Origin of the sequence: Vibrio sp. St2 (genome assembly GCF_947311885.1) — a bacterium.
Classification (GTDB): Bacteria; Pseudomonadota; Gammaproteobacteria; order Enterobacterales; family Vibrionaceae; genus Vibrio; species Vibrio coralliilyticus.
The window spans coordinates 690,925-743,964 of sequence record NZ_CAMZNA010000001.1 but is presented as its reverse complement, the minus strand read 5'-3'; the positions used below and the strand labels follow the sequence as shown (position 1 = coordinate 743,964).

Sequence of the window (53,040 nt, the reverse complement as noted above, 5' to 3'; positions counted from 1 at the left end):
CGCGAAATAGAGTTGCGTCTATCCATTTAACTCCAAACATAACAAAGCGTTTAAGATGGATTCACAACGCGTGGCATTTTCGGTTTGCTTTGGATTTAGTGATTACGGCACAATGGTTTAGGCTTGGTGGTAGCGTCGCTCACCACTTAACGCGGCGTTATAAGCTTCGAGGAAAATTATGGAAAGTATCATCAAACAAGCAATTGAATTGCGGAAACAGGGTAAGTATCAAGAGTCGAGAGCTTTGCTAAAAACGCTGTTAAACGATGAAACTTGTTCTGCTAAAGCTCATTTGCAAATTGCTTGGTCATACGACAACGAAGGTAAAGAGCAAGAAGCGATTACTCATTATCTGTCATCTCTTTCAGGTCTTTTATCGTCGGTAGAAAGGTTTGATGCTTTGTTTGGGTTAGCGAGTACTTATCGAAGCCTTGGCATGTATTCGGAGGCTTTAAGCTACTTTGAGCAAACTCTAAGAGAGTACCCTAGTTCCATTGAAGTTCAGCCTTTCTATGCCATGTGTCTCTACAACTTGGGACGCCATAAAGAAGCAACATCATTACTACTCGAACTTTTAGTATCAACCACGAACAGTGATGCAATTAAAGAGTATCAGCGAGCTATTTCTTTATACGCAGAAGATTTAGATAGAACGTGGTAAAACTAAATACGCTTATAACAAAGCATTTAAGAGTGATTCCCAACGCTTGGCATTTTTATTCCTTCGTTGGGTTTCATGTTTATGGTGGTATGGTTAGGTTTTGTAGTAGCGTTGCTCACACCTTAATACGGCGTTATGGCTCTGAAATTAAGGTTAAATTATTTAAATGGTAAACGGATGAAAAGTTTTCAAAAACATTGCGCTGAACTTGTACAGTTTTTTGGTTCGTTAGCTGACTATAGAGGCTACGAAGGTGCTGAGAATGTTTCAACGTGGCTTAACTTAGCAGCTTGTATTAAATCTATAGATTACGATACGAGTTACTTTGATCCGGGGGCTGGTGTCTGTGGCATGGCTGATGAATGGGGGGAACGTCAGTCTATATTACAGAAAAAAATAATAACTGAATTAACACGTTTTCAATGTTGTTGGTCATCCCTTGAGGCGGCTGTGGATAGTTTTGTTCATATGGAAAATCCTCCAAGGGGTAAAATTAATCAACTCTGTGCTTTCTTAAAGGAAAATTACTTAAGTAATGAAACTCCCCTAGGTTACTTGGATCTTACAGACTATATCCAGCAGCGAGTTAACGCTTCTGAGAACGAGCAGCCATTATTCCGACAAGTAGATAACATGCCCAATTTTTTATCTAAACATGGTTATGGCGTGTATTGTGTATATAAGCTAAGAAATGAAATCGCGCATGGAGCATTTAACATACCTGTGGACAGTGGTAATGGGGACAATGGAGTTTTAGCTGATATTATAGCCAGTTCCAGAATAGTATTATTAACTCTACATATGTTGATGATAGCTAGATATCCTGAAGACTATATAGAGGTTTTTTGGAAAAAGCATATTACAGTAGGTATACCATTCGAGGTTTACTTAAGGTCTATACATATTGATGATGAAAGCTATTTGGTAGACATTGATCTTGATGAGTGGTCATAATAAAACACAGAACAATAGGGACAAAATATAGTTTTTTAGTGATTAGCCTTACTTTGTTTTTCACCTTTTCTAAGGCGTTATGGAGTAGGAGTATTAGTCCTATGTGACTGTTTTATTGCTATTCGTCAATTATTAAGCTGTTGTCTAAATTTGTAAAGGCGTAGCCATAACAAAAACATCAAGGTGACGCTTTACACTCGGCGGTTTTGGTATGGAGTTTGGTGTGCTTGGTGAGTTTTTCGTGGCGCACCTTATGTTCGGCGTTATATTGCTAGAGGACTATCTATGGAACCGATAGAAGCATATTCACTATACATTCTTGGTAAGCTTTCAAGTGACAAAATAGTTATTTTGGCTAACTCGTGGCTAGAGAAAGGATTGTTTACCGACTCTCTAAATGACATCTATTGGGAAGACTCTCCGATCATGGCTGATGTTGGGCCAAGGTTCGAGAAGGCTATCGAAGAGTTAAACATAAACAAAATGAGCCGTTTTGAAGCGGCGAATAAATTAATAGAATTAACTCTTACTCGAATCATTAACTCCGAGCTTGAGCCTGATGTTGGTGCAACATTTTTGTATTATGACGTGCACCATGTAATAAATGATGAGTATCCTGACAAAGAGTTTATGGGAGATAGCTTGGGGTTGGAGCATATTTTCTGCTGGCTTAGAGAAATTTGGGATTGCAGAGATGGATCAAGGATTCTTTATCATACAGATTTATCTAGAAAGGATGCAGAAGCTAAATTTAACGAGCATTTAATTGAAGAAGCTCAAAAATGGTTAGCAACAGCAATATAACAAAGGCATCAAGGGTGACGCGCTACACTCGGCGGTTTTGGTTTGGAGTTCAGTGGGCTTGGTGGCTTAGTCGTGGCGCACCTTATGCCCGGCGTTATGGTGCAGCAAAGCTTAGTTCTTATTTGGCTTGTTGGTTCAGCGTTCGCTGCTAGTTTCATGGGCATTCTTACATTTCCACTAGGTTCAAAATTTCAACCTCTGGTGAAAAGCCGCTTTGAGTATTTTACTAAGGCTAATCTGCCGTTTGCATCTATTACCAAAGTGAAACTGGTACAGCGGCAATTAGCTGATTCTTAGCTTCAATGGGGCGGCCCTTCTTTGTTTTAGTTGGCTTTATCGTTGTCGTTAGGTTTCTTCTTTGGGCTTCATTGGGTTGCTGCATACTGGTTTGTTGTGTTTGGTGGTCACAATTAGTCCATGCTTTGCGGTGATTGTATTGGTTGCTTTAGGCTTCCATAACCAAGCGTTTAATTGGACAATCAACGCTTGACAGTTTTGCTTCACAGTTTGGCATTAGTGTTTATGTTACAATGGTTTAGTTTTGTGGCAGCGTTGCTTGCCCATTAACACGGCGTTAGGGCTATTGAGGGAAAAATGGCGAGAATTATGGTGAAATTTTTAGTGTTGGTGTCTTCAGTTGTTTCATTTGCATCTGTTTGCAACGAAATTGATGATTTCCAAGCTCACGCTTTGAGTGAAATTAGTCACTTTTACGGAAAAGTTGAAGCTAGTAACCTAAAGCTAGTCAGCACTATAAGGGTGAATAACGTGGTTCATAACCCGAATGAATTAGATCGTTATATTCAGTTGTCTTTTTACGACATAGTTGATCTAGTTGATAGTAAAGACTCCGAAATTGCGCACATAGAGAAAGCTCTTGGGAAACCTTTTTGGGCTATCAATAATTATACAGCTACATACAGAATGACTGACACAGAGAGTTTACTCGCTCCAGAACACAGTTTTTATAGTGTGGGCTACGGCCAGGTCATGCTGTCTGGGCAGTTAAAAACGCAGTTAAAGCCATTGATGCCCTCAATTAATGTTGATGGCCCCAGTCGAGATTAGCCCTAACAAAGCATTTAAGAGTGATTCGCAACGCTTGGCGTTTTCGCTTCGCTCAAGTATAGCCAAGCGCCGCTCACACCTTAATGCGGCGTTATATGCCTTATCCTCAATGCATCTTGGAGTTATTTTAATCGTTATGAATATTGAAAAACTAGAAAATGAGATGTACTCCGAACTGAAAGCAATCGACTCTTTCCTTAATAAAGAAGGCGTTATTTGGAAAGAGGTTCGTGGTTCACTAAGTATGATTGAGAATAGGCAAAGGCAGCATTACTTTAAACTGAAACGAAAACTGTTTATGGATTTCCGTATGATCACCGATCATCAAATTAGTGATCCTTCTCTTGATTGCCATCTAGATAGGGCTTACGAAATCGCACAGATGTTTGCTTCAGAAAAACATTGAGTCAACTGGCTTGGTAGTAATTAGCATATAACAAGTCGCTTAACAGGGACTCCTAACGCTTGGCCACTTTCATTAAAATCGGCTGAAGCGTTTAGGGCACAAATTTTTAGTTGGGTGACATAGCGTTATCGCCCGTTAGCAAGGCGTTATAAATTTCATCAACCTAGGGAGCTTTTTATGTTAAAAGAAATTATTTTTTCGGCAGTATTAACTTTAATTTCAGCGAGCGCATTTGCTGGAAATTCTGATTTTTCAGGCACCATAAAGTCAGTTGTTTGCCACGCAGATAATATATCACCAGTTTGTCATGTGGCAGTTAATGGAACTCCTAGTAACAGAGGATGTGCAAATAGTGATTGGCATTACACTTTTAAGGGAACCTCTGCAGAAGGTAAGAATTTTTTATCCATTCTGTTAGCCGCACAAATGTCAGGCAAGCTAGTAACTCTAGCTGGTATAGGAACTTGTAATTTAGCAGAGGGAAGTGCTGACCTCAGACATGTATTTATTTCTACCCCAAACTAGAATTTATAACAAACAATTTAAGAGGGATTCCCAACGCTTCGTATTTTGCTTCTACTTCAAATTTAGTGTTTATGGCACAATGCTTTATGTTGGGTGGTAGCGTTGCTCCCCCTTAATTGGGCGTTATGTTATCAGAATAAGTGAGGTGTAGGTTTATGAAGTTGATTAAATTGTTGTTAGCGCTGGGCATAACTCTATTCAGTCCAGTATCTTTAAGTGCAGGTCCAGTTAAGGTCATTACTTTTTCAGGTCCCGACGACATGAATCACGCGAACATAGTTCAGATTGAGATTGAAGGTGGACTAGCTAATGAGATTCTTGCAGAAGGTTGTAATACGAGATTTGCTGCAATTAGAAATACTTTAGAGAGGCAGCATATGATCAGCTATGTTTTAGCAGCATACGCGACTAAAGAGAGTGTACAACTTGTTCTCAACCCCTCAGATAAGTATTTCCAAGATAGATGTACTATATCCCGCATTAGTAGTACTAATTAACATAACAATCTGCTCAAGATGGACTATCAACGCTCGGCAATTTTGATTCTAGTTTGGAACAGTGTTTACGGCGGCTAGTTTAAGTATCGTGGTATGCGTTGCTAGCCACTTAGCAGGGCGTTATGGTGCAGCAAGATTTAGTTCTTATTTGGCTTGGTGGTTCGGCGTTCGCTGTGAGTTTCATAGCCATTCTCATATGTCCACTAGGTTCCAAATTTTTATCTCTGGTGAAAAGCCGCTTTGAGTTTTTCATTAAGGCTAATCTGCCGTTTGCATCTGGCTCCCAAGTAAATTTTGTATTGCGGCAATTAGCTGAACCTTGGCTTTAGTGGGGCGGCCCTTCTTTGTTTTAGTTGGCTGTATCGTTGTCGTTGGGTTTCTTCTTTGGACTTCATTGGGTTGCTGCATACTGGTTTGTTGTGTTTAGTGGTCACAATGAGCCCATGCTTTGCGGTGAGAGTGTTGGTTGTCTTAGGTTTCCATAACCAAGCGTTTAATTGGACAACCAACGCTTGGCAGTTTTGGTTCACAGTTTGGCATTAGTGTTTATGTCACAATGGTTTCAGTTTGTGGTGGCATTGCTTGCCCATTAACGCGGCGTTATGTTTTTTGGGAGAAAATGATGGAATTCAAGCTAGAAATCTATGCACCTGAAACAGAAGTTGTATCTATCCGTGATGCACTTAACTCAGTTGGCGCTGACTATGACAGCGTTATTTCTATCGTAAGAATTTCAGGGTTTTGGAGGCCAACTGAAGGCTCGGAACCTGTTACTGGCAAGAAGGGTGAAATTAACTTTGGTGAAGAGGTCAGAATTGACGTTAGATGCCAAGAGCCTTTAGTTCAAGCTGCACTTGATGCTATTCGAACAATTCACCCTTACGAAGAACCAGTGATCAACATTTTACCTCTATACAACCATAAGTTTGTCTAGCTACGTCAGCACAAACATAACAAACTGTTCAAGAGGGATTCGCAACGCGTGGCATTTTCACTATGCGTTGGTTTAAGTGATTAAGGTGGTATGCGGCGGCTTTGGTATTGCGTTGCTCACCCCTTAACAGGGCGTTAGGTATATAAGGAGGTTTTAATGAAATTACTGGGTATTTTTTTAAGTTTGGTTTCGGTGTCGTTAATGTTTTTAAGCTATAACTCACTAAAATTAGCTCCAACAGAGGGTGCTTATTCTGAAATGGGTAATACGATGTCGGACTTGTACGAACATAAAGGCATTTTAGAGTTTCAGTCGTCTATAACTGAATCGTCCCGTTTGACTGATGAGCGTATGTATAAGCTGGTTTCACTACTTGTAAAATTTGTGTTTTCTTTAATATTGGGTGGTTGCGCCTTATATATTGTACTGTCTAAAAAGTATGATTCTGATACGCAGAAATGGGCTTTTAGTATTTTGTCGCTAATTTCTGGTGTGTGGATTGGAACTGTTAGCTGAGTTTTCATACCTAACAAACTGCTCAAGACGGACTATCAACGCGGGGCGCTTTTAGTTCAAGTCGGGTACAGTGTTTAAGGTGACTAGCTTAAGTATCGTGGTTTGCGTTGCTAGCCACTTAGCAGGGCGTTATGCTCCAATATAGGATTTATAATGGCAAGCAAAAATATACGATATTTGAAAGTATTGGCAGTAATGCTTAGCATATCCCTACTCGGCTACATTATCTTCCTGTTAATTCCTGAGCCATATTTGGAACGTGACTACCCATATGCTTTTCATGTGATGTTTGGAGTAGTGGTGTTAGCTGGAGCTCCTCTTGTGTTGGCTACAATCAGTTTAGCATTCGATGTTTTCAAAGCATGGGGTGGGGTATATTGTATGGGTTATTTAGTTTGTGTTAGCACACTAAATCAAATAGCTCCGATATTGGTATATGTTGGCTTATATGGGCTAATTTGGAACTTTTATCGGCTACTTCAAGTTCAAGGCAAAGCATAACAAAGCGTTCAATTGGACAGTCAACGCTTGGCAGTTTTGGTTCACAGTTTAGCATTAGTGTTTATACCACAATGATTTAGTTTTTTGGCAGCGTTGCCTGCCCATTAACGCGGCGTTATGGTGCAGCAAGATAGAGTTCTTATTTGGCTTGTTGGTTCAGCGTTCGTTACGAGTTTCATGGTCATTCTCAAATCTCTACTAGGTTCCAAACCTTTATCTCTGATGAAAAGCCGCTTTGAGTTTCTCAAGATGGCTAATCTGCCGTTTGCATCTGGTTCCCAAGTGAAACTGGTACAGCGGCAATTAGCTGGTACTTGGCTTCAGTGGGGCGGCCCTTCTTTGTTCTAGCTGGCTTTATCGTTGTTGTTAGGTTTCTTCTTCAGGCTTTATAGAGTTGCTGCATATTGGTTTGTTGGGTTTTGTGGTTGCAAAGAGCTCATGTAGTGTGGTGAGTGTATGGGTTGTCTTAGGTTTCCATAACCAAGCGTTTAATCGGACAACCAACGCTTGGTGGTTTTGTCTCACAGTTTGGTTTTTGTGTTTATGGCACAATGGGTTAGGTTTGTGGCAGCGTTGCTTGCCCATTAACGCGGCGTTAAATGGCTTCTCGAATTCATCAAGTAAATACCAATTGACACTGTATATAAATATAGTAATGTATATGCATACATTTGGTTTGTGGTGTGGGAATATTTATGAAGTTAAGAGATAAATTGCGTAAAACCAGCCGTAAGGCGATGGTTGCTAGGTTTTGCATTCTACTAGCTATTACTTATTTACTGATGGTACTTATTAAAACCGTTTACTTTGCTAGTAAAGGCGCTGATTTTCCTTTATTCCAAAATTTACATCTGCTGGCATCGCAAGCAATTTCTATTACCTATGTTTTTCCAGTCGATCTAGCATGGGAAAATGCTAGGTATATTCCTTTTGAGGGTAAACCAGACGTCATTGAGATGTACTCCATTCTCGCCATACCTTTAGTAGTTATTATGGTTTCTGCCTTTTTTATTGGCGATCACAAAGCACTAAAAAGCAAATATTACGAGCTAAGAGCTCAAATCCAAAAAGAAATCGATTTACGTGAAATGCGAAAAGATGCCGGTATAGAGACTGTCCCTGAGAATGCATCTGTGGATATTGTCATAGATTCAGCTAAAAATGATGACCCAGCATGGCATAATACAGGGTGGGGAAAAGTCTTAATTGGTGTTTTCATCGCAGCTATCGTAGCTGCGATCGGACTTAAATAAAGCCATTTAACAATCTGTTTAAGAGTGATTCGCAACGTTTGGCATTTTTGCTATGCGTTGCGTTTTATGTTTAAGGTGGTATGCAGTAGCATCGGAAGTGCGTTGCTCACACCTTAACAGGGCGTTATGGTGCAGCAAGATATAGTCTTTATTTGGCTTGTTGTTTCAGTGTTTGCTACGCGTTTCATGGCCATTCTTACATGTCCACTAGGTTCCAAATTTTTATCTCTGGTGAAAAGCCGCTTTGGGTGTTTCTCTATGGCTAATCTGCTGTTTGCGTTTTTATCCCAAGTTACATGGTACAGCGGCAATTAGCTGAATCTTGTCTCCAGTGGGGCGGCCCTTCTTTGTATCAATTGGCCATATCGTTGTTGTTAGGTTTCTTCTTTTGGACTTCATCGGGTTGCTGCATACTGGCTTGTGGGGTTTTCGTGGTTGCAAAGCGCTCAAGCGTTGCGGTGATTGTAGTGGTTGTCTTAGGTTTCCATAACCAAGCGTTCAATTGGACAACCAACGCTTGGCAGTTTTGGTTCACAGTTTGGTATTAGTGTTTATGTCACAATGGTTTAAGTTTGTGGTAGCGTTGTTTGCCCATTAACGCGGCGTTATAACTCATAGGAGTGATCGTGAGTAAAAATTTGAAACAGTGGAAAAATACACTCAATGCAAGTGAAATTGCTGATGGGATGAATTTTGCTCAACAAAACGCTAATCGACTATTGGGTGACGCTGAAAAACTGTTTGAACTTGAAAGCTATCCGACGGCTTATTCTATAGCTGTGTTAGCAATTGAAGAGGCAGGTAAAATTTCAATCTTGCGTGAGTTAGCAGTTGCAAGAAATGGAAATGACGTCAAAGACGCTTGGAAAGCTTATCGCACCCATACAAAAAAGAATGTGATGTACGTATTTCCTTATTTGGTTGCAAATGGCTGTACAAAACTGCGTGATTTCGGTGGTATTTATTCCGAGAACAACGATTTTCCTGCGCTACTAGACGATCTAAAGCAAGTCGGGTTTTACACAGATTGCTTGGGTAAAAAACATTGGTCAGTTCCTAGTCAAGTAATCGACAAAGAAGCAGCTGAGGGTATTCTGAGAGTTGCTCGTATTTTGTGTAAGCATCAAACATATACACAAAAAGAGATTGAGCTTTGGGTGAAACACATCAAACCTGTGTGGAAATCTTCAATGCCAGAAATGCAAGCAGCGTTAAAAGCATGGTTCAACGAAATGCTCGATGAAGGTTTAGCGAAAGAATCTGATATTCCCTTCGAAGAGTTTGTCGGCTAAATGAGTTATAACAAGCAATTTAAGAGGGATTCACAACGCTCGGCATTTTTGCTTCTACTTCAAATTTAGTGTTTATGGCACAATGCTTTAGGTGTGGGTGGTAGCGTTGTTCACCCCTTAATTGGGCGTTATGTTTCTAGAAGGTTTAAATGAAAGCTCACAATGATAAAGCTCTGAGACAGAGATACTCAGTGCGTTTAATGTCCAATCATAAGTGGAAGAAGTTCTTCCTTACAATGGCAGAGTATGGAGCAGATTTTTCTGGTATTGAATATCATTTTACGGATACCGAAAAAGTTTTCTTTGGTAATGCCCCTAGTAACCAACAGGTATGGGATTCGGCAATTGATGACCCAGTTAAAGGCTGTGGTGGGCCTGTCGAGTACAAGCATATTGAACGAATATTCATTCCAAGAATTTATTCATATCATACTTATAAAAATGCTCCTGCTTCATACCGTGAGCTGAATTTAGATAAGTTTCTGATGGCGCTCTGCAAGGTCGGTGAGTTTCCGGTAGTGATTGGTGAGAAGGGTATAGAAATCTTAGGCTACGAAACATAACAATAAATTTAAGAGTGATTCACAACGCTCGGCGCTTTCACTTCAAGCAAGTTCAGTGTTTATGGCACAATGGTTTAGCTAAGGTGTTAGCGTTGTTCACACCTTAATTTGGCGTTATGTGTATTAACTTGGATCTCTTTTTCGGTAGTAATATACGGATATACGCTGAGCAAAAAATGCTAGAGCTAGCATTGCTAACACGCCAATAACGATGAGAGCAATAAAAACGGCAGCTAAATCGTTATAACCATTAGACGCTACATATAAGTTGACTAACGTGATTCCCAGCACCAATATGAGAACCATACCGATTATGGCGAAAAAGAGAATGCCCCAAGCATGTAGATCTGGGGATATTGGCCTTTGGTATTTCTGAGCAGCCATAATATTTACCACTGAACAACCTTGTACCAAGTATAGTCGAGTAACTTCTTGATTATACACATAACAAGCAATTTAAGAGGGATTCACAACGCTTGGCACTTTTGCTTCTACTTCAAATTTAGTGTTTATGGCACAATGCTTTAGGTTTGGGTGGAGGCGTTGTTCACCCCTTAATTGGGCGTTATGGTGCAGCAAGATTGAGTTCATATTTGGCTTGTTGGTTCAGCGCTCGCTGCGAGTTTCATGGCCACCCTTACATGTCGACTAAGCTAAAAATTTTTATCTCTGGTGAAAAGCCGCTTTGGGTGTGTCGTTAAGGCTAATCTGCCGTTTACATGCCAACCCCACGTAATATGGCACTGCGGCAATTAGCTGGACCTTGGCTTCAGTGAGGCGGCCCTTCTTTGCTTTAGTTGACTGTATCGTTGTTGCTAGGTTTCTTCTTTGGACTTCACTGGGTTGCTGCATGCTGGTTTATTGTGTTTAGTGGTCACAATGAGCCCATGCTTTGCGGCGAGTGTGTTGGTTGCTTTAGGCTTCCATAACCAAGCGTTTAATTGGACAATCAACGCTTGGCAGTTTTGGTTCACAGTTTGGCATTAGTGTTTATGTCACAATGGTTTAGTTTTGTGGCAGCGTTGCTTGCCCATTAACGCGGCGTTAGGCGAATAGCCAAAATTGACTAAGGAAAACAGATGTATAAGGGAAGTTGTTTGTGTGGTTCAATTCAGTTTGAACTTGATGGTATTGTAACTGATATTATTCACTGTCATTGCTCGCTGTGTCGTAAAGCAAGTGGGAGTGCTTATGCAACAAATGGTTTCATTAATGCTCAAGAACTCAAGCTAACAGACCAAGATAAAACTCTTACGTTTTACGAGAGCAGCGAAGGTAAGCGCAAGTACTTCTGTAAAAGTTGCGGCTCTCCTATATACAGTTCAAATGTTCAATCCCCAGAAAGGTATCGCCTACGTTTGGGAGCTCTAGACAGTGACATATCAGAGCGCCCTATATCTCACAATTTCGTGACTTCGAAAGCGAATTGGGAAGACTTAAATGCGGAATTGCCGCATTACGAGAAGCATGAACCCGGGCGGAAGTAGTCCCTAACAAAGCATTTAAGAGTGATTCGCAACGCTTGGCAGTTTCGCTTCGCTCAAGTATAGCCAAGCGTCGCTCACACCTTAATGCGGCGTTATGGTGCAGCAAGATATAGCTCTTACTAGGCTTGTTGGTTAAGTGTTTGCTAAGAGTTTCACTGCAGGTTAGGCATGCCCACTAGACTCCAAATTTAAATCTCTGGTGAAAAGCCGCTTTGGGTATTTCGCTAAGGCTAATCTGCCGTTTGTATCTGGTTCCCAAGTGAAACCGGTACAGCGGCAATTAGCTGATGCTTGGCTTCAGTGGGGCGGCCCTTCTTTGTTTCAACTGGCCGTATCGTTGTTGTTAGGTTTCTTCTTTAGGCTTTTTGGGGTTGCTGCATGAGGTTTGTTGGGTTTTGTGGTTACAAAGAGCTGCAGTTGTGCGGTGAGCGTAATGGTTGCTTCAACCTTCCATAACCAAGCGTTCAATCGGACAACCAACGCTTGGCAGTTTTGGCTCACAGTTTAGTTTTTGTGTTTATGGCACAATGGTTTAAGTTGGTGGCAGCGTTGTTTGCCCATTAACGCGGCGTTAGGCTTACAGAACGAGAAATTATGGAAATATTATATTCAGGCGGTCTACAGGTCCGCTCTCATGATGCACAAGAACGCTTGTTAAATGTTAATACCTTCTTAGAAGGTGAGTTGGCTTTCCACAATTTATATAGAGAAGTTAAAGCAAGTGATTTTCCTATTGCTCAGGATTGCTTTGGTGACCAATTTCTTATTCGAGATAACTTGGTAGTTAAATTGAATGCTGAAACCGGTGATATTGATGAATTTGGTTGTACCTGGGAACAGTTTTTGGCTTGGGTTGACGAGGACCCAATCGAAAGATTAAACATTCCAAGCGATTTGGAGTTAAGGGTTGGTCAGTTGTTATTCGCGTATCCACCTTTCTGTACTGCTGAAGGTAGTAATGCATCTATAAAAGCAATTGATGGTGTTGAGCTAATCAGTTTTCACGCTGATTTTGCAAAGCAGATAAATGGTGAACAGTAAGCCTAACAAACTGTTTAAGAGTGATTCGCAACGCGTGGCATTTTTACTATGCGTTGATTTTAGTGTTTAAGGTGGTATGCAGCAGCATCGGTATTGTGTTGCTCACACCTTAACAGGGCGTTAGGGCTCTTCGATACATAAAGGGGTAGTATGGAAAATCAAATCGTTAGTATTGCAATTGCTACTGTTGGCACTATTGCAGCTTGTATTGCTGCAATCCCGATAGTTAAGAGTTGGCTCCCTTTGAGGCTATTAAATACAGAGAAAGAGCTTTTAAGCTTGTCGTTAAAAAATGAAAATTATCCGGGAATTATTCAGTACTATTTAGAGCCAATTGGTGGCAGAACAAAACCTCATGCAAATGCGCCTTATTCACCTGATCATGTAGAAGTGAAATTTGAGATTCTCGAGTTGAGGGAAAAGGGGTTAATTGACCTTATGGACACTGCTTCAACGGGTAGAAGCAATCTCATGTGGTATCAATTAACTACTCGTGGCTATAAGTTGGCTAAAACACTTGAGGCTAAAAAGCCCTAACAATCTGTTTAAGAGTGATTCGCAACGCGTGGCATTTTTACTATGCGTTTCGTTTAGTGTTTCAGGTGGTTTGCGGTAGCTTCGGTATTGCGTTGCTCACACCTTAACAGGGCGTTATGCTACCGGTCAAAATCTTCAATAAGGGATACTATGAAACAGAACATTGTCCATATCGCTTTGGTCGTGAAAGACTATGATGAAGCCATTGATTTTTACGTGAACAAACTCAAATTCGAACTTATTGAAGATATCTATCAACCTGAGCAAGACAAACGTTGTGTGGTTGTAGCACCACCGAATCAAAGGTGATTGGCTTAAATATAAGTAACGATTGGGAGCAAGGACTTCATTCTGTTGAGTTGGTATTACTTGATACTGATAATCAAGAACGTCGCTATAAGATGTCGGGTGTTACGATGTACTCAATATACGAAGATTTTGGCTGCGAAAACATAGCACAAGTAAAGCTTTTGAATCTTGAATCAAAGATATTTTTGTCTTTAGACCCGTACGATGAACTATCTAATGTTCCAGACTGCGAGAATGATTGCTTTTGGTTTGAGGCTTTATCTCTTGAACGCATAGTGAGATAAAGCTAACAAAGCGTTCAAGACGGATTCACAACGCTTGGCAGTTTTGGTTTTAATCGACTTTAGTGTTTACGGCACAATGGCTTAGGTTGGGTGGTCGCGTTGTTCACCACTTAACGCGGCGTTATGTGTTTTTAGGACAAAAATGGAAATTTTCGAAATTCAACTAGGAAACTCAATCGGTCCAGTCAAGCTTGGTATGACAGAAACTGAAGTGAGCAATGTTATCGGAGCTTCTGATTACATCTATGGTCATCGCTATCATTTTTTAGATGGTCTCATGGTAGATTTTAATAATGAAGGAAGAGTTGAGTTCATTGAAGCTGCTGCGTCTGAGTTGTTTTCAACGACATTGTTTGGCTTTGACGTACATAGGACATTAGCGGCTAATGTGCTCGAACGAGTTCAGCTAGAAGGTAACTATGATCATGCTGATCCAGAGTTAGGCTATAGCTACGTGTTTAAAGAGCTTCAGTTATCTTTCTGGCGTCCAACTCTTCCTGACCTAGAAGAAGGTGAAGGGTTGTACTTTCAATCGGTTGCAATTGCTTCCGAGGGTTACTTTGAGTAAACACATAACAAGCAATTTAAGTGGGATTCACAACGCTTGGCATTTTTGCTTCTACTTCAAATTTAGTGTTTATGGCACAATGCTTTAGGTTCGGGGGAGGCGTTGTTCACCCCTTAATTGGGCGTTATACCTATTTCAATATAAGGAATTATAAATGTTTAATTGGCGCAAAAAGCCAGATCCAGAGCTACAAAGATTCACAGATGAAGAACTATCACTTATCCCTCTCGTAGAGTTACAGCGAATTCGAAATAAACGTTGGGCGAACGGTAAAGATGAGCTAGTGCAAAGAGCAGATGAAGAGCTAGCGAGGCGAGATCCTAGGAGGAATTGGAAATGTTTGAGGTGTGGGGGGAAACGTTTTCAAGAAAAGGAAATGAGAGTAAGTGGGGACTTCTGGGAAGGTTTTCTTAACTGGGAAAGACATAAGTATCATGTACTAGTATGCAACTACTGTGGAAAGTCTGAGATTTATAGCACTCTGACCCCAATGTCTGATCAGGTGATTGACCTGTTGGGTAACTAATACGTTTTATGCTCAGGTATAACCAAGCATTTAAGAGTGATTCCCAACGTCTGGCATTTTCATTCCATCGTTTGGCTTTGTGTTTACGGTGGTCTGGTTAAGTTTAGTTGTAGCGTTGCTCACACCTTAATGCAGCGTTATGGTACAGCAAGATTTAGTTCTTATTTGGCTTGTTGGTTCAGCGTTCGTTGCGAGTTTCATGGCCACTCTTACATGTCCACTAGGTTAAAAATTTTTATCTCTGGTGAAAAGCCGCTTTGGGTGTGTCGTTAAGGCTAATCTGCCGTTTGCATTTGGCTCCCAAGTAAACTTTGTATTGCGGCAATTAGCTGATTCTTGGCTTCGGTGGGGCGGCCCTTCTTTGTTTCTGCTGGCTTTACCGTTGTCGTTAGGTTTCTTCTTTGGGCTTTATTGGGTTGCTGCATACTGGTTTGTTGAGTTTTGTGGTTGCAAAACGCTCGTGTTTTGCGGTGATTGTATTGGTTGCTTTAGGCTTCCATAACCAAGCGTTTAATTGGACAATCTACGCTTGGCAGTTTTGGTTCACAGTTTGGCATTAGTGTTTATGTCACAATGGTTTAGTTTTGTGGCAGCGTTGCTTGCCCATTAACGCGGCGTTATGTTTATCGTCGAATAAGCAAGATTAAGGAGGATATATGTCAAAGGAATTGAAGTCTTCGTCATTGAAAGTACAGGAGTTTTTGTCTCGAAACGGCCAAGATTTTGTCGTTCAGGAAATGCCAAGCTCTACTCGTACAGCGCCCGATGCCGCTGAATCTATCGGATGTACCGTTTCCCAAATAGCGAAGTCGTTAATCTTTAAGCATGGAGAAACCGGTGAGCCTGTGCTAGTTGTTGCCTCTGGCTCTAACATGGTGTGCGCTGACAAAGTTAGAGAAGCTACAGGAATTGTTCTTACCAAAGCAGACGCTTCTTTTGTCCGTGACAAAGTCGGTTATGCTATAGGCGGTGTACCACCAGTTGCTCACAATTCATCAGTCCACACCATTTTGGACAAAGATCTAACTGAGTATTCTGAAATTTGGGCAGCAGCGGGAACACCTAATTCAGTGTTTAAGCTGAATCCGCAGAAATTAGGTGAACTAACACAGGGACAGTGGATAGATTTAGCAAAATAAACGTAACAAGCAATTTAAGAGGGATTCACAACGCTTGGCATTTTTGCTTCTACTTCAAATTTAGTGTTTATGGCACAATGCTTTAGGTTTGGGCGAAGGCGTTGTTCACCCCTTAATTGGGCGTTATGTGTCTATTTTACTTTCAATCATATAGACTGCACTTTTAAGCGAAATAGTGATCTCGGCTCTGTGTTAATTAGGTGTCAATATGTTGTTTGCTATAGCGATCCTAACGACTTGTTACTCTTTTTATAAGGTGTGGAAAGGAAGCAATGGTCTTGGACTCAGTACAATTGTATCAGGTGGGGTATCATTAGCGTGCTTGGATATTTATGCAGTTGACATTGTACTAATGATAAGTTCTCTTGTGCTGCTTATTTTAAACGTTGTCCTCCACTTTACTCCGGACAAAAAAGAAACATAACAAAGCATTTAAGAGGGATTCTCAACGCTCGGTACTTTTGGTTCTACTTCAACGTAAGTGGTTATGGCACAATGCTTTAAGTTAGGTGGCGGCGTTGTTCCCCCCCCTTAATGCGGCGTTATGCAAATGAGAGAGTATGGATAATTACTTAGACATTTGGCTTTCTGTTACTCAAATAATTTTTATCCTTTGCTTGTTATTACTTTTTTGGTTTGGATGCATGAGTAAAGGTAAAGAATGCATATCAGTGTTTGTAGGGATGGTATTAATAGTCATAGTCTCAGATACTTTACTGAGGCAACAAATCAGAACGGTACTCACTGAAAAAATAAGTGATTACAGTTTTGTTATTGAATCGGATGTAGACTTTGATGAATCAAAGCTCTTGGATGCAATAAAAAATAAAAAGTATGTGACATTATATAGGACGAAACCACTAACTAAAAATAAAGTGCGGATCGTTGTTAACAATGGTGAGGTCGAGCTGTTGATAGCTGAAGACTCAAAGAATGACAACACATTCTGGGTTTATTACCCCAAATACAGATACAGCCGAGTTAATGCTATTGGTAAAGTTCGCATTCGTTGATATTTGCATAACAAATCGCTTAACAGGGACTCCTAACGCTTGGCCACTTTCATACAAATCGGCTTTCGTGTTTAGGGCACAAATTTTAAGTTGGGTGGTATAGCGTTATCGCCCGTTAGCAAGGCGTTAGGTGCTTATGAGAAGAATAATAACCTTAGTAATTGGTGTCTTAATTACAGGAACATGTATGGCTGAAGGCATTTTTATACATTCACACAGTGTTGCTTCTAATCGGTTCGCGATATTAGACGAAACTGACAAAGTAGCATTTCTCTACCTCACAAAGCCAGGAGAGCAGTCACCATCAAAAGATGCGATCGCATATATGCGAGTAAAACCACCGGTTAACTTTGACTGGAAAGCGGATGCTTCTGAGGGAGAGCCACCATTATTACCTGCAAAGTTGGCCTCTGAAAAAGCAGTAATAACAGGTACCAGTGAAGCGGATTTTTCCTTTAAATGGTCATCTGATGGTAATGCAGTGGCTTTGAGTTATAAAAATGAGCCAATTGCTTTTGTTGTAGCTAGTGAACCTACCGGATTTTCTAAGGCGGTATCGATTGATAATGCTTTAACAAATGCGTGGAATCAGGTGTTGTATACAAAGCACTTTGAGTAACACGCACCTAACAAAGGCATCAAGGGTGACGCGTTACACTCGGCGGTTTTGGTATGGAGTTCAGTGGGCTTGGTGAGTTAGTCGTGGCGCACCTTATGCCCGGCGTTAGTCGCCAGAAAAAGCTAGCAGTCAAAATCACTTTTCTAAGCTTAAAATTTGGCTGATGATCGTTTGATATGCAGGTGTGTCGGCGATGCTCAAAGCTCAGTTTCAACTGTTTCAAGTCCAAAGTTTTGTAAATGTCCTAGCGGTTGTTTTGTTCTTTGGTGCTGACAGTGCAGGGCAATCGAGAGTCTATTTTTGCTTGCAACTCCGCTCGGTGAGTTTGTTGGTACAAAAGCCGATTTACTCGCTGAAATGACGTTTTCTCTGGTGTGGTAAGTTCCACGTGGTTTCAGTGACTTTGTTGAAAGTCCGCACTGTGAGATTGGTTTTCCCAAAGCGCTTTTTTGGTGTTGTCAGTCTGTTTTCTGCGGCGTTGGCTGTTCCAAGTGGTTTCATTGAATAGCCGCTTTGAGACTACGCCTGACTTAAGTGCATCAAAGCACATAAAGTTTATTGTTCGCAAAGTTTAGTTTGGCTTAAAATTGTCGCTCGGTGCCTCGCGACTAACAAACTGCTCAAGAGGGATTCGCAACGCGTGGCATTTTTACTATGCGTTGAACTTAGTGATTAAGGTGGTTTGCGGCGGCTTCAGTATTGCGTTGCTCACCCCTTAGCAGGGCGTTATGTGGAGAAAATATGAGTAAAATATGGCGTGAGTTAGCAGACCCCAAAGTGCACTCTGATTTCATGAGCTCATATAATGAAGGTGGTGTACTTGTAAAGAAAAGTAGGGATAACCTTTTGAAGCAATGGGTGTACTTTGTCAACGTATGTGGTTTTACATTTCAATTTGTCAGTATTGAGCAGATTATTGAATGCAAAGCGTATTTTGTGCAGAAAGTTCACCCCTCAACGCGTGACTCTCACCCTCCATCTGAACACTATTGGCATCCTTGGTATTGTAAATTGCCAAAAGGCTTAAACAAAGCATCCAATCGTAAACGAGTTTTAAAGGCATTATATTGTGCGTTGCAAAAGTGGGGCTAGTCTCCACATAACCAAGCGTTCAATTGGACAGTCAACGCTTGGCAGTTTTGTCTCACAGTTTGGTATTAGTGTTTATGCCACAATGGCTTAGGTTTGCGGTAGCGTTGTCTGCCCATTAACGCGGCGTTATGTATTTGGAGTAAAACTTGAAGAAAGTAAACCATGAAATGCTCTCCATGATTCATAAGTACGATGAAGTTGGGATGAGGGAAATTAGTCGATACATTCACAGAAAACACAACGATCATCGCGATTTTTATGGTCTAACTGCTTTGATTGAAGCTAAATATATCAACTTTACTGGTCCGATTCCGAAATTTAAGGAAAGTGGAGAGGTCAACAGTTATGTTTTGGCACAGACTTTACAGGCATACTCACAAGGTGATGGTATGCAACAGTATAAAGATGTGACACTTTTTGCTTCTGATGGTGGTGATGCTGCTTTATATCTAGGACCTAAAGGTATTGAGTACTTTCATGCTAGACAAGAGTTACGAAAGGGTTGGTACTTGGTTGCTCTTTTATCGTTAGTTTGCTCTATTGTATCAGGCATTGTTGTCGCTAACTTTTCAACTTCTGAAACGGTTAGTTCGGTAGAAATAGTCGAAAAAAATACATAACAAAGCATTTAAGAGTGATTCGCAACGCTTGGCGTTTTCGCTTCGCTCAAGTATAGCCAAGCGCCGCTCACACCTTAATGCGGCGTTATGGTGCAGCAAAATAGAGTTCTTATTTGGCTTGTTGGTTCAGCGTTTGCTGCGAGCTTAATGGCCATTCTTACATTTCGATTAGGATAAAAATCTTTATCTCTGGTGAAAAGCCGCTTTGAGTTTTCCATGACTGCTAATCTGCCGTTTACATCTATTTACCAAGTGAAATTGGTATAGCGGCAATTAGCTGAATCTTGGCTCCAGTGGGGCGGCCCTTCTTTGTATCAATTGGCCGTATCGTTGCTGTTAGGTTTCTTCTTTGGGCTTCATGTGGTTGCTGCAAGTGGTTTATGGGGTTTCGTGGCCGTAATGAGCTTACGCTTTGCGGTGAGTACGTTGGTTGTCTTAGGTTTCCATAACCAAGCGTTTAATCGGACAACCAACGCTTGGCAGTTTTGGCTCACAGTATAGTTTTTGTGTTTATGGCTCAATGGTTTAAGTTTGTGGTAGCGTTGGTTGCCCATTAACGCGGCGTTAGTTACACGAGGAGGTTTCGTGGAAGAATTATCAGGTGGAAGAGAATCAGCAATATATCGAGATGGTGAAGTTGTCTATCGCCCTCTTCAGCCGTGGAGTCCTACAATTCACCTTATTTTGAAACACCTCGAGCGAGAAAATGTAGCTGAATCTCCAAGATTTCTTGGTATTAACCAAGAACAGGAAGTCCTAAGTTTTGTTGTTGGTAATACTTATAACTACCCTCTAGTCGGTGCAATTGCGACTGTGGAGGCACTCACATCAGCAGGTAAACTATTGCGTAAAATACATGACTCAACTGTGCCACTTTTGGAACAAGTAGATGTCAATGCGCACAAGTGGATGCTAGAGCCAAGAGAGCCTTTTGAAGTTATCTGTCATGGTGACTTTACCCCTTATAATGTTGCTCTATCCGAGAACATAGTTGTAGGTGTATTTGACTTTGATACTGCGCACCCTGCGCCAAGAATATGGGATTTAGCATATTCAGTTTATTGTTGGTCGCCTTTCAAAACTGACAGCAATGATAAGTTAGGCACAATCTCTGAGCAGGTAACTAGAGCTAAGTTGTTCTGTGATAGTTACGGTGCAACTACGTTCGAAAGAAATCAACTAGCTGACGCAATGATTGAGCGATTACAGGCTTTAGTTTTGTTCATGCGCAGTGAGGCTGAAAATGGTAATGAAACCTTTGCAGAAAACATAGAGCAAGGTCATCTTCAAGCCTATCTAAATGACATAGAATACATCACTGAAAATAAACAAAAAATTCAGTGCGCATTGTGCAACTAACAAAGCATTAAGGTGTTAATTTACATATCAAATTCAGAGGACGAAAATGAAAATCAGATCGGCTGTAGTGTCAGATTTAGACTCACTCTTGCGTCTAAATCAGCAGATTGGCATTATGCACTTTGAAAATGCACCAGAAGCATTTGTTGAACCATCATCTGAAGAAAAAGAGTTCCTTCTTCAAGCCATAAATGATCAATCAAGACTCTTTCTTGTTGCGGAAATTTCTGGTGATGTTGTTGGCTTTGTGACTGCCACAGTGACTCAAAATGAAGCAATCCCATTTCTTGTCAAAACACCTATCTGTCGTGTCGGTACAATCGTAGTTGATGAAAGTGTTAGAGTTTCCGGTATAGGAACTCAACTCATGGCTCAGTGTAATGACTGGGCAAAATCTCAAGGTGCTGAACAAGTCAGACTAGAGGTAATGGCTTTCAATAAGCGTGCGCAAAGCTTTTACGTCAAACTGGGCTTTGAAGAGCAGTCAAAAACAATGTGGAAAACTGTAAACTAACAAACAATTTAAGAGGGATTCCCAACGCTTGGCATTTTTGCTTCTACTTCGACTTTAGTGTTTATGTCACAATGGGTTAAGTATGTGGTAGCGTTGCCTGCCCATTAACGCGGCGTTATGTGTTTTTATCACGATGGAGTAGATTGGTGTTTAGACTTTTTGTTTTGTGCCTATCCTGTATATCTGTTCAATCTTTTGCTGACGAATTTGGTACTAGTTGTAGCTTGCCAGAGTCGCTATGCCAATTGGAAAAAGAATTTGAATCATCGGACGCTGAATTGAACCGCGTTTATAAAGACATCATGAACCGGATAAAGGTTGGCAAACTGCCGAAAAGGGCTTTAGTCGATGCTAGTGACTTAAAGCAAAGCTTAACGATTAGCCAGCGTAGCTGGCTAAAATTCAAAGAGAAAAACTGCGACGCGTTTTACGTGTTAAATAGTGGTGGTAAGCAGCGGAATGAAGCTAGGCTTGAATGTGAAATTGAAATGACCAACGACCGTACTAACTACCTGAAAATGTGGTATTGATTTAGTTGCCATATAAATGGTAATTCAAACACATAACCAAGCGTTCAATTGGACAACCAACGCCTGGCAGGTTTGGTTCACAGTTTGGCATTAGTGTTTATGCCACAATGGCTTAAGGATGTGGTAGCGTTGCTTGCCCATTAACGCGGCGTTATGGTGCAGCAAGATTTAGTTCTTATTTTGTTTGTTGGTTCAGCGTTCGCTGTGAACTTCATGGCCATTCTTACGTGTCGATTAGGCTCAAAATCTTTATCTCTGGTGAAGAGCCGCTTTGAGTTTTTCATGACGGCTAATCTGCCGTTTGCGTTTTTATCCCAAGTTACATGGCACAGCGGCAATTAGCTGAATCTTGGCTCCAGTGGGGCGGTCCTTCTTTGTATCAATTGGCCACATCGTTGTTGTTAGGTTTCTTCTTTGGACTCCATTGAGTTGCTGCATAGTGGTTTGTTGTGTTCCATGGTCTTACAGAGTTTACGTTTGCGGTGAGTGTGGTGGTTGTCTTAGGTTTCCATAACCAAGCGTTCAATTGGACAGTCAACGCTTGGCAGTTTTGGCTCACAGTTTGATATTAGTGTTTATGTCACAATGGGTTAAGTATGTAGTAGCGTTGCCTGCCCATTAACGCGGCGTTATACGAACGTGGTTATTATATTTAAAGAGAGTGATTCAGTGGAAATAGTAGCTAGAAAAATATCAAAAGGTTCGTTATTTAAAATTTTGCTTATTGGCACGACGTGTAGTTTTGCAGTTATGTTCATTTTTATGGGGCTCGCAACTTTGTTTGGCGAAGGTACTCTTACAGTTTTCGGAGAAGAAACGTCAGGCATAAAGGGACTAGTTTCCGTAATAATTTTTTGGCCAGTTTTTAGTGTTTTGTTTACATTAAGTATGTGGATATACATGGCATTTGGTCTATGGATATATTCATTATTTAAACCGCTAAAAGTTACTTTCGAAGGCATGCTAGATAAATAGTATGTCCGTATAACAAAGCATTTAAGAGTGATTCCCAACGCTTGGCACTTTTGGTGTAAAGGTCGGGTTTTGTGTTTACGGTAGTATGGTTAAGGTTTGGTGGTAGCGTTGCTCACACCTTAATGCAGCGTTAGGTATATAAGATAGGAGATTAGTTTGGATATTGCGGTTTTAAGCTTGATATTGGCTTCGATGGGTCTGATAGTTTCATTACTTACGTTTTACTTTACTCATTTGAAAAGGCACCAAGTTAACGTAGTCGCTGGACCTTTTACCAAAATATATCACGCGGATTACGATGATAAATACGCTACGGGTTTATATCTTCCAATGACATTCTTTAATACTTCATCTGGAGCAGGTGTTGTGGATAAAACTGCGCTCGAGGTATTTAGTATAGCAAACCCAGACAAACGTTTTTTTATCCAAGGAAAATCGTTTTCTGAGCTGGATGTAGGTAAAAATCAATGGAAGAACAAAGAGATTGCCCACGCAATCCCTGTTTTAGGTAAGAGTTCTGTACATAAAACTATCCAATACTACTGGACATCATTAAATGAAGACAGGCTGTGCTTCGTTGAGGGGAGTTACATATTAGAATTAGTATACTGGATTGTTGGTGACCCAAATCCTCATAAGAGAACTTACGAACTTACAATCGATAAGCACACAGAAGCTAAATTAGCGGGCTTTCGAGAGCGCCGAAAATCCACGACAGTAGATGTAATGATGAACAAAGAGTTAGCATTCAATCGGATTCTTTCAAAGTATGAATCAGCAACAATGCTTGGAGCCAGTATACCTAACAAATTGCTTAAGAGTGACGGCTAACCTGTATTAGTTCCGACTAGATCTGACACTTCAATTTGAAAAGAAGAGAGTTACCCACTTTGATTAAAGGTGCTGAATCCGTAATCAAAGACAATAAGAGGTAACTCTCATGCTTCATACTAGCAATCCAATCATCAAACACAAAGCTGGTCTTCTCAATCTTGCAGAAGAGCTTAGCAATGTATCTAGAGCCTGCAAGGTTATGGGTGTCTCACGAGACACGTTCTATCGCTATCAAGAATTGGTTGAAACTGGTGGCATTGATGCTCTGATTAATCAAAGCAGAAGAACACCAAACTTGAAGAACCGAGTTGATGGCGAAACAGAACAAGCCGTTCTCAAGTACGCCATTGATTTTCCTGCTCATGGACAAGTTCGAACAAGTAATGAGCTGCGTAAGCTAGGTGTGTTTATTTCGCCAAGTGGCGTGCGTTCAATCTGGCTTCGTCATGACCTAGAAAACTTCAAAAAGCGCCTTATCGCCTTAGAAAGACAGGTAGCTGAAAACGGTATCATTCTAACGGACGAACAAGTTGCTGCTCTTGAGCGTAAGAAGCACGATGATGAAGCTTGTGGTGAGATAGAAACAGCACATCCAGGTTATCTAGGCTCTCAGGACACGTTTTATGTCGGCAACCTTAAGGGTGTTGGACGCATCTATCAGCAGACGTTCGTTGATACCTATAGCAAAGTAGCTTTCGCTAAGCTCTACACAACCAAAACACCAATCACAGCAGCAGATATGCTCAATGACAAAGTCCTACCGTTCTTCGAGACTCACGCGCTACCTATGCTCAGAATCTTAACCGACCGAGGCACTGAATACTGTGGTCGCGTTGAACAGCACGACTATCAACTCTACCTTGCCATCAATGATATCGACCACACCAAAACTAAAGCCATGTCGCCACAGATAAATGGCATCTGCGAGCGCTTCCACAAGACCATATTGAATGAGTTCTACCAAGTAACATTCAGAAAGAAACTGTATGGGTCGATGGAAGAGTTACAGAAAGATCTGGACGAATGGATGGACTACTACAACAATCATCGTACTCATCAAGGAAAAATGTGCTGCGGCAGAACGCCAATAGAAACATTAGAGGATGGGAAATCAATCTGGGCAGAAAAGAATCTAGCCCAGATATAATCTGACAGGCACCGAATCAAAAAGTGGGTAACTGTCAGGTCAGGTCTGAATTAGTACAGCTAACCTTTGGCATTTTTGGTTCGGTTGAGTTTAGTGTTTACGTGGCTTTGCTTGGGTTTTGTGGCAGTTATCCGCACCTTAGCAAAGCGTTAGTACGGGTTTGACATCAAAGGTCATAAGTTTTGGTGTTTATCTGTTTTGGCGGTCGTCTTTACACCTTTCAGTAAGTACCTTTCACGTTCTTTCCGGTGGCACTATATGCGGAGTGTTCGCTTTGGTTTCACCGTCTACGGCTTCTAACTCTTAGCCTATTTCTTTGGCGCTTCTTCATTTTCGTGGTGGCTTTTGAGAGAGCCTTAATTACTTTTGGTGTGGATGTTGAAGAATGAGGAAAGAATCCTTTTCTAATTTGAAGCTAGTGAATGTAGGGTAGTTCAGTACGTTTTTCTTCTAGCCAACTTTCGTCTCTCTATCGATTTTAAGTTTTGTAGCTGCCTGTCTCACTTCAGTGTTCAAAGCCTTTCATATCATGTCAGCTTTCAATATCTTGGACCGCACAAATAGAAGTAGCGCATGTACTAACAAGCAATTTAAGAGGGAGTCGCAACGCTTGGCACTTTTGCTTCTACTTCAAATTTAGTGTCTATGGCACAATGCTTTAGGTTTGGGTGGAGGCGTTGTTCACCCCTTAATTGGGCGTTAGCTCTCTCAAGGAGTCTTTACATAAAAGGAAGTAATATGAAAAAAATTCTCACCATACTTGCCGCATTATTTGCTGTTTCTGGATGTAGTGGTTTGCATAAACAAGAGGAGACTGCTTCTAGTAGTTTGGTTGATTTTTTATATCCAGATACTGAGGATTACCAAAAACATCAGCCTTCTACCCCGCATCTAACGCTTCCTGTTAATGTCGGCATTGCGTTTGTACCAAGCTCTGGCTACAGCAAACTAGATCTTTCCGCTAAGCGTAAGCATGAACTTCTATCCAAAGTAAGAGCCGAATTTTCAGAACTTAAGTATGTGAATAGAATAGAAATAATTTCAGATAGTTATCTCAAGAAAGGCGGCGGATTTGACAATCTCAAGCAACTTTCTAGATTGTATGACGTACAGGTTATGGCTCTAGTATCTTACGATCAAGTGGCTCGTAACAGTGAAAACAATGCAGCTCTGTTATATTGGACTATCGCGGGGATGTACTTTATTCCAGGGAATGATAATTCAACGCAGACTTTCATAGATACCGCTGTCTTTGATATTGCTAGTAGTAATTTGTTGTTTAGAGCTCCAGGCTTAAGCAGCGTTGAATCGCTATCAACAGCCGTTGGCATTGACGACACCTTTTACAAAAATTCTACTGAAGGTTTTGATTTAGCGGTTACTGACATGATTACCAACCTCAAATTAGAACTTGATTCATTCAAAGTTCGTATCAAAGAGGAGAAAGTAGCAGAAGTAAGTTATAGCGAAAACTATAGTGGAGGAGGCTGCGTCAATTGGTTAGTAGTACTAAGTTTGTTTTTAATTGCCTCAAACAGAAAGAAAGCTAACAAATTGCTTAACAGGGACTCCTAACGCATGGCCACTTTCATACAAATTGACTCCAGTGTTTAGGGCAAAAATTTTAAGTTGGGTGGTATAGCGTTATCGCCCGTTAGCAAGGCGTTATGTAAAGCGGGTGAAACCTGCCATTTCTGTCGCAATTTTTTGCCCAATTGGTCGTAAATCATGACAAAAGTTCCTGAGTTGCTTTATTCGATTTAAAGAATAGTACTTGGTTAGTTTATCTGGCTTGATTTGTGAACACTGTTGAGTTCTTTTATTTAGTCTGTTTCTTTGATAGCACAGACTTGGTTTTTTGTAGTAGATTTGACTATGAGCTTGAATTTAAACAATAAAGTGCTTGCTCACCTGAGCGCTAAAGTGAATGGGGAAAGAGATGACAATTTCTAGAGATGAACTAATTAGTCAACTGCGAGAAGCATTAGATGCAGCGGAGTCCGCAGAGGAAAATGACACAATTGAAATAACAATTGGAGACACTGACATTACGATGGTAGTGGAAGAGTCGGTTTCTGACGAAGATGACGACGAAGAAGAGCTAGTCCCTAACAAGTATGGAGAGTTGTTTGACTCCAATGGTGATTTTGTCGGTCACCACCCTGACTGGGTTGGAGGTCCAGAAGATAACGAATAGTTAAGTGCACACACTGGTACTTATTTACATAACAATCTGTTTAAGAGTGATTCGCAACGCTTGGCATTTTTGCTATGCGTTGTGTTTTGTGTTTAAGGTGGTATGCGGCGGCATCGGTATTGCGTTGCTCACACCTTAACAGGGCGTTATATTTAGGAGTTATATGAGTTGGTATTTTATCATTAATACTACAAGTACATGGGTCATCATGTTCATTGTTTTGCAGCCAATTTATCATCATAAAAAAGCGCTTCAAGTGGTTGCAGGCCTATTATTTCTCTACTTTAGTTTAGGCGTCTACAATTTCAATTATGGTTATAGCAGTGGTGACATTACTTCTTTCGCTATGTTTTCAGCTGCACAGTTGAGTTTTTTAGCTCAACTACGCTATAGCCGCCAAATCAAATCTACGCATGGCTTTTATCCACGATTGTACTACAAGCGCTTTCCCATAAAGGGAATCTACATAAAGCACCCAGATATCGACAGAGCTCATTCAGAACCAGATACAATAATGACAATTCTTGCTTTTCTAGGGTTCGTTTTAGGCTTATTGGTCGCACTGTTCATAGATATAGCATCGAGATCTTAAAATATAACAATAAATTTAAGAGTGATTCACAACGCTTGGCGCTTTTACTTCAAGCCAGTTTAGTGTTTATGGCACAATGCCTTAAGTAAGGTGTTGGCGTTGTTCACACCCTAATTTGGCGTTATGGTGCAGCAAGATTTAGTTCTTATTTGGCTTGTTGGTTCAGCGTTCGTTGCGAGTTTTATGGCCATTCTTACATGTCCACTAGGTTCAAAATTTTTATCTCTGGTGAAAAGCCGCTTTGGGTGTTTGTTTAAGGCTGATCTGCCGTTTGCATCTGGCTCCCAAGTGGGTTTGGTGTTGTGGCAATTAGCTGAACCTAGGCTTTAGTGAGGCGACCCTTCTTTGTTTTAGTTGGCTGTATCGTTGTTGTTGGGTTTCTTCTTTGGACTTCATTGGGTTGCTGCATACTGGTTTGTTGTGTTTAGTGGTCACAATGAGCCCATGCTTTGTGGTGAATGTGTTGGGTGTCTTAGGTTTCCATAACCAAGCGTTTAATTGGACAACCAACGCTTGGCAGTTTTGGCTCACAGTTTAGTTTTTGTGTTTATGTCACAATGGTTTAAGTTTGTGGTAGCGTTGTCTGCCCATTAACGAGGCGTTAGGCGTTGTCCGGAAAGTATGGAGAGATAAGATGAATAGAACTTTTCCAGATCAATTAAAAAAACTGCACTCAATAGAAATTGACTACGCGGACGGTGAGGGAATTGATTTTGAACCATATGATGATTTCTATTCACAAGAGGAAACATCAGAATGGATTAAAGCATGGACTGGTAATTCTTCACTCAATGGGCATGAATATTTAATTTTTGGTCAAGATGGTTCTGGCGGTTACGCTGCTTTTTGGCTGGTCGCCAATGTCGAAGATCTTTTGCAACAACCTATTGTTTTCTTTGGCTCTGAAGGTGAAGTTGGGGTGGTTGCACAAAATTTTGGAGACTATGTTTGGTTGTTTGCACATGGTCTTGGTCCATACGAGGCTGTTGCTTATCCTGATTTGAAGCGCCCTCTAAATAGTAAGTTTTTGCACTTTGCTCAGGAGGTTGCCCCGTCAAATGAAAGCTCAGTGTCTAAAATTATAAGTGTGGCCAAATCAAAGTACCCTAACTTTGAGCAAATGATTGACGAACTTTGCCAGTAAGCCAAGCGCCTAACAAACTGTTTAAGAAGGATTCGCAACGTATGGTATTTTCACTATGTGTTGCTTTAAGTAATTAAGGTGGTGTGCGGCGGCTTTGGTGTTGCGTTGCTCACCCCTTAACAGGGCGTTATAAGCTTCGAGGAAAATTATGGAAAGTATCATCGAACAAGCAATTAAATTGCGAAAAGAGGATAAGTATCAAGAATCGAGAGCATTGTTAAAAACGCTGCTAAACGATGAAACTTATTCTGCTAAGGCTCACCTGCAAATTGCTTGGTCATACGACAATGAAGGTAATGAGCAAGGCGCAATTACTCATTACCGGTCATCTCTTTTAGGTCTATTATCGTCAGCAGAAAGATTCGATGCTTTGTTTGGGCTAGCGAGCACCTATCGAAGCCTTGGCATGTATTCGGAGGCGTTAAGCTACTTTGAGCAAACTCTAAGAGAGTACCCTAGTTCTATTGAAGTTCAGCCTTTCTATGCCATGTGTCTCTACAACTTGGGACGTCATAAAGAAGCAACATCATTATTACTCGAACTTTTAGTATCAACCACGAACAGTGATGCAATTAAAGAGTATCAGCGAGCTATTTCTTTATACGCACAAGATTTAGATAGAACGTGGTAAAAGGAAATACGCTTATAACAAAGTATTTAATAATAATTCCCAACGTTTGGCATTTTATTCTATCGTTGGGTTTTGTATTTAAGGTGGTATGGTTAGGTTTCGTGGTAGTGTTGCTCATACCTTAATGCGGCGTTGTTTTTTTTTAATTAGCGATGAGCAGGTTTATATGGTTATAAAATACAAAGGTTCTTGCCACTGCAGTCGGTGGCAGGTTGAAATACAAGTACACAAACCATTGGAAGCGCTCAATCCAAGAATATGTGATTGTAGTTATTGCCAAAGCAACCCATCAAAAATTCTCAGTGAACCTGGGATGGTAATTGAATTAATTGGTGGTGAAGCCTCGAGTATTCAAAATGGAGATAAGTTAGCAACATTTTTCCATTGCGATTGTTGTGGTGATTTCTTAGCGGTCGGGTGTGATATAGATGGTCATAGACGAGGCGCTGTTAATGCGAGTTTACTCCAAGATGTCCATCAACTAGGTAAGCCAATTCAAATTCAGCCGCGATTACTAAGTCCGAGTGAAAAGTTAGAGCGCTGGGGTAAACTATGGGGGCGGTTAAAAGGTGTATAAGATCATAACAAGCTGTTCAAGAGTGATTTTCAACGCTCGGCATTTTGGGTTCTATTTCAACTTAAGTGTTTATAGCACAATGTGTTAGGTTGGGTGGCTGCGTTGTTCATCCTTTAACACGGCGTTATGTAACAGAGCAAGGAATGCGAAATAATGTCAAAAAAATGTATGTTAAGGGCTTTAGAAATCTCTGAAAGTGCTTTGCCTAATTGTATCCCCAACCCTCCTGTAGGGTGTGTTCTTGTTAAAGATGATAGGGTGGTATCTGAGGGCTATACCCAAGCTATTGGTGGAAACCATGCCGAAGTGCAAGCGCTCAATGCTTACGATTGTCCAATGGAAGGGGTAGTAGCCTATGTGACACTAGAACCCTGTTCATTTGTCGGCCGTACTCCCGCGTGCGCCACTACTCTAGTTAAATCAGGCATCAAACATGTTGTAGTCGCCATACTCGACCCAGACAAACGTAATAGTGGTAAGGGTATAGCTATTCTTGAACAGGCGGGTGTAAAAGTCGATGTTGGTCTCTGTAGTGAGCAGGTGAATAGCTTCTTGGCGCCGTATCTGGGGAAGTCGTAAAGGCACATAATCAAGCGCTCAATTGGACAGCCAGCGCTTGGCAGTTTTTGCTCACAGTTTAGTATTAGTGGCTATGTCACAATGATTTATGTTTGCGGCAGCGTTGCCTGCCTATTAACGCGGCGTTAGGGTAAGGATGAAAATGGAAACTAAGGATGAATTTATTTTTCCAAACATACAGTTGAGTCATATTGAATTATACGTTCAAGACTTAGCTAAGATGGAAAATTTTTATACGAGTAAATTAGGCTTTGTTGTCACTGATAGAGGGAAAGGGCAAAATGGTATGGTTTTTTTAAGCCGTAGCCTGGAAGAGCACCATCAAATTGTTTTAAGCCCAATGCAATCGCGCAGGAATCTTGAAAGCCCAATAGATCATATTTCTTTTAGAGTGAAAGATATTGATGAGTTGAAGCTTTTCAATTCATCATTAAGCTCAATTTCTGGAATCAGCGTGCAAACCGTATCTCACGGCACTACTTGGTCCATATACTTTCGTGATCCTGAAAATAACAGATTTGAAATTTTCACAGATACACCATGGCACGTTAATCAACCTTGTAAGTTTGCTGTAAATTTAGAATTATCTGAAGAAGAGCTGATTAAATTCACAAAGAATGAAATTAGAAATATGCAAGGATTTTCTCCAAAAAGTGATTGGAAAATGGTTCATAAAAATAGTTTAGGTACGCTTGATTAGTTATATCCTAACAATGCATTTAAGAGTGATTCGCAACGCTCAGCATTTTTGGTGTCATCGTTGGGTTTTGTGTTTATGGTGGTAAGGTTTAGTTTTGGGGCTGCGTTGCTCCCCCTTAACGCGGCGTTATGGTGCTTGGAGGTAACATGATAATTCAAAACGTATCAACGGATGACATCGATGCTGTGCTGAATCTTGTCTCTGAAGTTTCAGCTATAGATATTCTTCCTCTGTTTAATGAGGAAGGTAAGCAACAGTTTCATGAACGAATTGCCCCAGATTTGCACACTGTGTTTAGCGGCAAAAACTTTTTGGCGATTAAGGCGGTCTCAAATGACAATTTGCTAGGCTTTGCTGCATTACGTGACGGTAACTATCTCACCCATCTCTTTGTGTCAAAACAGGCTCAAGGCACGGGGTTAGGCCGTAAATTGCTTGAGCATTTGTTGGCATCAAGCGATGCCAATGAAATAAGCTTGCGTTCATCAGTTAACGCAGTGGATTTTTACCATGGCAATGGCTTTCTTAAAACAGGTGATGAAGCGGAGTTTAATGGAGTTCGTTTTGTGCCTATGTCGTTAGTGCGCACATAACCAAGTGTTCAGTTGGACAACCAATACTTGGCAGCTTTGATTCCATCATCGGGTTTTATGTTTATGGTGATATGGTTAGGTTTCGTGGTAGCGTTGTCTGCCCATTAACGCGGCGTTATGTGATAAGGAGAGTCATGAAGCTAGTCATTTTCGATTGTGATGGAACTCTAGTTGATAGTGAATTCCTGTGCAATTTAGCACTAGTTAGTCTCTTATATGGTTAAAGAGGCGGAAAATGACAATGAAACCTTTGCTAAAAACATCGAGGAAGGCCACCTTCAGGCATACCTAAATGACATCGAATACATCTCGGTGAACAAAGAGAGAATTCAACGCGCATTGTGCAGCGAATAAGCATTTAGAGTGAATTTCAGCTGGCAGAGGCTCATATTGGAGGAAACTGAAAAACAGTAAGCCTTAATCTGGTAAACTCTGCTCTAGATATTTGCAGTCAGGAATTTCCTCAAATGAGCCAAGAACAACCCAATAACCCCTTGCACGGTTTGACCCTTGAAAAAATCCTTGTACGTTTACAAGAACACTATGGATGGGAAGGGTTAGATGCAGAAATCCAAATCAATTGTTTCTACAATAATCCTTCCATTAAATCGTCTTTAAAGTTTTTGCGTCGTACTCAGTGGGCGAGAGACAAGGTCGAAGCGCTGTATATTGAGACTTTCTGCAAGTAACACGCAAAGCAGAGCTTCTAAGATGAATTATCCCACTTAGCATTTTTATATTGAGCCTACTTTCGCTTTTATAACCAATAAGTTAAGTTTGGAGGAGACACTGCTGGCATCTTCGCGCAGTATTATTGCAATAAGGGCGGTACGATCAATGAAAATACAAACTAATAGGTTAGATATGGCTCAAATTAAGGATTCCGACTGGGAGTTATTTCAGTCTCTGAACCGGGATCCTAGAGTAATAAACTTATGTTTTGATGAGCCTTCACCTGAAGACATAAAGCAAAGTTTTGAGTCTAGGCTACCGGCCTGGAATAGGAATTCGGAGCAATGGTTGTGCTTAACAATCACCCTGCGTGAGACCGGTGAAAAAGTAGGAGTCACTGGCTTTCGTTTAGTCGGTGGGGTGGCCGAAGTAGGGTACCTATTTTTGCCGCAATATCATGGCCTAGGGTTTGGAACTGAATCACTAAACGCGTTAATAATCTGGGCTATTGAAGAGTTAGGTATTCAATCATTTAGCGCAATAGTGACTGAAGGGAATATAGGCTCTGAAAAAGTGCTTTTGAGAAGTGGCTTTTCGCTTAAAGAAATTGTTCCAGATGCGTATAAAATTGGTGACAGATTATATGCTGACCATATCTATACCAAGAACAATATTGCTACATAACAAAGCCTTTATTAGTAGCTCATGTTGTTGGTTGTTTTGATGTCATTCTGAGGCTGCGGTTTAGGTATGGGAACAGCTTTGAGCATGACGTAATAAATCGGTAAGCATTTTTATGGTAAGTAACAATGAGAAAGACAGATAAGAAGCGAGATAACGCTATCAGAATCGTCCTAACCGAGGCATGTGATGTGGCACAAGAGGAATCCGAAGGATTCATGTGGTTAACACACCTAGTGAATTATGATGCTTTCCCCGAATCTCTGTCGGTGATTTGTGTTTACGATACTGATGCAAACCTAGCGGAAGCCAACCTTGACGATATGTGCTCTCTTATCAAGAAGAAGCTGGCATCAATCGATATCAACCTCAAAGATATACGACGACATGTTCGTTTTGACACTGAAGAAAAGTGCAAGCATGAAAACAATGGTAAATGGCAAGAACGCCTTAAGTAGCCTTTGCAATTTAGCGGTTTGATCAACAGGAAAAACAACTGCTTAAAATCCATTGTGGTTCCGATTATTCAGCATTATACGAAAGGCAGCAGGGAGAAGTGGATGTTAACCATTAGAAAAGCGATTGAGTCTGATACACAGGTGATCTTTGGCCTCCGTAAGCGAGCTATTGTTGAAAAATGTTCTGGCTCTTATTCTGAAGAGCAGCTCTCTCTATGGACTCAAGGGGAGGTATCCGAAGGATTTACCCAAGATGTTGTCAGTACCTTTTATGTTTCAGAAATAGATGGTCAAGTCATCGGAAGCGGTAAACTTAATACCGAAACAGGTATGGTTGACGCTATTTTTGTCGAACCAGATTTCTTTGGGCGAGGGGCTGCGAAACAAATGCTGGCTTTTCTGGAAGAGCTAGCTAAGCAACATGGTTTACAAACGTTAAAGTTGGATTCAACTTTAAATGCCGCGCCTTTTTATCGCTCGTATGGGTTTGTCGGAGATAGTCTCTCAACTTATCATTCTCCAAGAGGTATTAGCTTGGACTGTATTCCAATGGAAAAGCAACTTTAAGAACGTATTGTCAGAATTGTCGGCAGTGATTGATCTTGGGATTGAAAGGGATACTCTAAAATAGCGGCTTAGTAACGACGCAAGGTGGCATCAATTGCCACCTTGTTTTGTGATTTGAGAACAGTCTTTAACGCTACTGGCTCGCACCAGCGAGTTCTTTCCGGATTATCTCTGCGCCAGCTGCTAGGGCATTGAGCTTACCTCGTGATACATCACGTGGCAGAGGGGCCATACCACAGTTGGTGCAAGGGTAAAGTTTGTCAGCATCGACGTACTGTAACGCCTTTCGTAACGTATCTGCGACTTCTTCCGGTGTCTCGATAGCATTGGTCGCAACATCTATAGCGCCCACCATGACCTTTTTGCCTCGGATGAGTTCCAGTAGCTCAATTGGTACGCGAGAGTTATGGCATTCCAGCGAGATAATGTCGATGTTGGATTGCTGTAGTTTAGGGAAGACCTCTTCATATTGTCTCCACTCTGAGCCCAGCGTTTTCTTCCAGTCTGTATTGGCCTTAATACCGTAGCCGTAACAGATATGGACCGCTGTCTCACACTTTAGACTTTCGATGGCTCTTTCTAGGCATGCGATACCCCAGTCGTTAACATCATCGAAAAAGACGTTAAAGGCAGGCTCATCAAATTGGATAATATCCACACCAGCAGCTTCGAGCTCCTTGGCTTCTTGGTTCAGTATTTTGGCAAATTCCCATGCGAGCTTTTCGCGGCTTTTGTAGTGATCATCGTAAAGCGTGTCAATCATAGTCATTGGGCCAGGTAGCGCCCATTTAATCGGTTGATCTGTTTGCTGGCGTAAGAATTTCGCATCTTCGACAAATACAGGTTTTTGGCGGCTGACTGGGCCAACAACAGTTGGCACGCTTGCATCGTATCTGTCACGGATCTTAACCGTTTGGCGGTTTTCAAAATCCACGCCGCTCAGATGTTCAATGAAGGTGGTAACAAAGTGCTGACGTGTTTGCTCACCATCGCTGACGATATCCAAACCGGCATGTCGTTGTTCTTGCAATGACAGACGTAGAGCATCGTGTTTGCCATCCGTCAGTTCATCGCCTTGTAGTTTCCAAGGTGACCAAAGTGTTTCAGGTTGTGCCAGCCAAGAAGGTTTTGGCAGGCTTCCCGCCGTAGAAGTTGGTAATAGTGTTTTCATAGTAAGTGCTTTTTGTTTTCGTTAGTTGTTAAGCGTAATTTGCGGACCACTGTTCAAGAACGGTCTGGTATGGTTTGATGAAGTGCTCTTCAGCAAACTTCCCTTGCTCAATGGCTAAGCGGCTGCGCTCTTCGCGGTCATAAACAATTTGCGTCAATGAATGATCACTATTTTTCAAACTTGGCTGATAAGAGGTACCTGCTGCAGCATTCGCGTTATAGATTTCCGGGCGATAGATTTTTTGGAACGTTTCCATCGTACTGATGGTACTAATCAGCTCCAAGTTGGTGTAATCGTTGAGTAAATCGCCAAAGAAATAAAATGCGAAAGGTGCAACGCTGTTTGGCGGCATAAAGTAACGAACTTGTAGCCCCATTTTCTGGAAATACTGCTCGGTGAGAGATGACTCATTTGGCTCGTATTCAAAGCCTAATACTGGGTGTTGATTTTCAGTTCGGTGATACGTTTTGTTATCCGAGACACTCAAACAAATAACCGGTGGCTTTTTAAAGTTTTGCTTATATGTTTCTGAGCTGACGAAATGCTTAAATAGTTTGCCGTGCAGTTCACCAAAATTTTCTGGAATACTGAATTGAGGTTTGCCTTTATTATGGTCAAGTAGAAGAACACTGAAATCATAATCTCGTACATAAGACGAAAAATTATTCCCTACGATCCCTTCAATGCGCTCATTGGTTTTATGGTCGACAATGTAAGTTTTTAGTACTTCAATCGAAGGGAAGCTCTCACCGTCCGCCTCAATATCCATATCGACAGATACGATTTCCAATTCAACAGAATAACGATCGCCGTTCGGATTGTCCCAATGTGCTAATGCATTGAAATTGTTATCAATCATCTGGAGTGCATTGCGTAGGTTTTGTTGTCGACTTTCGCCTCTGGCTAGGTTGGCAAAATTGGTCGTAATACGTGTGCTGTCAGCAGGGCGATAGTTCTCATCGAGGCTAAGGCTCTTGATAGTAAATGTGAAGTCTGTATTCATGGTGATCTGTTATCCTATTTCCTAAGATGAAAGCTGATTCATTCCTTGCTCTTCCGGGCTTCTTTTTTGTTTTTGATAATCCCAGATCTGAGCCACCACTGCTTTTTCCATTTAACCTCAAAGATCTGAATAAAATGAGCTGTAGTTAAGAGCAGAGATTTATTTATAACGTTGATCGACACATAAATAACAATGGATTTACTTCACTATCAACATGAAGAGATTTCATGTTTCATTATTTATGAAAGAGATATATTAGTGTGCTTCATGGGAACATGAAGAATTTTTATAACACAATATTTCCAACAAAATGAAAAGGAGAAATGAGTGAGTGATTTGGTGTTGTTGATCATATATTGCGCACTATTAGGCAGTGGTGTTGGCTTCTTAGCTGGGTTGTTGGGGATTGGTGGTGGCCTAGTCATTGTTCCGATACTTAGTATTATTTTGCTCCACTTTGGTGTGTTACCGAGTGAGCAAGTAGTGATTGCAGCGATTGCTACCTCATTGGCGTCTATTTTGTTTACTTCAACTTCTTCAGCCATTGCTCATCATAAAAACGGTAATGTGCCGTGGAATCTCGCACCATGGATAATGATAGGCGTTGCGCTAGGTGCATTGATTAGCGGTTTCATGGCGGCGTTGCTGCCCGAGCAAGTGGTTCGGGCTGTGTTTGCAGTCAGCGTTATTCTTATCGCACTGAAAATGATCTTCAGTAGCAAAAATGATTCAGAGAACGATCGAAAAATGCCAAGCAAACCTTTCCTCACTGTGCTGACAACGATTACTGGTGGGTTGTCGGCAATGATAGGCATTGGTGGCGGCGCACTTTTGGTTCCTTTACTAACGTTTTTCTCCGTTGATATGAAAAAAGCAATTGGATGTGCCTCTGCTTGTGGCATTGTGATCGCATTGTTTGGCTCCATTGGCTATATCAGTTCAGGTAGCGGTCACTATGCGTTGTCCGATGGCTTTGCCGGATTTGTTTATTTACCTGCTCTACTAGGCATTGTGAGTACGTCTTGGTTTACAGCGCCTCTAGGTGCTAAAGCTACACACTCTTTACCAGTCCCAACGATTAAGAAGATCTTTGCAGCACTCTTACTGGTCATGGCTGCCAATATGGTGATCAATTAAGCCAGCACAATAGATTGGTATGAATACTGTTTTTATATACAGTTATTTGGTGTATGTTCCGTCAGATAGATGATGATAGGAGCAGAATTGAATGGAATATGTTGTTGTACAAAGTGTGCCTAGCCCTGAAGCCTATTGTGCTTTGCGTGTCACCGCGGGGTTGTCGCCTAAGTCTCTTGAAGCCGCCAAAATAGGGTTACCAAACTCACTTTATGGCGTTTCAGTTATGGATGGAGATAAGTTAATTGCGATGGGGCGCGTCGTGGGTGATGGCGGGTGTAATTTTGAAATTGTTGATATTGCAGTTGACCCAGATTACCAAGGCAAAGGACTTGGGAGAAAGGTTATGGAACACATAGATGGCTACCTATCTTCCGTAGCATTGGCTGGCTCATATGTATCAATGATTGCGGATGAGCCTGTTTTTTATGAAAAGCTGGGCTATCGCTTGGTTGCTCCAGCCAGTCAAGGTATGACGAAAAAATTTAAGCCCTCCATTTAATTTCGTATTAAAGTGAAAGGGTTAATGGTTACAGCCATGCACGGCATAAGTGAGTGGAACATGCTTTAGCGTCAGGCGAAAGGGTCGGGGTGATATGAAAGGAATCAGCAATGAAAACAGTCTTGATCACAGGTGGTAGCAAGGGTATCGGTTTGGAAGCGGTTAAATTGTACGCTTCAAAAGGAGAGCAGGTGATCACGTGTGCTCGGACTATGGAAACTTGGGACGACGTCATTGCGACGAATCCAGAGTTATCTAGTGTGGATTTTCAAGTGGTAGATATATCTGATCGTGATCAGGTTGAGGCACTGTTTGATTACCTGACTTCAGAGTATGGAAAGCTTGATATCGCGATCAATAACGCGTCTCCTAAACTAGAATCAAATGGCCAGTTTTCTGAGGTTGACTCTGATGAACTCTATAAAACCCTAGTTAATGATTTATGGTCGCATACTTTGTGTCTGAAGCACGAGTTATTGCTCATGTCTGAAGGCGCATCGATTGTTAATATCAGTTCCATCAATGGTATTCGCCCGACGCCTAATGCTTCAATGTACAGTGCGACAAAACATGGTTTGGAAGGTTTGACTCGTTCGGTTGCTCTGGAGGCGATTAAAGACGGAATAAGGGTTAATTCTGTTGCACCTGGCGTTACTTGGACACCAAGATGGGAAGAGCGTCAAGCGTCTGTTAACCCTAATATTCGCTCTGAAGTTGAGTCTGTAGTGCCTATTGGCCGCTTCGCTGAGCCTGCGGAAATTGTGAGTGCGATTGAGTGGTTGTGCTCAGATCAAGCAAGTTATGTCGTCGGTCATACTTTAGTGGTCGATGGTGGCTTGTCTCAGAGTTAAGCGCGCAGATGCTTACTCTGAGGAATAAGTGATATCTAAGCTAGCCACTAATAGTCTTAAAAGGTGTGTGATGGAACCGTCAATGCAAGTGCATTTCAACCAATACCCAAATGAGGCGCGAACTAAGCTTTTGAATCTGAGAACGATGATTTTTCAGTTAGCTGAAGAATTGAGCTTAGGTGTGGTGAGTGAATCATTAAAATGGGGTGAACCGAGCTTCAGTGTTAAGTCGGGAAGCCCTGTCCGAATCGATTGGAAATCAAACACTCCGGATCAGTATTATTTGTTCTTTCATTGTCAGACTAAGCTGGTGGACACTTTTCGAGAACTCTATGGTGATGTATTGGATTTTCAAGGCAACAGGGCGATTGTCCTTGAGTTATCAAAGCCGTTACCTAAAAACGCTATCAGGCATTGTCTCATTATGGGCATGACGTACCACAATATAAAACATCTACCTTTGCTGGGCGCATAATTTATTCCCCAAATCGCGTTCTAGCTTTTTATATCTTATGGCTCGCATAGGGCTTTTAAGCGCAGTATCATATGGTAATCAATCTAAACAAGTAGTGAATATATGTCTTTTCCACCGTGCCCAAATTGTCAGTCCGAATATGTTTATCAAGATCAGAGCCACTTGGTATGCCCAGAGTGTGCGTATGAATGGAACCCTGATGAGGCACTTGAAGCCGAAACTCCCAATGTTAAAGACGCCAACGGTACGCTTCTCGCAGAAGGGGATAAAGTGACTTTGGCAAAAGATCTTAAAGTTAAAGGCAGCTCCCTGATCCTAAAAATAGGCACGAAAGCTGTGATCCGACGAATTGTCGATGGTAAAGACCATCAGTTGGACTGCAAGGTTGATGGTGCAGGGGAAATGATGGTAACGGCACAATTTGTTAAGAAAGCTTAATGGTGACACTTAACTTGAACGTTCTTACTACAAGGGCTCGCTGAAAAAGCGGGCCCTCGTTCGTTTAAGCTTAAACTAGAGGCTTGTTGCGTTCGATGACGCTAATTGAAATCGCCAAAAACAGAATATCTTTCACTAAAAAGAAATTGGTCACGAGAATACCATCGGACACTTTCCAAGTATTTGGCGTCGTTAGAAGAAAGCTGAGTGTCGCCACAAAAATGACAGCGGCTGCTATTCCGGAAACATACGCGATTTTTGCATTTTTGAAGCCAGCAATCAGGCCAATAGCCACGATGATCTCGGTGGCACCGATAAGATTTGAAACCGCTTGTACAGAGATGATGTCATAAAGCCAACTCATCACTGGATGGTTGACCACCAAAGGCTCAATCAACTTAGCTTCTGTCGGGGTAAACTTGTAAATACCAATCCAAGCCAATACTAATGCGACGCCAATAACGCCAAGATTGTAACCAATATGACTTTGTTTTAATTCTTTATTTTCTACATGCATGATAGGACTCCAAAATAACAATGCGTGGATATGACCGAGCATCTGTAGAGAAAATTTCGTCGAAGTGGAACGCACCCGTTTTTAATTCAGATTAGGTTCATCAACAATCCGTTACTTTATTGTTGTTTGCAGTCGAGTATCACTGTTTTAAGATCCCCCTGTAACTGAAGATTTTTGAAGGTAAGACATGAAGAAAACGCTGATAGTAATGATGATGCTGGGTGCTTTAGCCGGATGTGATGATGCAACTAAAGCTATCGATCAGGCGCAAGAGGCTGCTAATAAAGCAGTGGACAACATTCAGCAGCAAGTCGAGTCTTTCGACTTAGAGCAGTTCAATCTGGATCAATTTGGTGACGCAACAGAGTCAGCAAAGGCAATGGCGGCGTCTGTCGAAGAAGCATTGACGGTCGACTTCAGCAACCCAGAAGCGTTGGTTGAAGCGAAAGAACATATCGCGAATGCATACAGCTGTTTAGTTGAAGCATCATCGGAGTCTACAGCCTCCGAGCTGATGGATAAATTGCTGTCGTCAGTGAATAGCGAAGATGCTGTATCCTTGATTGAAAAAGGCATAGAGCAAGCGAAAACAGCTCAACAATGTGTGATGTAACAAATAAACTAAGTAGGCGCGGTTAGGAAACTGTGCCTACTCTTTGTATATATGCTCTGGGGATTGGAGAGAATGTTTGCTAGACCCTATCTTAATTGAACCGTATCAAGACGCGTTTCTTCCGGCACTTCGAAACCTTTATCTTAAATCACGAAAAGCCAGTTTTATTTGGTTAGATACAGCTGGCTATGAATTGTCAGACTTTGACAACGATGTTGAAGGCGAGCAAATCTGGGTCGCGATCATCGGAGAAGACATCGCAGGTTTTATTTCAATCTGGGAACCAGAAAACTTTATTCACCACCTCTACGTTTCACCAGAGCATATCCGAAAAGGTGTCGGCTACCATCTACTACAACTGGCTAAAGCCCGTTACTCTACACTCAGCCTAAAATGCATGTCACACAATGAGCCTGCGCTGCAATTTTATCAGTCTCAAGGGTTTACCCGTCATTCAAAAGCCGAAGATTCTCTTGGGGAATACTACCTACTTACTTTGTAGTAATAGCGGGACAACTCTATAATTTCTTATTAAGCTAAAGCTCTTCTAAAATACGAATTTACCTATTTGCTCAGATAGATAATTTGAGACTCAAGCCAACAAATCAATATAACTATTTGTAGAGAAATGTTTAGTTGCATATAAGTATTTAGTGAGGACATACACGCTGAATGCTAAAAAAGATCTGAGTGTTGAAACCACATGATACGGTCAGATATTTAACATATTAAATCGATGAATGTTAGGTGAAAAAATGGACGATTTTTATCTTACAGAAAAATGGCTAGCTTCCTATATTGAAGCCTCATGGATAGACAAGTGTTTAGACACAAAAGTTAACAGGCCTAAAAGTCAAAATGTACCTACACAATTCATTCATTCGAATTACAGTGTTCAGGCTGCACAAGCCATCGCCAAACAATTATCGGAGCATCATATAAAGCCAGAAAGCCTACTGGAAGGTGGGCCTGCGTGCGGAAGAGCAAATTACGAGCTTGTTTCATCATGTAAAGAGTTAAAGCGAGTCTATGTTGTAGAGCCTTCTCGTCGTTTACTTGATGCTTTTACGGAGATCCTGCTCACGCCAGGGATAAGTCGATTTAGGGCGTTTGCGACTGAAGAAGTTGACTTGGAGCTTGATACAAACTCTTTATCCAATAAGTATTTACCACTGGTTGTTGAAACCTTTAACACCCCAGCTTCTGATGAGTTAACTATCCCTCAATGTGATTTAGTGGTCTGCCTAAATGTGCTTGACCAATGTGAATCCCCCAAACAAGTGGTGGACTATTTGATGTCGCGAGCCTCTATTGGCGGTGTGCTGGCTCTGTCATGTACTTATCAATGGAGTGATAAACCTCTAAAAGTGCCTTCGGAACGCATTAATGACATTAATGAGTACTTCGACCGAACGTGGCAAAAGCTCGATGATCAAGAATTTGAATACCGTTTTAGAGTCAATGAACGTTACTCAATGTTATTTTTGTCGCATACCGTCATTTATCAACGGTTATAAACACAATGTGTAGGAAAGGCCTGCACCATGGAAGTAAGTTGTCATTGTGGGAATCTGAAGTTAGTCGCTAAGAGCACCCCGTTGGAAGTGGGAGAGTGTAATTGCTCAACCTGTCGTCGCTATGCCGCACTGTGGGCTTACTATTCGCCTTCTGAGGTAACCGTTACATGGTCTGAAGAGCCTTCTATTTACTATATTTGGGGAGATAAATGTGTGGAGTTTCATCGTTGTAACCTCTGCGGATGTATGACCCACTATGTGACAACGCCAAAGTGTGATGAGCAGGTTACTGCTATCAATATGCGTATGGCGGAAGGTGTTATACTCAAGGACATTCTTATAAGAAAAATAGACGACTCTTCTTATTAAAGTCATGTAAAAAGGAAGTGAGATGGAATTTTCAATTAAACGGCTTAAAACATCCTTAGGGACTTTTCGATTGAAAGGTCAGCTTATTGATGCTCATAGTGACCAGGAAATAAGCTTTGCAGAAGCTGAATTTATGGGTACTGACGGTTGGGTTGAGATAAATACAGAATCCGAAGGAGGAGTGGCTATTTTGAATCAAATAAAACCTGAAGTTATAGAACACTTGATTTAGTTTAAGGTCAACTAAAAACAGTTATATGACTGAAACTAATTGTATTCGGATGTGTTTTATATAGCTATGGGAAATGTTATGTTCTAGTGTCTTTTAAAACTGAATGAGTCGTATCAGTGGAAAGTAGCCAATACATCAAACACCCTCACTTCTGCCAAAAATGTCAATCACTTACTCCTCATATCCAAGTAGAAAAAACGAATAAATCTGATTCCAAATTTGAGCAAAAGCAATCGTTGTTCGGAAGTTGTATCGAATTCCTGCTAGCACTTGTTGTTAAAGATGGTGAGCACACCAACAGTTTTTTTGTCGACCAAGAAGATCAGTTTCAGTGTGAGAAATGTGGGGCCAGATCCTGGCACTAAAATAGGTGTCGCTTGAGTGGATTCTCAATAACATAAGGCAGTTTACATGGCTGAAAGATTAACCACCTCTTCAAGTGCATGTTTCGCTGCATGGTAAGGCTTTTTTGTTCAGCACATATCTAAGTCGATTTGAACCGCTGCAGAGGTTGCTGGACAACAAATTGGAAAAGGATAATTTTATTTGATTGAACTTCTTGCTGTTAAACTCGGTATATTACTAGAGTTAACAAATAGTTGAGTCAAACGTTTCGGGTAGTATGGAGACATCATGAAAAGAATTCTTTTTTTGTTCACGGTACTTTTTATCAGCGGTTGCCTAGGAATGCCGAGTGAGGTTAAACCCGTGCAGGATTTTGACATCGACAGGTATATGGGTAAATGGTACGAAATTGCAAGGCTCGACCACTCATTTGAAAAAGGCCTGAGCAAGGTAACTGCAGAATACAGTCTTAAGGACGACGGCGGTGTCAAAGTCATTAACCAAGGCTTTTCCGAAGAACTCAATGAGTGGAAAGAGGCGGAAGGTAATGCATATTTCGTTCGAAGCTCAGATCAAGGCTACTTGAAAGTATCATTCTTCGGTCCATTTTATGGTTCATATGTGGTTTTCGAACTTGAAAAAGAAAACTACGATTATGCGTTCGTTTCTGGTCCTGATAATGATTACTTGTGGCTATTAGCGCGTTCAAGCTCTGTAGAGCAAGAGGTTATCGATAAATTTATTTCGATGTCTAAAGCGAGAGGGTTTGATACGAACCGTCTTATTTTTGTTGAGCATTAGACATGGTTGGACAATGAAATAAAGGACTTTCCATCTGCCAATTAGAAGACTGTTTGGTCATCTATTTGGTCTCCGTGGCAAATCTCGCCAATCTCATGAATCAAAGAAAAGTAGGCACACACTGTTTAAATTGAGTCGCTTTGACGCGCCTCAACACATAACTACTTGTTTCTTATATTTAACAGCATTAATGTGCTTTATGTGTGACATATGGAATGAGAATTGAGCAAGATGGGAAAACAGTTTTCAGAGTTATCAGATAAACACATCTCGTTTATTGAGCAACAAAAACTCTATTTTGTTGGTACTGCAGCGGATAGGGGTAGTGTGAACTTGTCGCCAAAGGGTGGGGATTCACTTAGAGTCATCAGCCCAACTCAAATCGCTTGGCTCAACCTCACTGGTAGCGGCAATGAGTCGGCCGCACATGTGTTGAATAACCAACGCATGACCCTCATGTTCTGTGCATTTGAAGGCGCCCCATTAATTTTAAGAGCCTACGGACAGGCGAGTGTGCTGCATAACAAAGATGCGGAATGGAAAAAGTACGTCAGCTTGTTCCCCGAAAGCGTGGCTGCCCGTCAGATATTTATCCTTGATATCAACATGGTTCAATCTTCGTGCGGTATGTCTGTACCATATTTTAGTTACGAAGGGGACAGGGAAGATTTGGCAAAATGGTCCGAAAAGCAGGGGACTGAGGGGATTGAAAAGTATTGGCTGAAGAAAAACCTAAAGAGCATCGACGGTTTTGAATCGGAGATCGCAAGTCGCTCAGGTTTGAGTGAAGTCTCTGATGATTCTTTTTAGTTTAATCAATTTTCTTATATCTAATGGCAAGACAAACGAATAATAAAAATAGGAATACTATGAAATACCCAGAGCCTTTACAGAAAGGGGATAAGATCGCCGTTACCGCTTTTTCTTCGGGCGTTCCTTCAGGGTGTCACCAACGTTTAGACCTCGTCTTGGAACACCTTCGAAGCCTTGGATTTAATGTAATCGAAGGCCACTGCCTAAGAGAGAACGAAAAGCATGTGAGTGCGACTCCATCAATGAGAGCAGAAGAGTTGATGAAGTTCTTGTGCGATGACTCCATTTCGGCGGTTGCTCCACCTTGGGGTGGTGAATTTGCGATGGACCTTCTGCCTTTACTCGATTTTGAAAAATTGAAGCAGGTTAAGCCAAAGTGGGTATTTGGCTTTTCTGACGTGAGTACTATCAGCTCAGTGCTTACCACGCAATTAGGTTGGTCGACTTTACATAGCTCCAATTTGATGGAGTTAAACCCACTTGAAAAGGACGAGCTCACCGCAAACACCTTAAATGTTATGACAGCTAAAGCTGGGGCTGAAATCACGCAGTTCTCTTCTGATCTTTATCAGGTTTCTGGTGAGTCTTTCGAAACTCATCCGAACTGTTGCTTAGTTAAAACAGAGAGAACTCAGTGGAAAGCGGTGGGTGATGTTGAAGAGTTGAGCTTTAGTGGACGTCTGATAGGAGGCTGCTTTGATACTATGGCCCACCTGATTGGGACAGAGTATCTCGATCTTGAGCGCTTTAAACAATGCTATCCAAATGACGATTTGATTCTGTATTTAGAGAATGCAGAGATGCCACCGACAGTGTTAAAACGCGCTTTGCAAGGGTTAAAATACCAAGGTGTCTTTGAACAGATTAGTGGACTGTTATTTGGAAGAAATGCGGTTTTAGATAATTGTGGAAAAACAATAACGTCGAGTGAAGCTTTCCTTTCTGTTGCCAATGACTTAAAGGTGCCTGTTCTATATGACGTGGATATAGGCCATCTACCGCCTAACTTGGCACTCTTTAACGGCGCGCACGCAGAAGTTCATTTTAAGGATGGCAAAGGGAAAGTAATACAAACCCTGCGATAGGTAGCTCGAATAACACTAGTCAAAAAGCCACTCGGTTACCGAGTGGCTTTTTTCTTTACCACATCAGATCGTCTGGGACTACATAGTCTGCATATGGGTCGTCTTCGGCTGGCACGTCTGATTCTGGCTCTTTGAGCTCAATGATGACCTGGTCATCACGCTGTGCAATTTTGTTTGCAACAACCCCGGGGATCACCGCATAACCATCTTCATGACGGGCAATAGCAAGAATACCTTTGATAAGTTGTTCGCGGATAATCGATTCAACGTAAAGGGATTTGACGAGCGTTCCATCGGTGAAGTTGTATTTAATATCACCATCTTTCTGATCGATTTTGTTCATCTCGATCAACTGTTTGATTTGCGACTGAGTTTCTTTGTTCAGACGCTGCTCATTTTGTTGGTTGCTTAGCTCTTTATCACGCTCTTGCTGTTGACGTTTTTGTTCTTCGACCGCGGCTTTTACTTCACGAGCTTGTACGCGTGATTTTTTTGAACCTTTTTTGGCCTTCTTTAGCTTCTTTTCATTAACTAAACCAGCTTTCAGCATTTGTTCTTGCAGAGTAAGTTTTGCCATGGGGTATCCGTGTTGATAAATGTTTTGCGTATTTTATAGGGACGGGGCCTGCAAATAAAGGTATGTGAAGAATGTGCGTTAAGTTTTCTTTATCAATTGACGTGTTTCATATGGCAGTCGGGAGTGATATCTTCAGGCAATTGAAAGGTATTCAATGACAGGTATTACACGGATGAAATTCCTCATTGAACAAGAAGTCTTGCTTCAACAATATGAAACCCGCCAGAACGAGCATGAGGTTATGCGATTACTTCACCCTGATTTCGTTGAAGTGGGGCGCTCAGGCAGAAGCTTTGATCTGCAATCGATCTTAGAGCTGATGAAGAACGAGGAGCCTTCAACAGGCAAGATACATTCACAATCATTTGAATGTATTGCGCTTGAACCTTCTGTTCAATTGCTGCTGTATAAATCGGCTTGGGTTGATTCTAAGGGAAGCGCAAGCTTGTATACCAAACGTTCGTCAATTTGGGTGTTTACGGGTGAAAAATGGCAGTTGAAGTACCATCAAGGCACGCCTTGTGAGCCGTTTAGGATTGAAGTGGAATCCACGATTTAAAAGAATGACAAGATGTATAAATTAGAAATTTTTTGCCAACCAGCCCAAAAGGCCCAAGTGCTTAGCACATTGCATGAATCTGGTGTCGATAAGATTGGTGATTACGACCACTGTTGGGCGTTTGGAGCCATGACGGGCTCTCATCGTGCACTGGAGGGTGCTAAACCAGTGTTCGGCGACAAAGGTCGAGTAGAGAATTATGACTTGCTTAAGATAGAGATCAATGTTGATAAAGCTCAGGTGAAGCCTATTGTCGAACAGCTTAAGCTTTGCCTGGGGTGGGAAGAACCTCTGGTGAATGTGCTCAAACTACACAATGCTGAATTTGATCTTTGATTGAGCCAAGTGCTCGAATCAAATATGTCAGGGTAAAGGGAATATGTTGTATACGGAACGCTTGATATTGAAGCCTGTTGAAGAGGCAGATGTTGATGTCTACAGGCAAGTACTAAGTTCAGATAGTTTAACCAAGTTCCTGCCAAAGGGAGCGGCTTATTCAGAACCAGAAATTCTGCAGCATCACGCCAACAGAGTAGAGCACTGGAGGCAGTATGGTTTTGGTTCCTACGTTATCTGTTGCAGAGAAAACCCAACTCGAAAGATGGGGTACGCAGGCGTTGAAGTGTGTGAAAACCCAGAATTCAGTGATATCCGATACGCGCTACTGCCAGAGTATCAGGGGAAAGGTTATGTAATGGAAGCATCCGAGGCGTTGATACGAGAAACCTTTAAACTCGGTAAGCATGAGAAAATATATGGCGTATCTTTGGAAGCGAACAAACCTTCGGTCACCATTTTGAACAAACTTGGAATGCAGCGAGAGGTTGGTATCAATCTGTATGGAGAATGCGATGGTTTGGTGACTTTCTCGATTGATGCAAAGTCTATGGAGATTCAGTAATGAAGATTAGAACTGCACTTCACAGTGATATTCGGTCAATCACGGATATCTTCAACTATTACATTGCCAATACCAATGCTCGCTTCGAAGAAAGACCTTTTACATTGGAAAACCGTTTAAATTGGTTTGAACAATTTTCCCAAAACACTAGGCACCAGTTATTGGTAGCCGAGCATCAGGGAAACATTGTTGGATTTGCCTGTTCGCAACCATACCGACCATCTGAGGCGTTTGCAAATACGGTAGAAGTGACGATATATCTTTCATCTGACGTAAAAGGAAAAGGTACCGGCTCTGCTTTATATCAAGCACTTATGGAGGAGTTAAAGCTGCAGGGTGTTCATCGTGCGCTATCTGGTATTGCTTTACCAAACGAGGCCTCAATTGCTTTGCATAAGAAATTTGGGTTCCGAGAAGTGGGTGTTTTTGATTCCTATGCAAAGAAAAACGGACGCTATATCAGCTCCGTTTGGCTGGAAAAATTATTCGGATAATTATGATTTCTATAGAAAAGTACAGTGCTGAAAAAGCACACCTTATACATGCATTAAGCGTTACACCTGAACAAGCTCAGTTTACCGTTGATAACATTGGTGAAATGATCCCCGAATTGAAAGAAAGTGAACATCCCTACGTGATTATGAAAGGCGATCAGCCCGTGGGCTTCTTCCTTCTTGATATAGGCTATGCTGAGAAATTCAGCTTCTGCCCGGAAGACGGTATTGGAATCAGAGCATTGTTGATTGATCGTAATCTACAGGGGCAAGGTATTGCACGTGATGCACTTAAACTGCTTCCCCAGTACGTTGGTCAAGTCTATCCACAAGTCAACTCGCTTTATCTCACGGTGAACTGTCGAAACGAGCCCGCTTATCGATGTTATTTAAGTAGTGGTTTCACTGATACGGCTGAGTTGTACTTAGGTGGTCCTGTTGGCCCTCAACACATCATGATGACACCTGTTTGTGGTCGAGGTTAAAAGATAAGTATGGTTAAGCTAAGAGAAATGCGAACGGAAGAGTTTGCGGATTTTTATCACTATGCTGCCGAGGCCTATGCGCAGGATATTGCAGAGAATCAAGGCCACGCTGCTGAAAAATCTCTTGAACTCGCTCATCAGGCTTTGAAGCGTGGTTTTCCCGATGGTGTTGAATCGAAAGGGCAGTCACTGATGTGTATCGATGCTGAAAAAGATGGCGAATCAATACTGGCAGGTTACTTGTGGCATTGCGTTAATCAAAAAGAAGGGTCGACATTTATCTACGACTTTTACGTTATGGAAGCCTTTCGAGGGCAAGGTTTGGGTAGTAAGGCTATCGAGCTTTTGGAAGCGAAAATGAAAGAAGTCGATATTAAACAGATTAAATTGCGCGTTGCCTTCAACAATGAGCGGGCTCGGAAGCTATATGAAGAGTTGGGATTTGTGGTCACTGGTTACAACATGTCTAAGGTCATTACTGGTTAAACTAAAAAGAAATCAATTATGAATACACACTTTGAACGCTTGAAATCTCTAGGAGCGGGTGACTTTCAGCACTTAAACGGTTCGCTTGAATCCCACTTGGTTGGAACAGAGTCCTTGCTGGCAAAATGGCATGCGAGTGATACGGTCAGGAGCGCTGGCCTCTTCCATGCAGCATACGGAACCGCTGGATTTGATGAGAGCATGGTCTCACTGGAAATGCGAAGTGAAATCGCCGCGGTTATTGGTCGAGAAGCAGAAGCTCTGGTTTATCTCTATTGCTCTTGCGACAGAGACTATGTGTTTCCTCAGTTTGATTCTAAACCGTTCATCCAGTTTCGTGACCGATTTACGGGCTCGGTATTCGAGATGACGGAAGAGCAGTTACACCAGTTTTGTGAGTTGACCGTTGCCAATGAACTTGAGTTGGTGTTAGCAAGCGAAGAGTTTAAGTTGAAATATGGCCAAGAGCTATGGAACCTATTTGAAGGTATGGCGGTCTATTTGAGTGAAAGTGCCAAAGCAGAGTACAAGTTGGCGTTAGCTGACTGTGACACGTCCGAAAAAATGGCATGCGAAGAGTGATGGTTTAGCACAAGAGAGGTTGTATGGTAGTTGTAGCTCGTTTTTCTTTCCCTCATGAGGCTCATATTGCGAAAGCGAGCTTGGAAGCCGCTGGAATTGAAAGCAATATTGCTGACGAACATACCGTTAACACCCAGTGGCTCTATTCAAATGCGATTGGCGGAGTTCGTTTAATGGTTCAGGAAGAGGATGCCGAGCAAGCGACCATTATCCTTAATACCGACTACTCTGATGCTTTATGCACTGAAGACAGTTCCACTTCACAAGATCATTGCCCTAACTGTGGTAGCCTAAAACTAGAGCCGTTTACCAAAGGTAAGCGACCCGCTTTTTTAGTCTTTATTCTTTTAGGCTTTCCGCTGTTTTTCTATAAACACGGTTATAAATGTAGCGATTGCGGACATTTCACCGAAAAAACGGCCTAGCTTACTAAACTAGAGGGAATTCTGATGAAGGTAGCAGTGGTCTTGGGTACGTCAAAAACAGATGGTAATACGCGTCACTTAGTGAATAAATTTGTTGAGATGACAAATGCTACGGTGTTTGATTTAGCGGATTACCAACTCTCTTATTATGACTATCTACACGAAAATCGCAGCGATGATTTTATTCCTTTGATTCGCATGCTTATCACCTATGATCACATTGTGTTCGCTTCGCCTGTCTATTGGTACTCCATGTCGGCACAACTGAAAGTGTTCTTCGATCGCTTGTCCGATCTGTTGACCATAGAAAAGCCACTTGGACGCCAGCTGAAAGGTAAGGAAATATCTGTTATCTCGACTGGCTACAATCATGAATTACCAGATTGTTTTATTGAACCTTTTAAGCTTACTGCTCGCTACATGCAGCTTGAGTTTAGAGGCTTTGCTTATCTTCCTGTTAGCGAAGAAGAAGATCTTGGGCGAGCTCGTGCCATTGCTGAATGGTTTAGTGAGAGTATTTGTCGAGAGCCCTCTAAGGTTTGATATAGCTAACTCTTTGTAACATAGGGCTTATTTTTAGCAGGTTCGCACAATTGTTCTTGCCTTTTGTATTTTCTTGATTTATAAATCCCACTGTGTCCATAAGTAACTCCATGTATATCGTAGTTTTTGTACATTTTTCATAACATGGAGAAAAGTGATGAGTAAAATCACTCATAGTAACAAGCTAGTGGATTTGTTTCGTTTTCGCAGAACGGTAAGCGAGCAAGACTTCATGCTTACTTCTAACGAGTTAGTGGTAAAGTCTGACGCTTATAAGTTGAGCAAAATCAAACGTTTTGAAGTTCGTCGATTAGGTATCAAAGAAAACATTGTTCGAGTGTTATCTTTGGCATTGGTGTTGTCTGCAGCTACATGGGCATTTGTTCCTCAGTTTGGACTGTATACTTTAGCGTTAACCCTCGTTATGGCCTTTGTTACGTGGCGCAAGTATGAATTGCGTGCGGAGTTTAAAGGAACTGATGAAACGGGTGATCACTGGGTGTCGATTGTTCGTGGCTGTGATAAAGAAGAATACCAAATTTTAAAACAGGTTGAAGAAAAGCTACAGGCTGCTATTTAAAGGTAAAGCTCGCTAATGATTAGCGAGCTTTTTTTATGTTATAACAAAGACCTGCAATCTAAGGGGAGCGTTATGATCACTATTCGTCAATATAAGCCAGACGATGCTAAAGCGCTTTGGGAAGTGTTTTTCCATACAGTGCGAAATGTAAATCGCCAGCATTACAGTCAGGATCAGGTTGAAGCGTGGGCGCCAGAAGGATGGGACATTGAAAAGTGGAAAAACAAAATGTCCCAAATTAACCCTTACATCGCTGAAATGAACGGGCAAGTCGCGGGGTATACCGATTTGCAAGATTCCGGGTTAGTGGATCATTTCTTTTGTCATCACGCTTTCCAGGGTAAGGGCGTTGGTCGGGCGCTTATGGAGCATGTGCTAAAGATTGCGAACGACAAGGGTATCACTCGCCTCTACTCGGAGGTGAGCATTACTGCTCGTCCTTTCTATGAGCGGATGGGGTTTAAAGTAGTGAAGGAGCAACAGGTTGAGATGCGTGGTCAGGTACTGACAAATTTTGTTATGGAAAAGCACCTTTAGGGAAAGCAATTGTTTAGGCTAGAAACACCAAGACTTGTTATTAGAGACATGTCGCTAGAAGATGAAGCCGCGTTTGTGGCGATATCTCAAGACGTAAAGTATCAACGTTTCTATGACGAAGCGGACAGCAAAGCAGAAAAATACCGTCAATTGACCAAATTGTTTATTCGACAGGCTGCCGAAATACCAAGAAGAAGTTACCAACTTGCAATAGAGCATAAACAGCAAGGCATCTTTATTGGTACGGTATGCTTGAGATTGGAAGATGAACATAATGCGTCGATGGGATGTGGAATAGCACGTTCATTTCAGGGAAGCGGTTTGATTTATGAAGCTGCGACGGCTTTGGCAAATTATGGGTTTAGTACGCTTAATGTGCATCGGATATACGCTGAAACGATTAAGGAAAACCGCGCTGCACTCAAGCTTTGCTCAGACTTGGGTATGCGCAGAGAAGCGGTATTCAAAGAGAACAGGTATTTTAAAGGGCGCTGGTGGGACACGGTAGTTATGGCAATATTACAACAAGAGTGGCGTGACAAACTTGATGAAACCAATGAATAACGGGTTGGACGAGCAAGGTTACATTCTTAATCATTGTTCAGTCGCCTATATTCAGCCCGCGTTTAGGCAGTCAGTTGACCATGTAGTTAGCTGTTTACGTGACACTTTTTCAGACAAAATTCATAGCCTTTATCTATATGGGAGTGTAGCTAGGGGCACTGCGGTTGAGCTTGAGTCTGATTTAGACTTATCTATTGTTTTCAATAAGCCTTTGGACCAAGAAACCGAACGAAAACTTAAGGCCACCAAATCAAAATTAGAGCAAGAATTAACTATTTTCAGCAAGATAGACTTCGATCCTGGCCATCTAGAAGCAATTCTTTCTCCAAATGAAATTTATCACTGGCAGTTTTGGTTAAAGCACTGTTGTTGTTGTGTGTCAGGTGATGACTTGTCCCGGAAATTCAATCGGTTACAACCAAACCGGAAAATCGGTTTTGCTCTCAACAGTGATCTCTTATCTTTCATTACTCAAGCAT

77 protein-coding genes and 3 pseudogenes (2 of these 80 cut by a window edge) are annotated in these 53,040 nt (G+C 41.5%); 73 read left to right on the top strand and 7 right to left on the bottom strand.

Features of this window, described 5'->3' with window-relative positions; all coding sequences use genetic code 11:
* The 13 genes from QMA41_RS03490 to QMA41_RS03425 form a co-directional block, all read left to right on the top strand.
* Positions 1-30, top strand: the 3' end of a protein-coding gene (locus tag QMA41_RS03490; protein WP_281628857.1) for a GNAT family N-acetyltransferase. 411 nt of this gene lie to the left of the window's left edge; 30 of the gene's 441 nt are visible here — the last part of the coding sequence; its start codon lies beyond the left edge, outside the window; the stop codon is at positions 28-30.
* Between the two features lie 148 nt (positions 31-178).
* Entirely contained in the window at positions 179-661 is a 483-nt protein-coding gene (locus tag QMA41_RS03485; protein ID WP_281628856.1) for a tetratricopeptide repeat protein, read from the top strand.
* Positions 662-838: 177 nt separating this feature from the next.
* Positions 839-1,615 carry a hypothetical protein gene (locus QMA41_RS03480; RefSeq protein WP_281628855.1) on the top strand — a complete coding sequence of 259 codons (777 nt, stop codon included), beginning with the start codon at positions 839-841 and terminating at the stop codon, positions 1,613-1,615.
* A 285-nt stretch (positions 1,616-1,900) separates the two neighbouring features.
* Positions 1,901-2,419: a hypothetical protein gene (locus QMA41_RS03475; protein ID WP_038162718.1), complete on the top strand. Its 519-nt coding sequence runs from the start codon at positions 1,901-1,903 to the stop codon at positions 2,417-2,419.
* Between the two features lie 606 nt (positions 2,420-3,025).
* Positions 3,026-3,487 (top strand): hypothetical protein, encoded by a 462-nt coding sequence (locus QMA41_RS03470; RefSeq protein WP_157622134.1) that lies wholly within the window; start codon positions 3,026-3,028, stop codon positions 3,485-3,487.
* Positions 3,488-3,623: 136 nt separating this feature from the next.
* Positions 3,624-3,893: a hypothetical protein gene (locus QMA41_RS03465; RefSeq protein ID WP_281628854.1), complete on the top strand. Its 270-nt coding sequence runs from the start codon at positions 3,624-3,626 to the stop codon at positions 3,891-3,893.
* Between the two features lie 177 nt (positions 3,894-4,070).
* Positions 4,071-4,418: a hypothetical protein gene (locus QMA41_RS03460; RefSeq protein WP_281628853.1), complete on the top strand. Its 348-nt coding sequence runs from the start codon at positions 4,071-4,073 to the stop codon at positions 4,416-4,418.
* Positions 4,419-4,573: 155 nt separating this feature from the next.
* On the top strand, positions 4,574-4,915 hold the full coding sequence (locus tag QMA41_RS03455; RefSeq protein ID WP_281628852.1) for a hypothetical protein: 342 nt from the start codon (positions 4,574-4,576) through the stop codon (positions 4,913-4,915).
* Positions 4,916-5,534: 619 nt separating this feature from the next.
* A complete protein-coding gene (locus QMA41_RS03450) occupies positions 5,535-5,849 on the top strand; it encodes a hypothetical protein (protein WP_281628851.1) in 315 nt (104 codons plus the stop codon).
* Between the two features lie 156 nt (positions 5,850-6,005).
* Entirely contained in the window at positions 6,006-6,365 is a 360-nt protein-coding gene (locus QMA41_RS03440; protein ID WP_281628850.1) for a hypothetical protein, read from the top strand.
* 153 nt (positions 6,366-6,518) lie between these two features.
* Positions 6,519-6,866 (top strand): hypothetical protein, encoded by a 348-nt coding sequence (locus tag QMA41_RS03435; protein ID WP_281628849.1) that lies wholly within the window; start codon positions 6,519-6,521, stop codon positions 6,864-6,866.
* Between the two features lie 117 nt (positions 6,867-6,983).
* The gene (locus tag QMA41_RS03430) at positions 6,984-7,214 is read left to right on the top strand and encodes a hypothetical protein (protein ID WP_281628848.1); all 231 of its coding nucleotides are present in this window, start codon (positions 6,984-6,986) and stop codon (positions 7,212-7,214) included.
* 347 nt (positions 7,215-7,561) lie between these two features.
* Positions 7,562-8,119: a hypothetical protein gene (locus QMA41_RS03425; RefSeq protein WP_281628847.1), complete on the top strand. Its 558-nt coding sequence runs from the start codon at positions 7,562-7,564 to the stop codon at positions 8,117-8,119.
* Between the two features lie 352 nt (positions 8,120-8,471).
* Here QMA41_RS03425 and QMA41_RS03415 read toward each other — a convergent pair whose 3' ends face one another.
* Positions 8,472-8,621, bottom strand: a complete 150-nt coding sequence (locus tag QMA41_RS03415; RefSeq protein ID WP_281628846.1) for a hypothetical protein — start codon at positions 8,619-8,621, stop codon at positions 8,472-8,474.
* Positions 8,622-8,745: 124 nt separating this feature from the next.
* On the opposite strand from QMA41_RS03415, the gene QMA41_RS03410 reads away from it, so the two are divergent.
* Both QMA41_RS03410 and QMA41_RS03405 read left to right on the top strand, forming a co-directional pair.
* On the top strand, positions 8,746-9,411 hold the full coding sequence (locus tag QMA41_RS03410; protein WP_281628845.1) for an AbiV family abortive infection protein: 666 nt from the start codon (positions 8,746-8,748) through the stop codon (positions 9,409-9,411).
* A gap of 149 nt (positions 9,412-9,560) precedes the next feature.
* Complete coding sequence (locus QMA41_RS03405; protein ID WP_281628844.1) at positions 9,561-9,974, top strand: hypothetical protein; 414 nt, start codon at positions 9,561-9,563, stop codon at positions 9,972-9,974.
* A 123-nt stretch (positions 9,975-10,097) separates the two neighbouring features.
* On the opposite strand, the gene QMA41_RS03400 is transcribed toward QMA41_RS03405, so the two are convergent.
* On the bottom strand, positions 10,098-10,358 hold the full coding sequence (locus tag QMA41_RS03400) for a hypothetical protein (RefSeq protein WP_134837818.1): 261 nt from the start codon (positions 10,356-10,358) through the stop codon (positions 10,098-10,100).
* 695 nt (positions 10,359-11,053) lie between these two features.
* On the opposite strand from QMA41_RS03400, the gene QMA41_RS03395 reads away from it, so the two are divergent.
* The 9 genes and pseudogenes from QMA41_RS03395 to QMA41_RS03345 all read left to right on the top strand — a co-directional run bounded on the left by QMA41_RS03395 (position 11,054) and on the right by QMA41_RS03345 (position 17,497).
* Positions 11,054-11,461 (top strand): GFA family protein, encoded by a 408-nt coding sequence (locus tag QMA41_RS03395; RefSeq protein ID WP_010644339.1) that lies wholly within the window; start codon positions 11,054-11,056, stop codon positions 11,459-11,461.
* Positions 11,462-12,055: 594 nt separating this feature from the next.
* Complete coding sequence (locus QMA41_RS03390; protein WP_009698349.1) at positions 12,056-12,502, top strand: hypothetical protein; 447 nt, start codon at positions 12,056-12,058, stop codon at positions 12,500-12,502.
* A 150-nt stretch (positions 12,503-12,652) separates the two neighbouring features.
* Positions 12,653-13,039, top strand: coding sequence for a hypothetical protein (locus QMA41_RS03380; protein WP_281628842.1), 387 nt, complete (start codon positions 12,653-12,655; stop codon positions 13,037-13,039).
* Positions 13,040-13,189: 150 nt separating this feature from the next.
* A pseudogene (locus QMA41_RS03370) lies at positions 13,190-13,339 on the top strand (VOC family protein); the annotation flags it as partial.
* 435 nt (positions 13,340-13,774) lie between these two features.
* The gene (locus QMA41_RS03365; RefSeq protein ID WP_281628840.1) at positions 13,775-14,200 is read left to right on the top strand and encodes a hypothetical protein; all 426 of its coding nucleotides are present in this window, start codon (positions 13,775-13,777) and stop codon (positions 14,198-14,200) included.
* Positions 14,201-14,354: 154 nt separating this feature from the next.
* Positions 14,355-14,726, top strand: a complete 372-nt coding sequence (locus tag QMA41_RS03360; RefSeq protein WP_171341961.1) for a zinc ribbon domain-containing protein — start codon at positions 14,355-14,357, stop codon at positions 14,724-14,726.
* A gap of 656 nt (positions 14,727-15,382) precedes the next feature.
* Entirely contained in the window at positions 15,383-15,865 is a 483-nt protein-coding gene (locus tag QMA41_RS03355) for a YbaK/EbsC family protein (RefSeq protein ID WP_082313791.1), read from the top strand.
* A 560-nt stretch (positions 15,866-16,425) separates the two neighbouring features.
* Positions 16,426-16,878 (top strand): hypothetical protein, encoded by a 453-nt coding sequence (locus QMA41_RS03350; RefSeq protein ID WP_019275333.1) that lies wholly within the window; start codon positions 16,426-16,428, stop codon positions 16,876-16,878.
* A 187-nt stretch (positions 16,879-17,065) separates the two neighbouring features.
* Positions 17,066-17,497 carry a hypothetical protein gene (locus QMA41_RS03345; RefSeq protein ID WP_281628839.1) on the top strand — a complete coding sequence of 144 codons (432 nt, stop codon included), beginning with the start codon at positions 17,066-17,068 and terminating at the stop codon, positions 17,495-17,497.
* A gap of 197 nt (positions 17,498-17,694) precedes the next feature.
* On the opposite strand, the pseudogene QMA41_RS25660 reads toward QMA41_RS03345, so the two are convergent.
* Positions 17,695-17,998: pseudogene (locus QMA41_RS25660) on the bottom strand (hypothetical protein).
* 240 nt (positions 17,999-18,238) lie between these two features.
* Here QMA41_RS25660 and QMA41_RS03335 point away from each other — a divergent pair.
* The 23 genes and pseudogenes from QMA41_RS03335 to QMA41_RS03215 all read left to right on the top strand — a co-directional run bounded on the left by QMA41_RS03335 (position 18,239) and on the right by QMA41_RS03215 (position 33,959).
* Complete coding sequence (locus tag QMA41_RS03335) at positions 18,239-18,589, top strand: hypothetical protein (RefSeq protein WP_281628838.1); 351 nt, start codon at positions 18,239-18,241, stop codon at positions 18,587-18,589.
* A gap of 146 nt (positions 18,590-18,735) precedes the next feature.
* Positions 18,736-19,209, top strand: coding sequence for a hypothetical protein (locus QMA41_RS03330; protein ID WP_281628837.1), 474 nt, complete (start codon positions 18,736-18,738; stop codon positions 19,207-19,209).
* Positions 19,210-19,794: 585 nt separating this feature from the next.
* Complete coding sequence (locus QMA41_RS03325) at positions 19,795-20,568, top strand: aminoglycoside phosphotransferase family protein (RefSeq protein WP_281628836.1); 774 nt, start codon at positions 19,795-19,797, stop codon at positions 20,566-20,568.
* 46 nt (positions 20,569-20,614) lie between these two features.
* On the top strand, positions 20,615-21,082 hold the full coding sequence (locus QMA41_RS03320; RefSeq protein ID WP_281628835.1) for a GNAT family N-acetyltransferase: 468 nt from the start codon (positions 20,615-20,617) through the stop codon (positions 21,080-21,082).
* Positions 21,083-21,228: 146 nt separating this feature from the next.
* Positions 21,229-21,612: a lysozyme inhibitor LprI family protein gene (locus QMA41_RS03315; protein ID WP_281628834.1), complete on the top strand. Its 384-nt coding sequence runs from the start codon at positions 21,229-21,231 to the stop codon at positions 21,610-21,612.
* 669 nt (positions 21,613-22,281) lie between these two features.
* Positions 22,282-22,587, top strand: coding sequence for a hypothetical protein (locus tag QMA41_RS03310; protein WP_281628833.1), 306 nt, complete (start codon positions 22,282-22,284; stop codon positions 22,585-22,587).
* A 156-nt stretch (positions 22,588-22,743) separates the two neighbouring features.
* Entirely contained in the window at positions 22,744-23,418 is a 675-nt protein-coding gene (locus QMA41_RS03305) for a hypothetical protein (protein ID WP_281628832.1), read from the top strand.
* 109 nt (positions 23,419-23,527) lie between these two features.
* Positions 23,528-24,568: an IS481 family transposase gene (locus QMA41_RS03300; RefSeq protein ID WP_281628831.1), complete on the top strand. Its 1,041-nt coding sequence runs from the start codon at positions 23,528-23,530 to the stop codon at positions 24,566-24,568.
* A 738-nt stretch (positions 24,569-25,306) separates the two neighbouring features.
* The gene (gene rhlP / locus QMA41_RS03295; RefSeq protein ID WP_281628830.1) at positions 25,307-26,143 is read left to right on the top strand and encodes a rhombotarget lipoprotein; all 837 of its coding nucleotides are present in this window, start codon (positions 25,307-25,309) and stop codon (positions 26,141-26,143) included.
* A 364-nt stretch (positions 26,144-26,507) separates the two neighbouring features.
* A complete protein-coding gene (locus QMA41_RS03290; RefSeq protein WP_281628829.1) occupies positions 26,508-26,765 on the top strand; it encodes a hypothetical protein in 258 nt (85 codons plus the stop codon).
* Positions 26,766-26,928: 163 nt separating this feature from the next.
* Complete coding sequence (locus QMA41_RS03280; protein ID WP_281628828.1) at positions 26,929-27,357, top strand: hypothetical protein; 429 nt, start codon at positions 26,929-26,931, stop codon at positions 27,355-27,357.
* Positions 27,358-27,991: 634 nt separating this feature from the next.
* The gene (locus tag QMA41_RS03275) at positions 27,992-28,501 is read left to right on the top strand and encodes an SMI1/KNR4 family protein (protein ID WP_047707023.1); all 510 of its coding nucleotides are present in this window, start codon (positions 27,992-27,994) and stop codon (positions 28,499-28,501) included.
* 148 nt (positions 28,502-28,649) lie between these two features.
* Complete coding sequence (locus QMA41_RS03270) at positions 28,650-29,132, top strand: tetratricopeptide repeat protein (protein WP_095663893.1); 483 nt, start codon at positions 28,650-28,652, stop codon at positions 29,130-29,132.
* A gap of 88 nt (positions 29,133-29,220) precedes the next feature.
* Positions 29,221-29,709 carry a hypothetical protein gene (locus QMA41_RS03260; RefSeq protein ID WP_281629174.1) on the top strand — a complete coding sequence of 163 codons (489 nt, stop codon included), beginning with the start codon at positions 29,221-29,223 and terminating at the stop codon, positions 29,707-29,709.
* Positions 29,710-29,862: 153 nt separating this feature from the next.
* Positions 29,863-30,288: a bifunctional diaminohydroxyphosphoribosylaminopyrimidine deaminase/5-amino-6-(5-phosphoribosylamino)uracil reductase RibD gene (locus QMA41_RS03255; RefSeq protein WP_095663895.1), complete on the top strand. Its 426-nt coding sequence runs from the start codon at positions 29,863-29,865 to the stop codon at positions 30,286-30,288.
* 142 nt (positions 30,289-30,430) lie between these two features.
* Entirely contained in the window at positions 30,431-30,988 is a 558-nt protein-coding gene (locus QMA41_RS03250) for a VOC family protein (protein ID WP_095663896.1), read from the top strand.
* Between the two features lie 146 nt (positions 30,989-31,134).
* Complete coding sequence (locus QMA41_RS03245; RefSeq protein ID WP_095663897.1) at positions 31,135-31,581, top strand: GNAT family N-acetyltransferase; 447 nt, start codon at positions 31,135-31,137, stop codon at positions 31,579-31,581.
* Positions 31,582-31,715: 134 nt separating this feature from the next.
* A pseudogene (locus QMA41_RS03240) lies at positions 31,716-31,793 on the top strand (phosphatase); the annotation flags it as partial.
* 4 nt (positions 31,794-31,797) lie between these two features.
* On the top strand, positions 31,798-31,935 hold the full coding sequence (locus QMA41_RS03235) for a hypothetical protein (RefSeq protein WP_281628827.1): 138 nt from the start codon (positions 31,798-31,800) through the stop codon (positions 31,933-31,935).
* 113 nt (positions 31,936-32,048) lie between these two features.
* Positions 32,049-32,270, top strand: a complete 222-nt coding sequence (locus QMA41_RS03230) for a VF530 family protein (RefSeq protein WP_004400149.1) — start codon at positions 32,049-32,051, stop codon at positions 32,268-32,270.
* Positions 32,271-32,418: 148 nt separating this feature from the next.
* Positions 32,419-32,937 (top strand): GNAT family N-acetyltransferase, encoded by a 519-nt coding sequence (locus QMA41_RS03225; protein WP_045986665.1) that lies wholly within the window; start codon positions 32,419-32,421, stop codon positions 32,935-32,937.
* 125 nt (positions 32,938-33,062) lie between these two features.
* Positions 33,063-33,392 (top strand): hypothetical protein, encoded by a 330-nt coding sequence (locus QMA41_RS03220; RefSeq protein WP_281628826.1) that lies wholly within the window; start codon positions 33,063-33,065, stop codon positions 33,390-33,392.
* A 102-nt stretch (positions 33,393-33,494) separates the two neighbouring features.
* The gene (locus QMA41_RS03215) at positions 33,495-33,959 is read left to right on the top strand and encodes a GNAT family N-acetyltransferase (RefSeq protein ID WP_043007720.1); all 465 of its coding nucleotides are present in this window, start codon (positions 33,495-33,497) and stop codon (positions 33,957-33,959) included.
* Between the two features lie 133 nt (positions 33,960-34,092).
* Here the strand turns inward: QMA41_RS03215 and QMA41_RS03210 are convergent, their stop codons facing one another.
* Together QMA41_RS03210 and QMA41_RS03205 are read right to left on the bottom strand one after the other, a co-directional pair.
* Positions 34,093-35,130, bottom strand: a complete 1,038-nt coding sequence (locus tag QMA41_RS03210) for a methionine synthase (RefSeq protein ID WP_281628825.1) — start codon at positions 35,128-35,130, stop codon at positions 34,093-34,095.
* 28 nt (positions 35,131-35,158) lie between these two features.
* On the bottom strand, positions 35,159-36,133 hold the full coding sequence (locus tag QMA41_RS03205; protein WP_281628824.1) for a DUF1852 domain-containing protein: 975 nt from the start codon (positions 36,131-36,133) through the stop codon (positions 35,159-35,161).
* Positions 36,134-36,460: 327 nt separating this feature from the next.
* Between QMA41_RS03205 and QMA41_RS03200 the strand changes: the two genes are divergently transcribed.
* The 5 genes from QMA41_RS03200 to QMA41_RS03180 all read left to right on the top strand — a co-directional run bounded on the left by QMA41_RS03200 (position 36,461) and on the right by QMA41_RS03180 (position 39,536).
* Positions 36,461-37,270, top strand: coding sequence for a sulfite exporter TauE/SafE family protein (locus QMA41_RS03200; protein ID WP_281628823.1), 810 nt, complete (start codon positions 36,461-36,463; stop codon positions 37,268-37,270).
* Positions 37,271-37,361: 91 nt separating this feature from the next.
* Entirely contained in the window at positions 37,362-37,772 is a 411-nt protein-coding gene (locus tag QMA41_RS03195; RefSeq protein ID WP_006961965.1) for a GNAT family N-acetyltransferase, read from the top strand.
* A 110-nt stretch (positions 37,773-37,882) separates the two neighbouring features.
* Entirely contained in the window at positions 37,883-38,623 is a 741-nt protein-coding gene (locus tag QMA41_RS03190; RefSeq protein WP_082313812.1) for an SDR family oxidoreductase, read from the top strand.
* A 70-nt stretch (positions 38,624-38,693) separates the two neighbouring features.
* The gene (locus tag QMA41_RS03185) at positions 38,694-39,098 is read left to right on the top strand and encodes a DUF1801 domain-containing protein (RefSeq protein WP_281628822.1); all 405 of its coding nucleotides are present in this window, start codon (positions 38,694-38,696) and stop codon (positions 39,096-39,098) included.
* A 102-nt stretch (positions 39,099-39,200) separates the two neighbouring features.
* On the top strand, positions 39,201-39,536 hold the full coding sequence (locus QMA41_RS03180; RefSeq protein ID WP_006961967.1) for a zinc ribbon domain-containing protein YjdM: 336 nt from the start codon (positions 39,201-39,203) through the stop codon (positions 39,534-39,536).
* Between the two features lie 70 nt (positions 39,537-39,606).
* Here the strand turns inward: QMA41_RS03180 and QMA41_RS03175 are convergent, their stop codons facing one another.
* On the bottom strand, positions 39,607-40,053 hold the full coding sequence (locus tag QMA41_RS03175) for a YkgB family protein (protein WP_171353420.1): 447 nt from the start codon (positions 40,051-40,053) through the stop codon (positions 39,607-39,609).
* A gap of 187 nt (positions 40,054-40,240) precedes the next feature.
* Between QMA41_RS03175 and QMA41_RS03170 the strand changes: the two genes are divergently transcribed.
* The 8 genes from QMA41_RS03170 to QMA41_RS03135 all read left to right on the top strand — a co-directional run bounded on the left by QMA41_RS03170 (position 40,241) and on the right by QMA41_RS03135 (position 45,828).
* Positions 40,241-40,666: a hypothetical protein gene (locus QMA41_RS03170; RefSeq protein WP_019276159.1), complete on the top strand. Its 426-nt coding sequence runs from the start codon at positions 40,241-40,243 to the stop codon at positions 40,664-40,666.
* Between the two features lie 76 nt (positions 40,667-40,742).
* Entirely contained in the window at positions 40,743-41,168 is a 426-nt protein-coding gene (locus QMA41_RS03165) for a GNAT family N-acetyltransferase (protein ID WP_281628821.1), read from the top strand.
* Positions 41,169-41,421: 253 nt separating this feature from the next.
* Positions 41,422-42,183 carry an SAM-dependent methyltransferase gene (locus QMA41_RS03160; protein ID WP_281628820.1) on the top strand — a complete coding sequence of 254 codons (762 nt, stop codon included), beginning with the start codon at positions 41,422-41,424 and terminating at the stop codon, positions 42,181-42,183.
* 27 nt (positions 42,184-42,210) lie between these two features.
* The gene (locus tag QMA41_RS03155) at positions 42,211-42,552 is read left to right on the top strand and encodes an aldehyde-activating protein (RefSeq protein WP_281628819.1); all 342 of its coding nucleotides are present in this window, start codon (positions 42,211-42,213) and stop codon (positions 42,550-42,552) included.
* Between the two features lie 22 nt (positions 42,553-42,574).
* The gene (locus QMA41_RS03150; protein WP_281628818.1) at positions 42,575-42,784 is read left to right on the top strand and encodes a hypothetical protein; all 210 of its coding nucleotides are present in this window, start codon (positions 42,575-42,577) and stop codon (positions 42,782-42,784) included.
* 633 nt (positions 42,785-43,417) lie between these two features.
* Entirely contained in the window at positions 43,418-43,930 is a 513-nt protein-coding gene (locus QMA41_RS03145; protein ID WP_021456454.1) for a lipocalin family protein, read from the top strand.
* A 231-nt stretch (positions 43,931-44,161) separates the two neighbouring features.
* A complete protein-coding gene (locus tag QMA41_RS03140) occupies positions 44,162-44,740 on the top strand; it encodes a pyridoxamine 5'-phosphate oxidase family protein (protein ID WP_281628817.1) in 579 nt (192 codons plus the stop codon).
* A 59-nt stretch (positions 44,741-44,799) separates the two neighbouring features.
* On the top strand, positions 44,800-45,828 hold the full coding sequence (locus QMA41_RS03135; protein ID WP_281628816.1) for a S66 peptidase family protein: 1,029 nt from the start codon (positions 44,800-44,802) through the stop codon (positions 45,826-45,828).
* Positions 45,829-45,883: 55 nt separating this feature from the next.
* On the opposite strand, the gene QMA41_RS03130 is transcribed toward QMA41_RS03135, so the two are convergent.
* A complete protein-coding gene (locus QMA41_RS03130; protein ID WP_281628815.1) occupies positions 45,884-46,405 on the bottom strand; it encodes a DUF2058 domain-containing protein in 522 nt (173 codons plus the stop codon).
* Positions 46,406-46,577: 172 nt separating this feature from the next.
* Here QMA41_RS03130 and QMA41_RS03125 point away from each other — a divergent pair, with 172 nt between their 5' ends.
* The 13 genes from QMA41_RS03125 to QMA41_RS03065 all read left to right on the top strand — a co-directional run.
* Positions 46,578-46,964, top strand: a complete 387-nt coding sequence (locus tag QMA41_RS03125; protein ID WP_281629159.1) for a DUF4440 domain-containing protein — start codon at positions 46,578-46,580, stop codon at positions 46,962-46,964.
* A gap of 12 nt (positions 46,965-46,976) precedes the next feature.
* A complete protein-coding gene (locus QMA41_RS03120) occupies positions 46,977-47,300 on the top strand; it encodes an ion tolerance protein CutA (protein WP_021456449.1) in 324 nt (107 codons plus the stop codon).
* Positions 47,301-47,343: 43 nt separating this feature from the next.
* Complete coding sequence (locus QMA41_RS03115; protein WP_038512027.1) at positions 47,344-47,865, top strand: GNAT family N-acetyltransferase; 522 nt, start codon at positions 47,344-47,346, stop codon at positions 47,863-47,865.
* Positions 47,865-48,359, top strand: a complete 495-nt coding sequence (locus tag QMA41_RS03110; RefSeq protein WP_281628814.1) for a GNAT family N-acetyltransferase — start codon at positions 47,865-47,867, stop codon at positions 48,357-48,359. Before QMA41_RS03115 ends, QMA41_RS03110 begins: the two co-directional genes overlap by 1 nt.
* A 2-nt stretch (positions 48,360-48,361) precedes the next feature.
* Positions 48,362-48,844 (top strand): GNAT family N-acetyltransferase, encoded by a 483-nt coding sequence (locus tag QMA41_RS03105; protein WP_043007746.1) that lies wholly within the window; start codon positions 48,362-48,364, stop codon positions 48,842-48,844.
* Between the two features lie 9 nt (positions 48,845-48,853).
* On the top strand, positions 48,854-49,330 hold the full coding sequence (locus QMA41_RS03100) for a GNAT family N-acetyltransferase (protein ID WP_281628813.1): 477 nt from the start codon (positions 48,854-48,856) through the stop codon (positions 49,328-49,330).
* A gap of 18 nt (positions 49,331-49,348) precedes the next feature.
* Positions 49,349-49,912 (top strand): DUF6817 domain-containing protein, encoded by a 564-nt coding sequence (locus tag QMA41_RS03095; protein WP_043007750.1) that lies wholly within the window; start codon positions 49,349-49,351, stop codon positions 49,910-49,912.
* A gap of 23 nt (positions 49,913-49,935) precedes the next feature.
* Positions 49,936-50,337 carry a DUF2007 domain-containing protein gene (locus QMA41_RS03090; RefSeq protein WP_281628812.1) on the top strand — a complete coding sequence of 134 codons (402 nt, stop codon included), beginning with the start codon at positions 49,936-49,938 and terminating at the stop codon, positions 50,335-50,337.
* 24 nt (positions 50,338-50,361) lie between these two features.
* On the top strand, positions 50,362-50,880 hold the full coding sequence (locus QMA41_RS03085; protein ID WP_281628811.1) for an NAD(P)H-dependent oxidoreductase: 519 nt from the start codon (positions 50,362-50,364) through the stop codon (positions 50,878-50,880).
* A 157-nt stretch (positions 50,881-51,037) separates the two neighbouring features.
* Positions 51,038-51,460, top strand: a complete 423-nt coding sequence (locus QMA41_RS03080; RefSeq protein ID WP_006961989.1) for a DUF6232 family protein — start codon at positions 51,038-51,040, stop codon at positions 51,458-51,460.
* Between the two features lie 72 nt (positions 51,461-51,532).
* Complete coding sequence (locus QMA41_RS03075; protein ID WP_281628810.1) at positions 51,533-51,997, top strand: GNAT family N-acetyltransferase; 465 nt, start codon at positions 51,533-51,535, stop codon at positions 51,995-51,997.
* A gap of 9 nt (positions 51,998-52,006) precedes the next feature.
* The gene (locus QMA41_RS03070) at positions 52,007-52,561 is read left to right on the top strand and encodes a GNAT family protein (RefSeq protein WP_281628809.1); all 555 of its coding nucleotides are present in this window, start codon (positions 52,007-52,009) and stop codon (positions 52,559-52,561) included.
* Positions 52,554-53,040: the 5' portion of a nucleotidyltransferase domain-containing protein gene (locus QMA41_RS03065; RefSeq protein ID WP_281628808.1), read on the top strand. 284 nt of this gene lie beyond the right edge of the window; 487 of the gene's 771 nt are visible here — the first part of the coding sequence; the start codon lies at positions 52,554-52,556; the stop codon falls past the right edge of the window. The genes QMA41_RS03070 and QMA41_RS03065 overlap by 8 nt, the downstream gene beginning before the upstream one ends.

Excerpts from the sequence above, each read along its gene's own strand:
- QMA41_RS03485 (WP_281628856.1), top strand. The coding sequence starts at position 179 with ATGGAAAGTATCATCAAACAAGCAATTGAATTGCGGAAACAGGGTAAG.
- QMA41_RS03480 (WP_281628855.1), top strand. The coding sequence starts at position 839 with ATGAAAAGTTTTCAAAAACATTGCGCTGAACTTGTACAGTTTTTTGGT.
- QMA41_RS03475 (WP_038162718.1), top strand. The coding sequence starts at position 1,901 with ATGGAACCGATAGAAGCATATTCACTATACATTCTTGGTAAGCTTTCA.
- QMA41_RS03470 (WP_157622134.1), top strand. The coding sequence starts at position 3,026 with ATGGTGAAATTTTTAGTGTTGGTGTCTTCAGTTGTTTCATTTGCATCT.
- QMA41_RS03465 (WP_281628854.1), top strand. The coding sequence starts at position 3,624 with ATGAATATTGAAAAACTAGAAAATGAGATGTACTCCGAACTGAAAGCA.
- QMA41_RS03460 (WP_281628853.1), top strand. The coding sequence starts at position 4,071 with ATGTTAAAAGAAATTATTTTTTCGGCAGTATTAACTTTAATTTCAGCG.
- QMA41_RS03455 (WP_281628852.1), top strand. The coding sequence starts at position 4,574 with ATGAAGTTGATTAAATTGTTGTTAGCGCTGGGCATAACTCTATTCAGT.
- QMA41_RS03450 (WP_281628851.1), top strand. The coding sequence starts at position 5,535 with ATGATGGAATTCAAGCTAGAAATCTATGCACCTGAAACAGAAGTTGTA.
- QMA41_RS03440 (WP_281628850.1), top strand. The coding sequence starts at position 6,006 with ATGAAATTACTGGGTATTTTTTTAAGTTTGGTTTCGGTGTCGTTAATG.
- QMA41_RS03435 (WP_281628849.1), top strand. The coding sequence starts at position 6,519 with ATGGCAAGCAAAAATATACGATATTTGAAAGTATTGGCAGTAATGCTT.
- QMA41_RS03430 (WP_281628848.1), top strand. The coding sequence starts at position 6,984 with ATGGTGCAGCAAGATAGAGTTCTTATTTGGCTTGTTGGTTCAGCGTTC.
- QMA41_RS03425 (WP_281628847.1), top strand. The coding sequence starts at position 7,562 with ATGAAGTTAAGAGATAAATTGCGTAAAACCAGCCGTAAGGCGATGGTT.
- QMA41_RS03405 (WP_281628844.1), top strand. The coding sequence starts at position 9,561 with ATGAAAGCTCACAATGATAAAGCTCTGAGACAGAGATACTCAGTGCGT.
- QMA41_RS03400 (WP_134837818.1), bottom strand. The coding sequence starts at position 10,358 with ATGGCTGCTCAGAAATACCAAAGGCCAATATCCCCAGATCTACATGCT.
- QMA41_RS03395 (WP_010644339.1), top strand. The coding sequence starts at position 11,054 with ATGTATAAGGGAAGTTGTTTGTGTGGTTCAATTCAGTTTGAACTTGAT.
- QMA41_RS03390 (WP_009698349.1), top strand. The coding sequence starts at position 12,056 with ATGGAAATATTATATTCAGGCGGTCTACAGGTCCGCTCTCATGATGCA.
- QMA41_RS03380 (WP_281628842.1), top strand. The coding sequence starts at position 12,653 with ATGGAAAATCAAATCGTTAGTATTGCAATTGCTACTGTTGGCACTATT.
- QMA41_RS03365 (WP_281628840.1), top strand. The coding sequence starts at position 13,775 with ATGGAAATTTTCGAAATTCAACTAGGAAACTCAATCGGTCCAGTCAAG.
- QMA41_RS03360 (WP_171341961.1), top strand. The coding sequence starts at position 14,355 with ATGTTTAATTGGCGCAAAAAGCCAGATCCAGAGCTACAAAGATTCACA.
- QMA41_RS03355 (WP_082313791.1), top strand. The coding sequence starts at position 15,383 with ATGTCAAAGGAATTGAAGTCTTCGTCATTGAAAGTACAGGAGTTTTTG.
- QMA41_RS03350 (WP_019275333.1), top strand. The coding sequence starts at position 16,426 with ATGGATAATTACTTAGACATTTGGCTTTCTGTTACTCAAATAATTTTT.
- QMA41_RS03345 (WP_281628839.1), top strand. The coding sequence starts at position 17,066 with ATGGCTGAAGGCATTTTTATACATTCACACAGTGTTGCTTCTAATCGG.
- QMA41_RS03335 (WP_281628838.1), top strand. The coding sequence starts at position 18,239 with ATGAGTAAAATATGGCGTGAGTTAGCAGACCCCAAAGTGCACTCTGAT.
- QMA41_RS03320 (WP_281628835.1), top strand. The coding sequence starts at position 20,615 with ATGAAAATCAGATCGGCTGTAGTGTCAGATTTAGACTCACTCTTGCGT.
- QMA41_RS03300 (WP_281628831.1), top strand. The coding sequence starts at position 23,528 with ATGCTTCATACTAGCAATCCAATCATCAAACACAAAGCTGGTCTTCTC.
- rhlP (WP_281628830.1), top strand. The coding sequence starts at position 25,307 with ATGAAAAAAATTCTCACCATACTTGCCGCATTATTTGCTGTTTCTGGA.
- QMA41_RS03290 (WP_281628829.1), top strand. The coding sequence starts at position 26,508 with ATGACAATTTCTAGAGATGAACTAATTAGTCAACTGCGAGAAGCATTA.
- QMA41_RS03280 (WP_281628828.1), top strand. The coding sequence starts at position 26,929 with ATGAGTTGGTATTTTATCATTAATACTACAAGTACATGGGTCATCATG.
- QMA41_RS03275 (WP_047707023.1), top strand. The coding sequence starts at position 27,992 with ATGAATAGAACTTTTCCAGATCAATTAAAAAAACTGCACTCAATAGAA.
- QMA41_RS03270 (WP_095663893.1), top strand. The coding sequence starts at position 28,650 with ATGGAAAGTATCATCGAACAAGCAATTAAATTGCGAAAAGAGGATAAG.
- QMA41_RS03260 (WP_281629174.1), top strand. The coding sequence starts at position 29,221 with ATGGTTAGGTTTCGTGGTAGTGTTGCTCATACCTTAATGCGGCGTTGT.
- QMA41_RS03255 (WP_095663895.1), top strand. The coding sequence starts at position 29,863 with ATGTCAAAAAAATGTATGTTAAGGGCTTTAGAAATCTCTGAAAGTGCT.
- QMA41_RS03250 (WP_095663896.1), top strand. The coding sequence starts at position 30,431 with ATGGAAACTAAGGATGAATTTATTTTTCCAAACATACAGTTGAGTCAT.
- QMA41_RS03245 (WP_095663897.1), top strand. The coding sequence starts at position 31,135 with ATGATAATTCAAAACGTATCAACGGATGACATCGATGCTGTGCTGAAT.
- QMA41_RS03235 (WP_281628827.1), top strand. The coding sequence starts at position 31,798 with ATGGTTAAAGAGGCGGAAAATGACAATGAAACCTTTGCTAAAAACATC.
- QMA41_RS03230 (WP_004400149.1), top strand. The coding sequence starts at position 32,049 with ATGAGCCAAGAACAACCCAATAACCCCTTGCACGGTTTGACCCTTGAA.
- QMA41_RS03225 (WP_045986665.1), top strand. The coding sequence starts at position 32,419 with ATGAAAATACAAACTAATAGGTTAGATATGGCTCAAATTAAGGATTCC.
- QMA41_RS03220 (WP_281628826.1), top strand. The coding sequence starts at position 33,063 with ATGAGAAAGACAGATAAGAAGCGAGATAACGCTATCAGAATCGTCCTA.
- QMA41_RS03215 (WP_043007720.1), top strand. The coding sequence starts at position 33,495 with ATGTTAACCATTAGAAAAGCGATTGAGTCTGATACACAGGTGATCTTT.
- QMA41_RS03210 (WP_281628825.1), bottom strand. The coding sequence starts at position 35,130 with ATGAAAACACTATTACCAACTTCTACGGCGGGAAGCCTGCCAAAACCT.
- QMA41_RS03205 (WP_281628824.1), bottom strand. The coding sequence starts at position 36,133 with ATGAATACAGACTTCACATTTACTATCAAGAGCCTTAGCCTCGATGAG.
- QMA41_RS03195 (WP_006961965.1), top strand. The coding sequence starts at position 37,362 with ATGGAATATGTTGTTGTACAAAGTGTGCCTAGCCCTGAAGCCTATTGT.
- QMA41_RS03190 (WP_082313812.1), top strand. The coding sequence starts at position 37,883 with ATGAAAACAGTCTTGATCACAGGTGGTAGCAAGGGTATCGGTTTGGAA.
- QMA41_RS03185 (WP_281628822.1), top strand. The coding sequence starts at position 38,694 with ATGGAACCGTCAATGCAAGTGCATTTCAACCAATACCCAAATGAGGCG.
- QMA41_RS03180 (WP_006961967.1), top strand. The coding sequence starts at position 39,201 with ATGTCTTTTCCACCGTGCCCAAATTGTCAGTCCGAATATGTTTATCAA.
- QMA41_RS03175 (WP_171353420.1), bottom strand. The coding sequence starts at position 40,053 with ATGCATGTAGAAAATAAAGAATTAAAACAAAGTCATATTGGTTACAAT.
- QMA41_RS03170 (WP_019276159.1), top strand. The coding sequence starts at position 40,241 with ATGAAGAAAACGCTGATAGTAATGATGATGCTGGGTGCTTTAGCCGGA.
- QMA41_RS03160 (WP_281628820.1), top strand. The coding sequence starts at position 41,422 with ATGGACGATTTTTATCTTACAGAAAAATGGCTAGCTTCCTATATTGAA.
- QMA41_RS03155 (WP_281628819.1), top strand. The coding sequence starts at position 42,211 with ATGGAAGTAAGTTGTCATTGTGGGAATCTGAAGTTAGTCGCTAAGAGC.
- QMA41_RS03150 (WP_281628818.1), top strand. The coding sequence starts at position 42,575 with ATGGAATTTTCAATTAAACGGCTTAAAACATCCTTAGGGACTTTTCGA.
- QMA41_RS03145 (WP_021456454.1), top strand. The coding sequence starts at position 43,418 with ATGAAAAGAATTCTTTTTTTGTTCACGGTACTTTTTATCAGCGGTTGC.
- QMA41_RS03140 (WP_281628817.1), top strand. The coding sequence starts at position 44,162 with ATGGGAAAACAGTTTTCAGAGTTATCAGATAAACACATCTCGTTTATT.
- QMA41_RS03135 (WP_281628816.1), top strand. The coding sequence starts at position 44,800 with ATGAAATACCCAGAGCCTTTACAGAAAGGGGATAAGATCGCCGTTACC.
- QMA41_RS03130 (WP_281628815.1), bottom strand. The coding sequence starts at position 46,405 with ATGGCAAAACTTACTCTGCAAGAACAAATGCTGAAAGCTGGTTTAGTT.
- QMA41_RS03125 (WP_281629159.1), top strand. The coding sequence starts at position 46,578 with ATGAAATTCCTCATTGAACAAGAAGTCTTGCTTCAACAATATGAAACC.
- QMA41_RS03120 (WP_021456449.1), top strand. The coding sequence starts at position 46,977 with ATGTATAAATTAGAAATTTTTTGCCAACCAGCCCAAAAGGCCCAAGTG.
- QMA41_RS03115 (WP_038512027.1), top strand. The coding sequence starts at position 47,344 with ATGTTGTATACGGAACGCTTGATATTGAAGCCTGTTGAAGAGGCAGAT.
- QMA41_RS03110 (WP_281628814.1), top strand. The coding sequence starts at position 47,865 with ATGAAGATTAGAACTGCACTTCACAGTGATATTCGGTCAATCACGGAT.
- QMA41_RS03105 (WP_043007746.1), top strand. The coding sequence starts at position 48,362 with ATGATTTCTATAGAAAAGTACAGTGCTGAAAAAGCACACCTTATACAT.
- QMA41_RS03100 (WP_281628813.1), top strand. The coding sequence starts at position 48,854 with ATGGTTAAGCTAAGAGAAATGCGAACGGAAGAGTTTGCGGATTTTTAT.
- QMA41_RS03095 (WP_043007750.1), top strand. The coding sequence starts at position 49,349 with ATGAATACACACTTTGAACGCTTGAAATCTCTAGGAGCGGGTGACTTT.
- QMA41_RS03090 (WP_281628812.1), top strand. The coding sequence starts at position 49,936 with ATGGTAGTTGTAGCTCGTTTTTCTTTCCCTCATGAGGCTCATATTGCG.
- QMA41_RS03085 (WP_281628811.1), top strand. The coding sequence starts at position 50,362 with ATGAAGGTAGCAGTGGTCTTGGGTACGTCAAAAACAGATGGTAATACG.
- QMA41_RS03080 (WP_006961989.1), top strand. The coding sequence starts at position 51,038 with ATGAGTAAAATCACTCATAGTAACAAGCTAGTGGATTTGTTTCGTTTT.
- QMA41_RS03075 (WP_281628810.1), top strand. The coding sequence starts at position 51,533 with ATGATCACTATTCGTCAATATAAGCCAGACGATGCTAAAGCGCTTTGG.